We start from the raw sequence: 57,671 nt of genomic DNA, 5'->3' as shown, positions 1-57,671 counted from the left end.
CCGCCGTGACCCGTGGGTGAACATGCTGCGCACCACCGTGGCCTGCATGGCCGCCGGCGTGGGCGGCGCGGACGCGGTCACCGTGCTCCCCTTCGACCACGAGCTGGGCCTGCCCGATGCCTTCGCGCGCCGCATCTCCCGCAACACCTCCACCATCCTGCTGGAGGAGTCGCACCTGGCCCGCGTGATCGATCCGGCCGGCGGCTCGTACTACGTCGAGCACCTCACCGCCGAACTCGCCCACGCCGCCTGGGAGTTCTTCCAGACCCTGGAGAAGGCCGGCGGCCAGGCCGCCGCCCTGCGCTCCGGGCTGGTCGCCGACCGCCTCGCCGCCACCTGGGCCGAACGCTCGAAGAAGCTGGCCAAGCGCCGCGAACCGATCACCGGTGTCAGTGAGTTCCCGCTGCTGTCGGAGAAGCCCGTCGTCCGCGAAACCGCCCCCGCCGGCCCCACCGGCGGCCTGCCCCGCGTGCGGCGCGACGAGGCCTACGAGGCGCTGCGCGCCCGCAGCGACGCGCATCTGGCGGCGACCGGCGCCCGGCCGCGGATCTTCCTGGCCGCACTGGGTCCGGCGGCCGCGCACACCGCGCGGGCCACCTTTGCCTCGAACCTGTTCCAGGCGGGCGGCATCGAACCGGTGCACGACCCGGTGTCCGTGGACCCGGCGACGGCCGCCGAGGCCTACGCCGCGAGCGGCTCCGACGGCGTGGCCGTGCTCTGCTCCAGCGACGCGCTGTACGAGGAGCAGGCCGAGGCGGTGGCCGGGGCCCTGCGCGCCGCGGGTGCCACGACCGTGTTCCTCGCCGGCAAGCCGGGTACCGCAGAGGCTTCCGTGGACGAGTACGTCTTCGCCGGCTGTGACGCCGTCGCCGTGCTGTCCTCCGTACTCGACCGGATGGGAGTGCCGGCATGAGCATCCCCGATTTCTCCGAGCTGCCGCTCGGCCCCACCGCCGCCGCCGGGGTCTCCGAGGACCAGTGGCGCTCCGCGGTGAAGGAGTCCACCGGCACCGCGGCCGCGGACCTGCTGTGGGAGACCCCCGAGGGCATCGGTGTCAAGCCGCTGTACACGGGCCGGGACCTGGAGGGCCTGGACTTCCTGCAGACCTACCCGGGCGTGGCCCCGTACCTGCGCGGCCCGTACCCGACGATGTACGTCAACCAGCCCTGGACCATCCGCCAGTACGCCGGCTTCTCCACCGCCGAGGAGTCCAACGCCTTCTACCGGCGCAACCTGGCGTCCGGCCAGAAGGGCCTGTCCGTCGCCTTCGACCTGCCGACGCACCGCGGCTACGACAGCGACCACCCGCGGGTGACGGGCGACGTCGGCATGGCAGGCGTGGCGATCGACTCGATCTACGACATGCGGCAGCTGTTCGACGGGATCCCGCTGGACAAGATGTCGGTGTCGATGACGATGAACGGCGCGGTGCTGCCCGTTCTCGCGCTCTACATCGTGGCGGCGGAGGAGCAGGGCGTCTCCCCCGACAAGCTCGCCGGGACCATCCAGAACGACATCCTCAAAGAGTTCATGGTCCGCAACACCTACATCTACCCGCCCAAGCCCTCGATGCGGATCATCTCCGACATCTTCTCCTTCACCTCGCAGAAGATGCCCCGCTACAACTCGATCTCCATCTCCGGCTACCACATCCAGGAAGCCGGAGCCACCGCCGACCTCGAACTGGCCTACACCCTCGCCGACGGCGTGGAATACCTGCGCGCCGGACAGGCCGTCGGCCTCAACGTGGACGCGTTCGCACCCCGCCTGTCGTTCTTCTGGGCGATCGGCATGAACTTCTTCATGGAGGTCGCCAAGCTCCGCGCCGCCCGACTCCTGTGGGCACGCCTCGTCAAGCAGTTCGACCCGCAAAACGCCAAATCCCTCTCGCTGCGCACCCACTCCCAGACCTCGGGCTGGTCGCTGACCGCGCAGGACGTCTTCAACAACGTCACCCGCACCTGCATCGAGGCGATGGCCGCGACCCAGGGCCACACCCAGTCCCTGCACACCAACGCCCTGGACGAGGCGCTCGCGCTGCCCACCGACTTCTCGGCGCGCATCGCCCGCAACACCCAGCTCCTCCTCCAGCAGGAGTCCGGCACCTGCCGCTCCATCGACCCGTGGGGCGGCAGCGCCTACGTCGAGAAACTGACCTACGACCTGGCCCGGCGCGCCTGGCAGCACATCCAGGAGGTCGAGGCCGCCGGCGGCATGGCCCAGGCCATCGACGCGGGCATCCCCAAGCTGCGCGTGGAGGAAGCCGCCGCCCGCACACAGGCGCGGATTGACTCCGGCCGGCAGCCCGTGATCGGCGTCAACAAATACCGGGTCGAGACCGACGAGCAGATCGACGTCCTCAAGGTCGACAACTCCTCGGTCCGCGCCCAGCAGATCGCCAAACTCCGTAGGCTGCGCGAGGAGCGCGACGAGGCGGTCACGCAGGACACCCTGCGGGCGCTGACGAACGCGGCCGAGCGCGGCGACGGCAACCTCCTCGCCCTCGCGGTGGACGCGGCGCGCGCCAAGGCGACCGTCGGTGAGATCTCCGACGCATTGGAGAAGGTGTACGGGCGGCATGCGAGCCAGATCCGTACGATCTCGGGTGTGTACCGCACCGAAGCAGGCGAATCCCCGTCCGTGGAACGCACCCGCGCCCTCGTCGACCGGTTCGAGGAGGCGGAGGGCCGCCGTCCGCGCATCCTGGTCGCCAAGATGGGCCAGGACGGCCACGACCGCGGCCAGAAGGTCATCGCGACCGCCTTCGCCGACCTCGGCTTCGACGTCGACGTCGGCCCGCTGTTCCAGACCCCGGCGGAAGTGGCCCGCCAAGCCGTCGAGGCCGACGTCCACGTCGTGGGCGTCTCCTCCCTCGCCGCCGGCCACCTGACCCTCGTACCCGCACTGCGCGAGCAGTTGGCGGACGAGGGCCGCGAGGACATCATGATCGTCGTCGGCGGAGTCATCCCGCCGGCCGATGTCCCCACCCTGCTGGAAATGGGAGCGACGGCCGTCTTCCCGCCTGGAACGGTCATCCCCGACGCAGCCCACGACCTGGTGACGCGGCTCGCCGCGGATCTGGGTCACGAGCTGTAGGCGGCCGCCGGTGCCGAAGATCGACATCGAGGCCTATGCGAAGGGGGTGCTCGACGGGAAGCGCGCGTTCATCGCGCGCGCCATCACTCTCGTCGAGTCCACCCTGCCCGCGCACCGGACCCTGGCCCAGGGCCTGTTGACGGAGCTCCTCCCGCACGCAGGGAAGGCGCGCCGGATCGGCATCAGCGGGGTGCCGGGCGTCGGCAAGTCCACCTTCATCGACGCGTTCGGCACGATGCTGACCGGGCTGGGCCACCGGGTCGCCGTCCTGGCCGTCGACCCCTCTTCCACCCGCACCGGCGGCTCCATCCTCGGCGACAAGACGCGGATGGAACGCCTGTCCGTCGACCCGGCGGCCTTCGTGCGGCCTTCGCCCTCGGCCGGGACGCTGGGCGGGGTCGCGAAGGCCACCCGCGAGTCGATGATCGTCATGGAGGCGGCGGGCTACGACGTCGTCCTCGTCGAAACCGTCGGCGTCGGCCAGTCCGAGACCACCGTCGCCGGCATGGTCGATTCCTTCCTCCTCCTCTCCCTGGCCCGCACCGGCGACCAGCTCCAGGGCATCAAGAAGGGCGTCCTGGAACTGGCCGACGTCCTCGCGGTGAACAAAGCCGACGGCCCCCACGAGCGCGACGCCAAGGCCGCCGCCCGTGAACTGTCGGGCGCGCTGCGCCTCATGCACCCCGCCGACGCCGCCTGGACCCCACCCGTCCTCACATGCAGCGCCCGCGAATCGGCCGGGCTGGACGAGGTGTGGAACCGCCTCGAACAGCACCGGACCCTCCTGGACGCAGGCGGCCGACTCGCCGCGAAGCGGGCGGCCCAGCAGGTGGAGTGGACCTGGTCGATGGTCCGCGACGAGCTCTTGGAGCGGCTGCGTTCCAGTCCGGCGGTACGGGGTCTCGCGCCGGGCCTCGAAGCGGCGGTCAGGGAGGGTTCCCTGACACCCACCCTGGCGGCGGACCGCCTGCTGGCCGCCTTCGGCGAGGGCTGACCCCGCCGGCACGGACGTTCTGCCGTGCCGGTGCACGGGGCCTTGCCCCCTGCCCGCCCTCCACCCGTCCCCTGGGCTCCGCCCAGACCCGCGCCTCACCCCCCGGCTTCCGCTGGAGGGGACCGCCGGCGGGGCTGAATTCAGCCCCGCCGGCGTTTGAGGCGCCGGGCTGGATGTGAACTTCCAAATCATCATGAAGCGCATCACGAACTCCCATCATTTCACTCTCATGAAGAGTCATCGATCCAGTGATCGAGGGATGACTGCGGAATGTGGTGGGGATTACAGCCAAATGGCTAGAGTTGGCCCGTCACAAGGCGCCAGCACTGGACCGATCGCGTCAATTCAGCGCATCGATCCGTCATCCCCGGAGGAAAAATGACCACATCCGCCACTGTCGCAACTGGTGTCCTCGATGCAGTCAAGGAAATAATCCCGGCTCTGCGCAGCAATGGCCTGGAAACCGAAAGGCAGCGGCAGCTTCCGGACGAGAACATCGCACTTCTCGAAAAGGCTGGCGTCTTCAGGATCGCCGTCCCGGAGCGTTTCGGCGGCCTGGACCTGCCGGTGGCCGAGCAGGCCGAGATCCTGACGGAGATCGCGCGCGGCGACGGGTCGTCGGGCTGGGTCTCGATGGTGTGGGTGTCCACCGCCTGGATCGCCACGCTGTACCCGGACAAGGCCCAGGAGGAGATCTTCGCGAACGGATCCGTCCGGATCTCCGGCGGGTTCACGCCCTCGGGCACGCTCACGGAAGTCGACGGCGGATACGTACTCAACGGGACCTGGCGTTTCAACACCGGTGTCGCCGGCGCGGACTGGAACGTCCACGCGGCACTGGTCGAGCGGGAGGACGGGCAGCACGAGGAGCTCTTCGCGATCGTGCCGCGCGAGAGCGTCACGGTCGCCGACGACTGGGACGTCTTCGGCGCAGCCGGCACCGGCAGCGCGACCTCCACGGTGAAGGACCTGTTCGTACCGGCCCACCGCGTGGTGGACGCCGCGGTGTTCGACGCCTCGACGCGTGACCGGTGGAACGCCGACCTGAACGGCCGCAACTACGGCCTGACCAGCTACATCCTGGCGACGTGCGCGCCCGTGTACATCGGTCTGGCCAAAGCCGCCGTGGACATCTTCATTGAGCGGACCCCCGGCAAGGCCATCACCTACACCGAGTGGACGGACCAGGCCGAGCACCCGCACACGCACGTACAGCTGGCGGTCGCCGCCAACAAGGTCGCGGCGTGCGAGGCGCTCGCCGAGAAGTGGCTGTCGGTCATCCAGAGCAGGGAGGACGCCGGCGAGAAGCTGACCGTCCAGGAGAAGGCCGCGATCCGCGGCCAGGTCGGCTACGTCGTGCAGACGACGAAGGAAGCGGTGGAGACGCTCTACGCCATCAGCTCGGCGTCGACGATTCTGCGCAGCAACCCCTTCCAGCGCGTCTTCCGGGACATCACCGCGCTGTCCCTCCACGGCCTGCTCACTCCGGTCAGCTCCCTGGAGGCGCACGGCCGTGTCCTGCTGGGGCTCGAGCCCCGTACCGATTACATCTGACCGGTCGAATTCAGGAGACCCGCATGACCAACACTCAAGAGGCTCCCGCACTATTCGATTCCGCGTACTACCAGGATCCCTATTCGGTGTACGACTGGCTCCGGATCAATTCTCCGGTCCATCCGTTCCGCTTCCCCGTCGGTGACGTGCCGATGCTCTTCCTTTCCCGGTACGACGATGTCAAGGAGCTGCTGAGCGACCAGCGGTTCAGCAATGACGGGGCCGCCTGGGGCAGCGAGCAGTTCAAGAAGTCGGGGATGATATTCGGCGGCGACACGCTGATCGGCCGTATTATCACGGTGCTCGACCCGCCGGATCACACCCGTGTCCGCAAGCTGGCGATGGGGGCCTTCACCCCTCGTCGCGCCGCGACATGGACGGAGCCGGTCGAGCGCATCGTGAAGGAGGCGCTCGACGACCTGGAGAAGTCGGACCGTCCCGATGTCATGGACTTCGCGAGCAAGATCCCGGCGGTCGTGACCGGTGAGATCCTCGGCTTCCCGCTGGGCAGGTTCGCCGACATGCTCCACGCCATCGAGCGCGCCTTCCACGCCGACCCGGGCAACCCGGACAACGAGGCCGAGGTCTCGGCGGCGTTCGAGGAGATCGTCACCTACGGCCGGGAACTGATCGTCGAGAAGCGCCGCAACCCCGGCGACGACCTGACGTCCGTGTTCATCCAGGCGCGTGACGGCGAGGACCGCCTGACCGAGGACGAGCTGGTCTCCATGGTCGCCGTGATGATCATGGCGGGGATCGACACCACCCGGAATCTGATCGGCTCCGCCGTCCTCGGCCTGCTCGACCACCCGGAGCAGCAGAAGCTGCTGGTCGAGAAGGAGGAGCTGGTGGCGCCCGCGGTCGAGGAGTTCCTGCGCTACGACGGCGCCTTCTGCATCGGCCTGTTCCGCATCGCCAAGGAGGACCTGGTGTTCAAGGGGGTTCCGGTGCCCGCCGGCACCCCTGTGGTCGCCGGACTCCAGGCCGCCAACCACGACCCCGAGAAGTACTCCGACCCCAATCACCTCGACATCACCCGCGAAGGCCCGCGGCACCTGGCCCTCGGCCATGGACTGCACAACTGCATGGGTGCGGCCCTGGCCCGCCTGGAGACCGGTATCGCGGTCCCCGCGCTGCTGCGCCGCTTCCCGCAGATGCGGCTCGCGATTCCGCGTTCGGAGATCATGTTCGAGGAGAACTGGCTGCTGCGCAGCCTTCCGACCCTCCCCGTGGACCTGTACGGCGACGGGCCCCGCCCCACCGGCAAGTGAGGGACCGATGACACACATCCTCTCCGTCGACAAGACCGTCTGCACCGGGGCGGGTACCTGTGAGGCGATGCACCCGAAGCTGTTCCGGGTGGTCGACGACGGGTACGCGGTCGCGCTCAAGACCGAGCTCGACGACCCGGCGGACGTCCGGGACGCGGGCGACGTCCTCGATGTCTGCCCCACCGAGGCGATCCTGCTGACCCTGGCGGCAGGCGCGTAGCGCACAAGAACCACGGAGTGCGGAACCAAGGGACCAAGCAGCGTGCGGGCGGCGCCGATCGGCGCCGCCCGCACGTGTGTTGTGCGGTGCGGTGTTGTTGACATGTGGAGCGAAGGAGCCCCGGCCGGGCATCTGCCCGGCCGGGGCTCTTCGCCTTCGGTCCGTCAGCCGGCGATGACCGCAGCCTGCTGTGCGGCGGTGAGGCCGGACTCGATGGCCCCTTCCACGAACGCCCCGTACCAGCCGCTCGCGATGTCCGAGCCCGCGAACACCATGCGCCCGTGCGGCTGCTGGATGGCCGGCAGCTGACGCAGCAGCTGCCCCGGCTTGCGCAGGCCCCAGCCCCCGCGCGTGTACGCCTCCTTGCCCCACTGCATGGCCCGGTAGTCGACCACGGTGGCTTCCGGGACCAGACCCCGCACGGCCGCCTTGACCGCCGCCGCGTCGGAGACGTTGAGCCCGGACCCGGCGAAGGCCACGTAGAGCCGGCTGCCGTCGGCGAGCTGCTTCTGCGGCAGCATCAACAGGATCGGGGAGCCCTCCGGCGCCTGGGCGTAGACGGCGTCGGAAACGCCGCTCACCTGCAGCCAGAGCTTGGTGGCGGTCGGCACCCCGACGCCTTCCAGGGCCGCGTCGGCGTGCACCTTGGGCAGGCCCGGGTTGAAGGTGATGGTCCGCCAGACGTTCACGGGGACGGCGACGACGACCACGGGAGCCTGGTAGACCAGGCCGCCGGCCGTCTTGACCTTGGTGAGACCGCTGCCGGTGTCGGTGACCGCGGTGACCGGGGAGTTGTACCGGATCCTGGCGGTGGACTCCGCGAACATCGCTTTGAGGATGGAGACCATACCGCCCGCGGGCTTGAGGCTCATGGTCGACTCGAAGCCCTCGTACGTGCCGCCGGCCAGCTGGAACCACTGGGCCATGCCCGCCAGGCCGCCGGAGGAGCTGGGGCCTCCGGCGAAGACGGAGGTGGAACCGTTGATCCACTTCTGGTCGGTGGCCGAGAGGCCCAGCTGGTCCAGCCGGGCGGCCAGCGAGGTGGCGTCCACGCTCGCCAGCAGGTCCTTTCGGTACAGCGGCTCCAGGGGACGCTCGAAGTACGTCTCGGAGCCGGCGTAGAACTGGCCGAAGAGCGTGCCGAGGTGGCCGAAGGCGTCGGCCGGAGACTGGCTTGTGAAACCGGTGGCGCTCGGCATGACCGCGCGGGTGGCCGCCACGTCCAGGCTGGTGGTGATGTGGTAGCGCTGGAGCTCTCGTTCCACGTTGGTCTGGCCCGGCCCGAACCAGCCACCACCGATGTCGACCTGCTCGCCGGCGAAGGAGCCGGTCCAGATGCGGCCGCCGATCCGGTCGCGGGCTTCGAGCACCAAGGTGTTCAGGCCCTTGGCCGCCAGCTCACGGGCAGCCGTGCCACCGGCGTAGCCGGCGCCGATGACGATCGCGTCCCAGGCCAGTTCCTCCACGGCCGATGCCCGCCCGGCCGTGGTGGCGGCCAGCGTGGACGCGAGGGCCGTGACACCTGCTGCCTTCAGCAGCGACCGGCGACCTATGGTCCGGTCCGAGGAGACTGCGTAATTTCCGCCATGACGATTCACGTGGATTCCTTCGTGGTGGGTGCCTGCCGGCACCGCATTGCGGTCCGACAGCCGTGTGACTCCGACGACTGTCCGTCACCGTTCGCTTTCCGCGCTTTCCGGGGCGGCGTCGAATTGCCTGCTCGCCCGGCGTGTCGACCCAAAACATACCCACTGGGCACGGCGTTGCTCTCTGCGGAGAGTCATCCTCCGGTATGCGGCCGATCATCGGTCGGAAGCCGCAGGGAATGCCGAGTTCAGGCCAAGGCGAGTGATGCCGCGCACCCCTGAACCGAAGTGGCCAACTCCCGATTAAAGAAACGCGCATACGGTATGTGGCCGGCCTCGGCGAGGGGGTGACCACATCCCGCCGCCCTGTCGCAGACCACCGGAACCATCGGCCGAGTATGCGTCAGAGACGCCTTTGACCTGCGGAAATCTGCCTCACACGCCACCTGCGCGACCGGCTCTGCCCCGCGCTCGCGCACGTCACCCCAGCCCGGCTCGGGCCCGTTCTGCGCATACCGGACACCGTAAGATCGTTAGGTAGGTGGATATCTCGACATCGCCCCTTATCCCTTCGGGCCTCGTCCGGGGCGACACCCCGCGAAAGGTCTGATGCAAAGCTTCAGGAAGGAGCAATTGCCTTGCGATACGAACTGATGGGCCCCTTCCGGGTCCTCACGGACCACGGAAGGGTGTTGCTGCCAGGAACACCCAAGGTCTCGCAGCTCCTGGCCCTGCTGCTCATGCGCGCCAACGAATTCGTTCCGCGCGAGATGCTCATTCAGGAGCTGTGGCAGCAGAATCCGCCGCGCTCCGCACTCAACACCTTGCAGACCTATGTGCATCATGCGCGCCGGCTGCTGGCGGAGGGGGATCGCGGCACGGGCGCACGGCAGGCCGGGCCGTCCCCTCTGGTCACCCAGCCGGGCGGATACGTGATGCGGGTCGACGAGGCCTCGGTCGACATCAAGCTGTTCGAGCAGCTGGTGGCGCGGGGCGAGTTCGAGCTGAGGATGGGCAACAGCGAGGAGGCGGTCGACGTACTGACCCGGGCGCTTGCGCTCTGGCACGGTTCCGCCCTCTTCAGCATCCGCACCGGCGACGTTCTGGCGGGGCACGTCGTCCGCCTCGAAGAACTGCGCATCAGAGCGTTCGAGCTGCGGATCGGGGCCATGAAGGACCTGGGACGGCTGCGCGCGATGGTTCCCGAACTGCGGGCGCTCGTCGAGGAATACCCGCTCAACGAGTGCTTCCACGGGGTGCTGATCTCGGCCCTGCACCAGGCCGGCCGGCGTCCGGAGGCGCTCCACGCCTATCAGAAGGTGCGCCAGGTCCTGCGCGACGAACTGGGTTTGGAGCTCTCCCCCTGGATCCGGCGCCTGCACGAGGAGATGCTCGCCCCGGCCGTCCCGACGTAGGCCGTTTGTTTCGGATGGTGCCGGCCGGGCCCGAGGTGATCGAGTCGGCGCGGAGGGGGGTGCCCGTCAAGACCACCTCCCCTCCGCGCGTCCCAGGACCACGTGGTTACGCGGGCGGGAAGTGTCCTGCCTCGACGAAGAACTCCACGTAGCGCCCGAAGAGTTCCGCGGTCAGCTTCGGGCAGGCGATGCCCGTGCCGATCAGGGCCTTTTCGGTCTCGGTGGTGTCGATCGGCGGGTAGAAGCCGTCCGTGTCCGAGGTCATCATCTCGAAGGCGTGCAGCAGCGGCTGGAGCGCGTTGTCCCGGTCCGATCGCACGCTCTCGGTCCAGGCGTTCCAGTCCAGTTCGGTGAGCTCGTATCCGTGGTCGCGCAGGAAGCCCACGCTCTCGGCGAGGCTGAACGAGCTCGGGTTGAACAGGTGGAACGTCCCCCCGGCCGCGGACTCCTGCCGCGAGACGGCCAGGATCGCGGAGCTGACGTAGTCGACGGGCAGCAGGTGGAAGCGGCCCGCTGTGTCCTTCGGGACGGCCCCGGACTGCACGATGCCCTTCAGGCTCAGCCAGACGAAGTCCCGTGTCTGGCATGCACCGTTGACCGTATCGCCGGAGATCACGTCCACGCGGTAGATGTTCACCGGGAGGCCGCGGTCCCGGGCGATGCCGATGATCTGCTCCGCCACCCACTTGCTCTGCAGATAACCGCTCGGCAGCGCCTCGGCCGGCCCCGTGGGGTCGGTGACCCGCAGCGGCTTGCCCTCCTCCAGCGGTCCGGCGAAGACGCCGACGGTGGACACGTAGTGCACGGGAACGGTCCGGTGCCGTGCCGCCAGCCGCAGTACCTCCTCGGTACCGGCTACGTTGGCGTCGCGCAGGGCGCTGTAGGGGTGCAGCCAGTGGACCCGCGCCCCATTGTGGTACACCGCGTCGACCGTGCGGGCGAGCTCGTCGAACTCCTCCTCGGGAAGGCCGAGCCGGCGTTCACCGAGATCACCGGTGTGGACCGCCAGACGGGACGGGTCGACCTCGTCCCACAGCCGGTAGAACTCCATGTTGGCCTTCAGCCGGGCCAGCCCGTCCGCCCCGTCGGCGCCCCGCACCAGCAGGTGGATGCGGGCTTCGGTGGTCCGCAGCAGGTCCCGCAGCAGGAAGGCGCCGAGGAAGCCCGTGGCTCCGGTGAGCAGGATCTCCCGCGGGTCCTCGGCCACCCGGAGCACGTCGCCCTCGGGCCGGATGTCCTCGGCGAGCCGGATTTCGGCCGCGAAGCCCCTCTCCTCGCGTACCGGCGCGGCGGCCGGTCCGGAGTCGGCGGCGAGCACGGAGATCAGGAACTCGGTGAGCGCGGCGGGCGTGGGGTGGTCGAAGACGAGCGTCGCGGGCAGCTTGGCAGCGGTCAGCACGCCGAGCCGGTTGCGCAGCTCCACGGAGGTCAGGGAGTCGAACCCCAGCAGGGGCAGCGGCTGGTCGGGCCGGATCGCGGAGGTGTCGGCGTGGCCGAGCACCTCGGCGATCCGGGCGAGCACCGCGTCCAGGACGGCCTGCCGCCGGCCCGCCGGATCGAGCCCGGCGAGCTTCTCGGCGAGTTGCTCGGCCGGTGAACCGCTTGCGCCCTCCCCGTCTTGGGCGGCCAGGCGGCGCGCCGGAAGCCGTACCAGCGAGCCGAGGACCGCCGCAGGCCTGGAGTCCCGCTCACGCAGGACGGCTGTGTCCAACGGGGTGGCGACGATGTCGGGGCGGCCGGACGCGACGGCGAGGTCGAACAGGGCGGTCCCCTGCTCCCAGGGGACCGGGGTGAATCCGCTGCGGGCGATGCGGCCGAGGTCGGCCTCGCCGAGGTGGCCGCTCATTCCGCCCTCCTGCTCCCACAGGCCCCAGGCGATCGAGGTGGCCGGCCGCCCCCGGGCGTGCCTGTGCCGAGCCAGGGCGTCCAGGAACCCGTTCGCGGCGGCGTAGTTGGACTGGCCGGGGCCGCCGACGACCGCGGCGATCGAGGAGAACAGGACGAACGCGGTGAGGTTCATGTCGCGGGTGAGGCGGTGCAGGTTCCACGCGGCGTCGACCTTGGGCCGGAGCACCGCTCGCAGCCTCGCCGGGGTGAGGGAGCCGATCAGACCGTCGTCCAGGACGCCCGCCGCGTGGACCACTCCGGTGAGCGGATGCCCGGCCGGGACGGAGTCGAGGAGCGCCGCGAGCGCGTCGTGGTCGGCGCTGTCGCACGCCCCGATGGTCACCCGGGCGCCCATGGCGGTCAGTTCGGCCGCCAGCTCGGGCGCTCCCGCCGCGGCCATGCCCCGACGGCTGGTGAGCAGGAGATGGCGTACGCCGTGGACCGTCACGAGGTGCCGGGCGAAGTGCGCGCCGAGGCTGCCGGTGCCTCCGGTGATCAGCACGGTGCCGTCAGCGCTCCACGGGCTGCCGGGCCGGTCCGCCACGGGAGCCGCGCCGGCGCGGATGGCGGCTGGTGCCGCAGGGTGCGGCGCGGGCCGGGCCAGGCGGGGGACGTACGCCCGGCCCGCGCGCAGGGCGGCCTGGGGTTCGCCGGACGCGGCGAGCTGGGCGACGTACTCGTGCGCGGCGGCACCGGTTTCAGCGTCGGCGTCGGCGTCGGCGTCGATGAGGACGATCCGGTCGGGGAACTCCGACTGGGCCGAACGCAAGAGCCCCCAGACGGCGGCCCCCGCCAGGTCGGTGACGTCCTCACCCTGCCGGGCGGCCACCGCTCCCGAGGTCACCACGACCAGCCGGGTGTCCTCCAGACGGTCATCGGCCAGCCACTCCTGTACGAGGGCCAAGGCCTCCTCCGTGGCGCTCCCCACCGACGAGGGCAGCGACGCGTACGGCGACGCGGAGATCCGGCTGATCACCAGGGGCACGGTCCGGCCCGCCGCGACAGCCTCGGCCACCTCGGCGGGTGTCCTGAATCCGCCGTCCGCGCCCAGCGTCGCCGGGCGGGGCTCGTCCGTTCGGCCGAGCGCGAGCGGCGTCCAGTCGATGTGGAAGAGCGCCTCCTCGCGCCGGTCGGCGGCGGCCGCGAGCGCCCCGCTGTCGATGGTGCGTACGGCAACCGCGTCGACGGCGGCGACGGGCCGCCCGGCCGGATCGGCCAGGTGGATGCGGAAGGTACCGGAGCTGTCGGGGGTGATCCGGACGCGCAGCGCGGTGGCGCCCGTCGCGTACATCCGGACTCCCTGCCAGTGCGCGACGGCCGGAGTTCCGTCGGCGCCGGCCAGGATCGGGCGCAGTGCCGCGTCGAGGAGTGCCGGGTGGAGCACGAATCCCTCGGCGTCACTCTGCTCGGCGAGCCGCGCCTCGGCGAAGAGCTCGTCCCCCCACCGCCAAGCGGCGGTGAGGGTGCGGAACGCGGGCCCGTACTCCAGACCGGCCGCGCCCAGTTCGGCGTACAGCTCCTCGGGGGCGATCTCCTCGGCGTCGGCCGGCGGCCAGGCGCTCAGATCGAAGGCGGGCCCGGGAACGGTGACACTCAGCGTGCCGTGGGCATGCCCCGTCCAGGGCGCGTCGGACTCGTCGGGACGGCTGTGCACCGTGACCGGGCGGCGGCCGGCGGCATCGGGGGCACCGACGCCGACCTGGAGCTGCAGGGCGCCACGCTCCGGCAGCACCAAGGGGGCCTCCAAGGCGAGTTCGTCGAGGGCGGTGGCCCCGAACTCGTCCCCCGCCCGGATTGCCAGCTCGGCCAGGGCCGACGCGGGCAGTACCGGAAAACCTGAGACCGTGTGGTCCGCGAGCCAGGGGTGGGTACGCAGCGCCACCTTGCCGGTGAACACGGCCTGGTCGCCGCCTGCGACGGCGACCGCCGCACCGAGGAGCGGATGACCGGTCGGCGCCAGGCCGAGGGCGGCGGCGTCGGTGCCGGGAGCCGATTCGACCCAGTAGCGCTGGTGCTGGAAGGCGTAGGTGGGCAGGTCGACGCGGTGGGCGCCGGAGCCTTCGTAGTACGCCGCCCAGTCGACCGGGACGCCCTGGGTGAACAGCCGGCCGAGGGAGGTGACGAGCTGCTCGGGCTCGGGACGGCCCTTGCGCAGCGCCGGCGAGGCCGTGAGACCTTCGACCTCCGCCGTCATGGCGGACAGGACGGCGTCGGGGCCGAGTTCGAGCAGGGACTGGATGCCCTGGGCCGCGATGGTGCGGACCGCGTCGGCGAAGCGGACGGGGCGGCGGACGTGGTCGACCCAGTAGTCGACCGAGGTCAGCTCCTGCGCCGTGGCCGGCCGGCCGGTGACCGTGGAGATGATCGGAATCTGCGGGGCGTTGAGCGTGAGCCCGGCCACGATCTGGCGGAAGTCCTCCAGCATCGGCTCCATCAGAGGCGAGTGGAAGGCGTGGCTGACCGCGAGCTGCTTGAACTTCACCCCCAGCGAACCGGCGATCTCCAGGACGTCGGCCTCGACGCCCGCAAGGACCACCGCCGTCGGACCGTTGACCGCCGCGATGCCGGCCGACGCCTCGCGGCCGGCGAGCAGCGGGAGAACCTGCTCCTCCGACGCCTGCACGGCCACCATCGCACCACCGGCGGGCAGCGCCTGCATCAAACGGCCGCGCGCCGACACCAGGGCCGCGGCGTCCTCAAGCGACAGGACACCTGCCACATGTGCGGCGGCGATCTCGCCGATCGAGTGACCGGCCAGAACGTCGGGCTTCACACCCCACGACTCGACCAGCCGGAACAGCGCGACCTCAAGGGCGAACAGGGCAGGCTGCGTGTGACCCGTCTGGTCCAGGCCCTCACCCGAGAACACCACCTCGCGCAGCGAGCCGTCCAGGTGGGACAGCGTCTCGTCGAAGGCAGCCGCGAAGACCGGGAAGGCCTCGTACAGCTCACGGCCCATGCCCGGACGCTGCGCACCCTGGCCCGTGAACAGGAACGCGGACCGACCGCCCAGAACCTGACCGACCACAACCCCGGCACCCTCATCCGGCAGCCCGCCCGCAATCCCCTCCAAGCCGGCGAGCAACCCCTCACGATCCGCACCGGTGACCACGGCCCGGTGATCGAGGGCGGCACGGCCGGCTGCGAGGGAGAACCCGACGTCGAGAGGACGGAGCGACGCGTCGGACACGACACGCTCGTGCAGACGGCGCGCCTGCTCCCGCAAGGCATCCGCCGTCTTCCCGGACACCACCCACGGAACCACGGGCACGGCGGCGTCCGGACCCGCCGCCCCCTCCCCCGCACCGGCAACGCTCACGTCGGGCGCCTGCTCGATGACGACATGGGCGTTGGTGCCGCTGACACCGAAGGAGGAGACGGCCGCCCGGCGCGGGGCGCCGGTCGCAGGCCAGGGGCGGGCCTCGGTGAGCAGCTCGACAGCGCCGGACTCCCAGTCGACCATCGGCGTGGGTTCGGCGATGTGCAGGCTCTTGGGGAGGATGCCGTGGCGCATGGCCTGGATCATCTTGATGACGCCGCCCACGCCGGCCGCCGCGACGGTGTGGCCGATGTTCGACTTGAGGGAGCCGAGGTAGAGCGGCCGGTCGGCAGGCCGGCCCTGGCCGTAGGTGGACAGCAGCGCCTGCGCCTCGATCGGGTCACCGAGCCGGGTACCCGTACCGTGCGCCTCCACCACATCCACATCCGCCACACCCAGCCGCGCATCAGCGAGAGCCTGACGGATCACCCGCTCCTGCGCCGGACCGTTCGGCGCCGTCAGACCATTCGACGCACCGTCCTGGTTGACGGCCGAACCACGCAGCACCGCAAGCACCCGATGACCCTTGCGGCGGGCATCCGAAAGCCGCTCCACCAGCAGCAGGCCCACCCCCTCCGACCAGCTGGTGCCGTCCGCGTCGCCGGAGAAGGACTTGATCCGGCCGTCGGGCGCCAGCCCCCGCTGCCGGGAGAAGTCGACGAAACCGCCGGGGGTGGCGGTGACCGTGGCGCCGCCCGCGAGCGCCATCTCGCATTCGCCGCGGCGCAGCGCGTTCGCCGCCAGGTGCAGGGCCACGAGCGAAGAGGAACAGGCGGTGTCCACGGAGAGCGCGGGGCCCTCGAGGCCGAGTGCGTAGGCGACGCGGCCCGAGGCCATGCTGGAGAGCTTGCTGGTCAGCAGGTAGCCCTCGAACTCCTCGGGACCGTCGAGGCCCAGGTAGCTCTGCTCGATGACCCCGGCGAAGACGCCGGTCCGGCTGCCGCGCAGGGTGTCGGGGTCGATACCGGCCTGCTCGAAGGTCTCCCAGGCGGTCTCCAGCAGCAGCCGCTGCTGCGGGTCCATGGCGAGCGCCTCACGGGGCGAGATCCCGAAGAACGCGGGGTCGAAGAGGCCGGCGTCGTGGAGGAAGCCGCCCTCGCGGGTGTACGCGGTGCCGGGGCGGGTCGGATCCTGGTCGTACAGGGACTCCAGGTCCCAGCCGCGGTCGGTGGGGAACTCGCTGATGGCATCCGTGCCGGCTTCCACCAGCTTCCACAGGTCGTCCGGTGTCGTCACCCCACCGGGGAAGCGGCAGGCCATGCCGATGATGGCGATCGGCTCGGCGTCGGCGGCCTCCATTTCGGAGATCCGGCGGTTCGCCTTCTGCAGATCGACGGTCACCCGCTTGAGGTATTCGACCAGCTTCTCTTCGTTGGACGGGTTGGACATCGGGTTCTTGCTCCTCGGGCGAAGAAGGCTCGGATGGTCGGGAGAGCGGCCGGATCAGGTGGCGGGGCGCCCGAGTTGCTCGTCGATGAAGCTGAAGAGGTCTTCGACGGAGGACGACTCCAGTGCGTCGACGGCGTCGTCGCCCGGCTCCTCCCCGGACGGGCTGCCGGCCCCATCGATACGGGACAGCAGTCGCCGCAGCCGGGCGGAGACCTCGGCCCGGTCCGCGGGGTCGTCGGCGAGCGCCGCCAACAGGGCCTCCAGCTGGTCGAGTTCGGCCAGCACGACCTGTCGGGCATCCGGCTCCGGCGGGACCAGGAGTTCGAGGAGACAGGCGGTGAGGGCTTCGGGGGTGGGGTGGTCGAAGACCAGGGTGGCGGGCAGTTTGACTCCGGTGGCGCCGGAGAGCCGGTTGCGCAGCTCGACGGCGGTCAGCGAGTCGAAGCCGAGGTCCTGGAAGGCGCGTTGGGGGGCGATGGATTCGGGGTCCGTGCGGCCGAGAACGGCCGCCACGTCGGTGCGTACGAGGGTGAGCAGCAGCCGCTCCCGTTCGGCCTGGCCCAAAGGTGCGAGTGTGGCGGCGAGTTCGGCCGATTGCCCGCCGCCGGCGGCGGCGGTCGGGGAAGCCGCTACGACCCGGCGGCCCTGTGGGGCGGTGAGCGCACTCAGCAGCGCCGGCACGCGGCCTTGGGCCCGTACGGCTGCCAGGTCCATCGGGGCGGCGACAAGCGCGGCCCGGCCGTCAGCCGCCGCGCGGTCGAAGAGGGCGAGTCCTTCGGCCCGTTCGATGAGCCGGAAGCCGTCGCGGGTGAGGCGGATGAGGTCGGCCTCGTCGAGTCCGGCGTTGAGGCCGCCGAGCGCCCACGTACCCCAGGCGATGGAGGTGGCGGCCAGCCCCTGGGCGCGGCGGTGCGCGGCGAGCGCGTCCAGGAAGGCGTTTGCGGCCGCGTAGTTGGCCTGGCCGGGGCCGCCGAGGACACCCACCGCGGAGGAGAACAGCACGAAGGCGGCCAGCTCCTTGTCGCGGGTGAGCTCGTGCAGGTTCCAGGCTGCGTCCGTCTTCGGGCGGAGCACCGCCCCGAGGCGGTCGCCGGTCAGCGCCGGGACGAGCCCGTTGTCGAGTGCTCCGGCGGTGTGGACGACGGCGGTCAGCGGGTGCTCGGCCGGGATCGCGTCGAGGACCTCGGCAAGGGCCTTCCGGTCGGCGGCGTCGATGGCGACGCAGGAGACGTGCGCGCCGCCGGGCCTGAGCTCGTCGAGGAGTTCGCCGAGGCCGTCGGCCTGTTCCCCGGTGCGGGAGAGGAGCAGCAACCGGGAGACGCCGTGGGTGGCGACGAGGTGGCGGGCGATCTCGGCGCCGAGGGCGCCCGCACCGGTGACGAGTACGGTGCCGTCGCTCCTCCAGACGGCCGTCCCCTCGATCGGGGCCTCCGCCGGGACGTGCCGCAGGCGCGGCAGGAGCACCTTGCCCGCACGCAGGGCAGCCTGCGGTTCCCCGGACGCGGCGAGCCGGGCGGCGTACTCCTCCGTGGCAGCCCCGGTATCGGTGCCGGTGTCGGTGTCGGTGTCGGTGCTGGCGTCGGCGTCGGCGTCGGTGTCGGTGTCGATGAGGACGATCCGGTCGGGGAACTCCGACTGGGCCGAACGCAAGAGCCCCCAGACGGCAGCCCCCGCCAGGTCGGTGACGTCCTCACCCTGCCGGGCCGCCACCGCTCCCGAGGTCACCACGACCAGCCGGGTGTCCTCCAGACGGTCATCGGCCAGCCACTCCTGTACGAGGGCCAGGGCGCGCCGGGTCGCGAGGTGCGCGGCGGCGGCCTGGTCCGCGCCGGGCGCGGCCGGGGGCCAGGGCAGCAGGACGGTATCGAACCGGCTGCCTGAGGCAATGGCCTCGGCCACGGCTGCGGGGGTCGGATAGCGGTTCTCGCCGGGGTGGTCCGGGTCCAGGACCGCCCAGGCGGGTGTGGCGGCGGGCGGGGGCACCGTGGCGGGCGTCCAGTCGAGGTGGAAGAGCGACTCGCGGCCCGGTCCATCACCGCCGGCGGGCGTCCGGAACTGCTCCTCGGGTATGCCGCTGAAGGTGATCGAGTCCACGGAAGCCACCAACTGGCCTGTTGCGTCCGTGAGTTGTAGCCCGTATTCGGCCTCGCCGATCTCGATGACACGGGCCGTGGCGGCGGTGGCACCCGTGGCGTACAGCCGTACGCCACGCCATGCGGTGGCGATCGGGACCTGGCCGGCGACCGGGTCGACGGAGCGGCCGGCCAGGGCCTCCGTCAGCAGCATCGGGTGCAGTACGTAGCGTCCCGCTTCGGCGGCCAGCTCTTCGGGGAGCCGGATTTCGGTGACGAGTCCCTCGCCTCCCCCGTCCCAGGTGGCGGGGGTCGCGGTCAGGGGCGTCCCGTCGGTGAGGTACCACCCTTCGGCGTGCAGGGTCCAGGGGGCGCCGTCGTCATCGGGCCGGGAGTACAGGGACAGCCCGGGCCGACCGGTTCCGTCGGGTGTACCGGCCCGGAGCTGGATCTGGACACTGCCCTCCTCCGGCAGCGCCAGCGGCACCCGCAGGTGGAGCTCGTCCAGGTGGGGGAAGCCGATCAGATCGCCGGCGTGGATCGACAGTTCGACCAGCGCGGAGGCGGGCAGGACGGACGAGCCGAGGACACGGTGTTCCCCGAGCCAGGGATGGCTCTCCGGCGAGAGCCGGCTGGTGAACAGGATCTGGTGAGAGCCGGCCACCGTGATGGGTGAGCCGAGGAGCGGATGGCCGGTGCGGCCGGTTCCGGCGCCGAGGGCGGCAAGCGCGGCCGGCATGACGCCCTGGGGCTCCAGCCAGTAGCGCCGGCGCTGGAAGGCGTAGGTGGGCAACGCGACCCGCCGGGCACCACTCCCCGCGAAGAACGCCCCCCAATCAACACCCGTCCCCCGCACATGAACCGCAGCCACAGCCGCCAGCAAAGACCGCACCTCACCCCGACCCCTGCGCAACACCGGCACACCCCCGCACAAAGCCGAAAGCACACCATCAGGCCCCAACTCAAGAAACGACCCCACACCCTCCCCGACCAACGTCTCCACCGCATCCGCAAACCGCACCGTCCCCCGCACCTGATCCACCCAATACGCGGCACTGCGCAACTCCCCACCAACAGCAACCCGCCCCGTCAGCGTCGACACCACCCCCATCCGCGGCACCCCATACACCACCCCCTCCGCAACCCGCCGAAACTCCTCCAACATCGGATCCATACGCAACGAATGAAACGCATGACTCACCGACAAACGCCTCACCCGCCGCCCCCCGGCCACAAGACGCTCCACCACACCCAGCACCGCAGCCTCATCACCCGACAACACCACCGACCCCGGCCCATTCACCGCCGCCAGATCCACACCCCCGCCCAACAGCGGCCGCACCACCTCCTCAGCCGCCTCCACCGCGACCATCGCACCACCCAGCGCCAACCCCTGCATCAACCCCGCACGAGCCGCCACCAACCGAGCCGCATCCCCCAACGACAAAACACCCGCCACATGAGCCGCCGCGAACTCACCCACCGAATGCCCCACCACAAAATCAGGCACCACACCCCACGACTCCACCAACCGGAACAACGCCACCTCGACAGCAAACAACGCAGGCTGCGCAAACCCCGTCGAATCCAACCCCTCACCCGAAACGATCACCTCACCAACAGGACGCTCCAACAACGGATCCAACACCGCCGCCACCGCATCAAACGCCTCCGCAAACACCGGAAAAACCTCATACAACTCACGCCCCATCCCCACACGCTGAGAACCCTGACCCGTGAACAAGAACGCCGTCCGACCACCCTGAACCTGACCGGCCACCACGCCGGCGCCTTCACCAGGCAGCCCGCCCGCGAGCTCCTTCAGGCCGGCGAGCAGCCCCGCACGATCCGCGCCCACGACCACCGCCCGGTGATCGAAGGAGGTGCGGGTGGTGGCCAATGACCAGCCGATGTCAGCGGGGTCGGCGTCGCCCTCGGTCACGAGGGTGTGCAGCTTGGCCGCCTGGGCGCGCAGGGCGTCGGCGCTCTTGGCGGAGAGCACCCAGGGCAGGAGGCCGGGCGCGGCTTCCCCGGCCGGCTCGGCTCCCCCGGCGCCGCCGGCGCGCCCACGGCCTTCGGCGCCCGGGGCCTCCTCGACCACGACGTGCACGTTGGTGCCGCCCATGCCGAACGAGGAGACCCCGGCGACCAGGGGCCGCTCGGGATGCGGCCACCCGGTGAGCTCGCTCGCCACGGCGAGGCCGAGGCCGTCGAGGTCGATGGCCGGGTTGGGGGTCTCGTAGTTGAGGCTGGCCGGGATCTCCCGGTGGGTGAGGCTCAGCAGGGCTTTGAGGAGGCCGACGATGCCGGCGGCGCCCTCCAGGTGGCCGACGTTGGTCTTGGCCGAGCCGACCAGGAGCGGGTCGCCGGGGGCGCGCGCGGCGCCGAGCACCCTGCCCAGGGCGCCCGCCTCGATGGGGTCGCCGACGGGGGTGCCGGTGCCGTGCAGTTCCACGTACTGGACCTCGGAGGGGTCCGTACCGGCCTTCTCGTAGGCCTCGCGGAACACCTGCTGCTGTGCCTGGCCGCTGGGGACGGTCAGGCCGGCCGTGGCGCCGTCGTTGTTCACGGCGCTGGCCCGGATGACGCCGTGGATGCGGTCGCCGTCCGCGACGGCCTGCGCCAGGGGCTTGAGGATGACGGCGCCTCCGCCCTCTCCCCGTACGAACCCGTTGGCGCGGGCGTCGAAGGTGTAGGTGGTGCCGTCCGGGGACAGGCCGCCGAAGCGCTCCTCCGTCACCGCGCTCGCGTCCAGGAGGTTGAGGTTGACGCCGGCGGCGATGGCGGTGGTCGACTCGCCCGAGCGCAGCGACTCGCAGGCCAGGTGCACGGCCACCAGGGACGAGGACTGGGCGGCGTCGACGGTCAGGCTCGGCCCGCGCAGACCCAGGTGGTAGGAGACGCGGTTGGCGATGATGCCCCGGTTGACGCCGGTCATGGTGTGCTGGGTGATGGCCTGTTCGCCGTACTGGTTGACCAGGCTGGTGTAGTCGTCGCGCAGGGTGCCGACGAAGACTGCGGTACGGGTCTCGCGCAGGCTCCGCGGGACGATCCCGGCGTCCTCCAGGGCCTCCCAGGCGAGTTCGAGGACGAGGCGCTGCTGCGGGTCCATGGCCGTGGCCTCGCGCGGCGAGATGTCGAAGAAGCCTGCGTCGAAGTCGCCGACGGAGTCGAGGAATCCACCGCGGCGCATGCCCGGTCCGGCGTCCGGCTCGGTGGTGCTCCAGCGGCCGGGGGGCATGTCGGTGATCGCCTCGGTGCCGCTGCGGAGCAACTGCCAGAAGGCCTCCGGGCTCTGCGCTCCGGGAAGCCGGCAGGACATGCCGATGACCGCTATGGCCCCGTCGTTTCCGCGCGGCGCCTGACTCTCCAAAGAATTGCGATTATTCGTCATCGCGCTCGGCTGCCCTTTCCTGGCTGTATTCAAAGCTTTCGAAAGTCCCGGACACCGGAACCCGCATCAATCGACCATAGAACCGATCCAGCCGACTCCTCTCAACATGCACTCACCCTGCGGTAACCGCATGGAGGCGCCGCGAGATGGTCGATTCGTTACTGACCGGTGAACCGCGGATGAGGCCGCCCGACTTACATTCTGGACAGATCTGCGCGGACGTTTGCAAATTCCTTGACGTCAGGCCCGCTAGAAAATAGGAGCAGTCGCCATGAGTGATCTGACCAGCGATGTCGAAAAGCACACCGCCCTGTATGAAGCAGCCTTCAACTCGGGCGACGCCGATGCCGTGAACGCGATGTACACCCCGGAGGCCATAGCGGTCTGGGAGCCGGGCAAGCCGCTCACCGGCAAGGAGCGCGAGGACTCCGTCAAGGACTTCCTGGCCCGGAAGCCCAAGATGAGCGCCCGGCCCCGGCAGTTGTTCGTCACCGGCGACACCGCTCTGCTGATCGTGGACTGGTCCATCGCGACGGTCGACGACGCGGGCGCCCCCGAGCTGCTCACCGGTGTCGGCGTGGATGTTCTGCGCAGGAACGAGGACGGCAACTGGCTCTACGCGATCGACGACCCGTACGGCGAGCAGCAGCAGTAAACGACACCCGACCCGAGACCGCAGCACCGCGTCCACACCAAGGAAAGTGGGGTCCCATCCCATGAGCGTTCCCGGTATCACCATCGACTTCGACCCGAACCATCCGGATCTCACCGCCGACGGGGAAACCCAGAACGAGATCTTCATCCAGCTCTTCAACTCGGGTGACGGCGCTCTCTTCGACTCGGTCTACCGCGCCGACGCGATCTCCAACTTCTCCGGCGAGCCGCTCACCGGGGAAGCGCGGACGAATTTCTTCAAGGAGTTCCTCGCTCCCAAGCCGTTCCTGAAGGCCGAGATCACGCACTCGTACGTGGCCGGCGACGTGGCCCTGATCGGCGTGAAGTTCAGCGTGGAGAGCACGGGTCCGAACGGCGAGCCGGTCCACCTGGAGGGCCACTGCACGGACGTGCTGCGGCGCGTCGAGGACGGCCGCTGGCTGATGGCTGTCGACCGCCCGGTCGCCGGCAGCCTGCTCCCCGAGTAGCACCCGCCCGGGCCCGTACGGTCTTCCGTCCGGGCCCGGCGCGCCCCGCCACGCCGACGCGCCCTCTCACGCCGACGCGCCTCCTCACGCCGACGCGCCCCCTCAGGCCGGCTCGCCGGTCCCACCGCCTGGCGCCGGGAGGCACCAGCCCCCCGGAAAGGGAAACAGTGAACAGCACATGGTTCCGGCGGTTCGGCCCCGCCCCCGAGAGCGCCCCGCGCCTGGTCTGCTTCCCCCACGCCGGCGGCGCCGCCAGCGCCTTCGTACCCCTGTCGCGGGCGCTCGCGGGCCGTGCCGACGTGCTCGCCGTCCAGTATCCGGGCCGTCAGGACCGCCGCCTGGAGAGCCCGTTCGAGAGCATCACCGGGCACGCCGACGCGCTGGCCCGGGAGATCCGCCCGCTGACCGCCGCCCCTTATGCCTTCTTCGGCCACAGCATGGGCGCGGTCCTCGCCTACGAGACCACCCGCCGGCTCCTCGCGTCGGGATCGCCCGCACCCGGCCGGCTGTTCCTCTCCGGCCGCGGCGCCCCCTCCCCCCGGCCCGGCGTCCACGACCGGCTCCACGGCGACGACGCGGTGATCGCGGCGGTCCGCCGGCTCGGCGGGACCGGAAACGCGGTGCTCGACGACCCGGAGCTGCTCGACATGGTGCTGCCGGCGCTGCGCGCCGACTACGGGGCGCTCGGCTCGTACTCCTGGCAGGAGAGCGCCCCGCTCCCCGTCCCGATGACCGCGCTGGTCGGCGACACGGACCCGGTGGTGCCGGTCGCGCGGGCCGCCGCGTGGGAGGAGCACACCACGGGCGACTTCGGCCTGAGGGTCTTCCCCGGCGGGCACTTCTTCCTCGACGACCACACGGCGGCCATCAGCGCCCTCCTCTCCGCGTCCCTGTCGGCCTCCGGCGCGCGGGCATGAAGGCGCAAGCGTGAAGGCCTGAAGAGGTATGCGAAGGCGTGAAGGCATGACCCCCGGCCCGGCATGATCAGTTCCGTCCTCCCCCCGTCCGTCGCCACGGCCGAGCTGTTCCGCGACGATCCGGCCGCTGCGCCCCTCTTCCCCGAGGAGGAGCGCGTCGTGGCGGGCGCCGTGGCCGCCAGGCGCCGGGAGTTCGCCTCCGTACGGCGCTGCGCCCGAGAGGCCCTCGCCCGGCTCGGGCTGCCGCCGGCGCCGCTCCTGCCCGGCACGGGCGGCGCACCCCGCTGGCCGGACGGCATCGTAGGCAGCATGACGCACTGCCGGGGCTACCGGGCCGCGGCGGTGGCCCGTCGCGGTGACGCGCTGTCGATCGGCTGCGACGCCGAGCCCAACGAGCCGCTGCCCGATCCCGGAATCCTGGAGCTGATCTCGCTGCCGCAGGAGCGCGCCCGGGTACGCGCCCTCGCCGCGCGACGCCCCGCCGTCTGCTGGGACCGGCTGCTGTTCAGTGCCAAAGAGAGCGTGTACAAGGCGTGGTTCCCGCTCACCGGGCGCCCGCTGGACTTCGACGAGGCCTTGATCACCCTCGATCTGGCCACGAGCACGTTCCGCGCCGACCTGCTGGTCCCGGGGCCCCCGGTAAACGGATTCAACGTCACCGCTTTCGACGGCCGGTGGCGTACGGGGAACGGCCTCGTCGTGACCGCCGTCACAATGGATCGCCTTCCGTAGAGAGCCCACTCGGACTTCAAGAAGACCTCAAGAACCCCATGTCATAGTGGCGGCCAGTGTTTTCACGACAGCACCGGCGAGGATATTCGAAGTCCAGATGAACGCGTTGCGAATTGCAGGAAAAAGCAGCAGATCAACCACCCCCACCGGAAAGACCCTCTCCTTAGAAGCAAGGACTCGCATGCAATTCAGATTACTCGGACCCCTGGAAGTGACGGTTGACGGGAAGCTGATCGCGCTGGGTGGCACCAAGCAGCGGGCGACACTCGGCTATCTGCTGCTGCGCGCCAACCGGGTGGCCGCGACCAGCGAACTGATGCAGGCGCTGTGGGACTCGGAGGAAGTACCGACGACGGCCCGGAAGATCCTCCACAACGCCGTATGGGGACTGCGTTCCATTCTGGCCGCCGGCTCCGCCCCGGCCGGCGGGAGCGCACCCGAGCTCGTGACCCGGGCCCCCGGCTACGCCCTCCAGGTCGACCCGGAACACGTCGACCTGTCGGTCTTCCAGCGGAAGGTGACCGAGGGGCGGGCAGCGCTCGCCTCCGACGGCCCCGAGGCCGCCGCACGGCTGCTGCGGGAGGGACTCGATCTCTGGCGCGGCCCCATCCTCGCCGATCTGATGGAATCGGGCATCGCCTGGCCGGAGTTGGAATCGGTGCGCCGTGCCCGCCTCGACGCCCTGGAGGACTACTTCGAGGCCGAACTGGCCTGCGGTCGCCACCGGGCGATACTCGGGGACCTGACGACCATGGTCGAATCGGAGCCGCTCCGGGAGCGGGCGTGCGGCCAGCTGATGACCGCCCTGTACCGGTGCGGCCTGCAGGCCGACGCCCTGAACGTCTACGACCGGGTCCGCAGCTCGCTGGTGGAGAACCTGGGCCTGGAGCCGGGCCGGGGTCTGCAGATGCTCCAGCACTCGATCCTGACCCACGACCCGGCTCTGAGCGCGCACACCGAGCAGCGCCCGCCGCGACAGCGGCCGACGATCACGGTGCCGCACCAGTCCACGCCGCTGAACCGCCCGGGAGCGGGCCCCTCTTCCCCCCATGTCCGCGTTGCGGAACCGGTATCCGAACCGGAACCGGTCACACCCCCGGTCGCGCCCCCCGCCACGGCCACGGCCACCGCCATGCGGCACTCCGGCACCACCGTGACCGAGCGCATCCAGGTCAGTGCCGTCCTGGTCGGCATGTCCCACGAAGCCCTCCCCGAGGCGTACCCCGGCGAGATCGACACCACGCTCGGCAGCGCGGGCGATGCCATCGGGCAGGTCATCGAGCGGTTCGGAGGCACCGTCGTGGCCACGATCGGCTCGGTTTCGCTCGCCCTGTTCGGCGTACGCGGCTTGCACCACGACGACGCGGAGCGCGCGGTACGCGCGGCACTGGACCTGCGGGACCGCTTCGCCTCCAGGCGCGGCCCCTCGCTGCGAGCCGCCGTGACCACCGGGCAGGCCCTGGTGCGGACCCGCTCCGACGCCAACGGCACCGTGTCACCGCTGTCCGCCGTAGGGGCGCTGCTCGACGACGGGCGGACCCTGCTGGCCCAAGTGCCGGACGGCGAGGTGTGGATGAGCGGTGCGACCCGCCTGGCCGCCGGACCGGCGGTGGCCTGCCGGCCCGCGGGTGACGTGCCGGACATCTGGCAGGCGCTCGCCACGCTGGCGACGGACCCGGGCATCCCGGCCGACCGCACCTACGAGCTCGGCGTCCTGAACGGCCTGCTCGACTGGGGCAAGCACCGTTCGGTACCACACCTGGTGACCGTGCTCGGTGCGCCCGGGGTGGGCAAGACCCATCTGCTCACAGAGTTCAGACGCGGTCTCGCCAAACAGCAGCGGCCCTCCCCCCGGGTCCTCGCCGCGCGGGAGCCCATCGAGGACGGGGCACTGTCCCTCGCCGCGCAGACCCTCGCGGCCTACTGCTCACTGCGGCCCCGCGACTCCGCCCGGGAAGCACGGGACAAGCTCGCCGCCGCGTTGTGGCAGCTGCCGGTCACCGCGAGCCGCCGCGCCCGGCTGCACGGGATGCTGCTGCCGCTGCTCCCCGGGCGGACGCAGACCCACGGCGGGCGTCCGGGGGAGATCCTGGACACCTGGGTGGAGTTCCTCGCCGCGGCCGCCCGGCTCGAGCCGGTCGTGGTCCTCTTCGACGACGTGCACCGTGCCGACGACGCGTTCCTCGACCGCCTCGAGCGGCTCACCGACGGCGCCGGCAACGCGCCGCTGCTCGCCATCGCCACCGCCCGGCCCGAACTGCTCGACCGCCGCCCGGGCTGGGGTGGAGGCAAGCGCCAGGTGTCCACGCTCACGCTGCTGTCAGCGCTGCCCGGCGCCACGCCCGCCGCCGAGGTCCTGCGGGATCTGCCGGGGACCCCCGTGGCCGTGTGACCGGGGCGGTCCCGGGCGGGTACCGGGGAGCCGGGTGCGCCGCCGGACGCGGACCGCGCGGGTGCCGGACAGGCGCCGGCACGGTCCGTCGTCCGGCCTTCACCGCGGGATCAGGCCGCGTCCGCGATCCCGGTGAGACCGGCGCCGTCATGGTCGCGCAGCAGCTCGGCGACGGCGCGCAGCGCCTTGTCCAACTGTCCGATCTCCGCGTCGGTCAGGTACAGCGACGGCTCGAACCGCAGCGTGTTGACGGCGCTCGCGGTCGGGAAGGTACGGATGCGGTGCTCGCGCAGCAGGTAGCCGGCGACGGTGTAGCCGAACAGCGGGGCGCTCTCGCGGATGGCGGCCGATGCCGATCCGGACTGGTCGTGGAATTCGAGGCCGAGCATCAGGCCCCGCCCCCGCACGTCCTTCACCACGTCCGGGTAGTCGGCGCGCACCGCTTGGAGGGTCCCCTCGAGGAGGGCGCCGCGCTCGCGGATGACCCCGTACGCCGCCCCGTTGTCAGCCTCCAGGAGCTCCAGGACCTTCTTCGAGATGAGGCAGGAGAAGGCGTCCTTGGCGAAGGTCGAGCTGTGCACCAGCTCGAACTCCGAGCGGTACCTCGACTGCCGGGTCAGCATGACGGAGGTCTTGGCCACGCCGCCGCCCAGGCTCTTGGCCAGAGCGTAGTAGTCGCCGTGCAGGCCGAGGGCCGAGCTCGCGAGGAAGTCGCCGCTGCGCCCCATGCCGCTCTGCACCTCGTCCACGATGACGGGGCAGTCGATCTCCGCGCACGCCAGCTGGATGTCCCGGGCGAACTCCTCGGACAGGACCCGGATACCGCCCTCTCCCTGGATGGGCTCCAGGACGAAGGCGCAGAACACGGGCGAGTCGGTCTCCGCGGCCACGACCCGGCCGCCCTCGACGACGAGGTCGAGGACAGTGGCCCGCTCCGCCTCGATCGCGGCCTTCAGTGCCTGAGCGTTGCCGGCGGGAAGGAAGCGCGCGGGCGTCGCGAGCGCCCCGAACGGGCTCCGGTAGCCCTCGTTGTGGGTGAGCTGGACGCTGCCGACGAGTTTGCCGTGGAAACCGCCCTCCAGGGCCAGGAACACCGGCGGCCGGCCGAACTGCTCCGCGTTGCGGCGTTCGATCTCGTCCACCAGCGCGCCGAACCCCGCCCCGGCGTCCACTCCGGCGAGCCCGTACGCCTCCTGCGCCACGGACGCCCCGCCCGCCACTGCCTCCTCGGCCGCCGCCAGGTTCGCCGCCAGGCGGGCCCGCAGGTCCTGGAGGCGCAGCACGCGGTCGAGCTCGGCATGCTTGACGGCCGCCTCGACCGCCTCCGCGCCGGTGTTCGCGAAGATCGCGGCGAAGTCCTCGTCCGTACCGAGCTCCCGCCGCAGGATCCGGTTGAGCGCGACGGCCACGTCATTGGCGTACGGGTGCCGCGAGAACTGCGCGTGCACGGGGGTCTGGGCCGCCATGAGCTCTTGTGCGTACGCCGTGATCTCCGGGTGGTTGTGCCCGAGGATCAGTGATCCGTAGCCGCCCGCGAAGTCGAGTACGGGGACTTCGGCGGCGTTCTCGTCGAGGTAGTAGAGGGTATTTCCTTCGGCGCGGACGTATTCAACGTCAAGGCCGACCGACGAGAGCCATCCGAGCAAGTACGGTTCCGCGAGCTGCGGCTCGGCAGAGACGGTTTTCACGGTGTTCATGCGACCTCTGATCCTGATCGAAAGTCTCTCTTTGAGAAACAACACGAGGCTACTCAGAGAACCGTGACCGGACATCAACGGCGGCTCACTGGACGGTAACCGACTATTCCCTGCACCACCTGCTGAGTGGACAGTTACTCGCAGATTCCCTTACGGCCCGACAATGGAAGTACTTTCAGGACATGGATCTTATGAAAGGCACGGCGTGAATTCCTTATCAACAGACGTGGCCATTTCGCCGGGACCCGCGGCGAATCCGGCTCCGCTGCGCGAGGTCATGTCCCTGTTCGCCACCGGGGTCACCGTGCTGTCCGTCGGCGGTGAGCACATCCACGGCATGACGGCGAACGCCTTCACCTCGGTCTCCCTGGAGCCGCCGTCCGTCCTGTGTTCCGTCGCTCACAGCGCGGTGATGCACAAGGCCATCCTCACGGCGGGCCACTTCGGCGTGTCGATCATGGGAGCCGGCCAGGAGGGTCTGGCCCGGTTCTTCGCGGACAAGCAACGGCCGCTCGGGCCGCCGCAGTTCGCGGACGTCGACTGGTCACCCGGCCCGCGCACCGGAGCGCCCCTGCTCGAGGGTTCGCTGGCCTGGCTGGAGTGCGAGCTGTCCGAGGCCTACGACGTCGGCGACCACTCGATCTTCATCGGCGACGTCGTGGGGTCCAGCCGCGGCGACGGGCAGGACGGGCTGCTCTTCTTCAGCGGCGGCTTCCAGCGGGCCGCTTCGACCTCGCGGTGACCACCCCGGCACGTGACGACTGGGACATCGTCATCGGCCCCGGTTTCACCGAGGCCCTCCAACAGGGGCTCGCCCGTTCCGCACGACAGGCGGGCAGAGGCCGGCGGGCCGGCCGCACTCCGGCCCGCCGGCCTCTGCCCGCCGAGCAACTCGACGCGGTACTACGCCGCTTCGAGGCGGCCCTGCCGGCCCCGTCCGGCCCGGCCCACGGGGACGAGTCCCTTCGCGAGCCCCTCATGGCCCAGGCGCGCGCCGTCCTGCAGTCCGTCCTCGACGTCTACTCGAGGGAGTTGCGGGACGGCGTGGCCGAGGCCATCGCGACCGCCCGGCTGCTCCTCGACGAGTGCGACGCGCTGCCGGACCCGGCCACCCGGGACCGGCTCGCGGCGGCCCGGCACTCGCTGCGGCAGGCCGACGCGCGGCTGCGCGCCCTGACCGGCGCCGTACGCACACACCTCACGCCGTGAGGGCCCGGACCTCCCTCGGAGGCGGTCCGGGCCCTGCGGCGTGCCTCGTGCACCGGTGGTGCATTGCCCTGGCCGACGGGGGATCTGCGGCCAGGGCAATGCGCATGGGGGACGGGGCACCGCTGCCCGGAAGGTCAGACCTGGTTCTTCTTGAGCAGCTCCACCAGGCTGGAGAAGCTGTCCGCCTCGTGCCCGGCGTTCATCCCGCGGCGGAAGAGCTCGACCACCGCGGCCGGCAGCGCGGTGTTGACTCCCGCGTCGGCGTTGGTGTGCAGGACGTGCTCGACGCTGGCCATGCCCATGGCCAGCCGGTCCACGTCTCCGCTGTGGTCGCCCGCGTCGATGCGCTTCGTGTAGAACGCGAGGAAGTTCGGCATCGCGGCCATCGTCTCGGTGGCGTGCGGGAGGATGTCCTCCGCCTTGAGGCCGTTGGCGTCGGCGAGGGCGATGGCCTGCCAGTAGCTGAGCATGGACGTCCAGAACATGACCATGCCGATCTGGTACATCAGCGCGGCGATGCCGGGCTCCTCGCCCCGGTAGTCCGTGGTGGTCAGGGTTTCGAGGGTGTCGCGGTGCCGGTCGAAGGCATCGCGCGGCCCGCTGTAGAAGGTGTACGAGTCACGGCTGCCGATGCCCGACGGCGGAACGGTGACCCCGCCCGTGATGTGGATACCGCCGTGTCCGGTGATCCACCGGGCACCCGCGCGGGTCTTCTCCGGGGTGTCAGAGCTGAGGTTGACGATCACCCGGCCGGCCAGCGCACCGGCCGCGGGCTCCAGCACCGCGTACATCGCCTCGTAGTCGGTGAGGCTGAGGATCACCAGGTCATTGGTCTTGAGGGCATCCTCGATGCTGCTCGCGAGCACCGCTCCCCCGGCGACCAGGGCGTCGGCACGGGAAGCGGTGCGGTTCCAGACGGTGACGGCATGGCCTGCGTCAAGGAAGGTGCGGGCCATGGCCTGCCCCATGGGGCCGAGTCCGACAACGGTCACAGGCTGCTTGGTGCTCACTGGGAAATCCTCCGCGTTTCGTAAGGACGGCTCTTCTCTGGACGGCGGCTTCGGCGACTCACCCCACGGGGAGTAAAACGAGCGCTCTATCCAGCGACTCGCACAACATAACACACCTCTAGAGCGAGCGCTCTATCCAGTACACTGGCGCCATGGAGAATCAGGCAGGCACCCGGGACCGGATCGTCATCGCGGCGGCAAGCCTTCTGCAGCGCCAGGGCTATGTGGGCACGGCCATCAAGCAGATCGCCAAGGAGGCGGACGCCACGCTCGGCTCCGTCTACCACTTCTTCCCCGGCGGCAAGGAAGCCGTCGCGGTCGCCGCGATCAAGCACGGCGAGGGGGAGTTCGCGAGCATCCTTCGCACCGCGCTGGACAGCAAGGAAGAGCCCGGCGCGGCCGTGGACGCCTGTGCCCGCCAACTGGCCGAGAGCCTGCGCAAGTCGGGCTGGACCGACGGCTGTCCCGTCACCGCGGCGGCCCTGGAGACACTGGGCACCGACTCCGACATCCAGCAGGCGTGCGCGGCCGCCCTGCGCAACTGGGAACACCTGGTCTCGGAACGCCTGCTCCGCTCCGGCTTCTCCGCCACGGACGCCCGCCACCTGGCCACCACGGTCATCAGCGCCCTCGAAGGCGCCGAAGTGGCCTCCCAGGTCCACCGCAGCGAAGAGCCCCTCCGCACCACGGGCCACCACCTCGCCCGCCTGGTGGACTCCTACCGCCCATAACCCCACAACCCCGAAGAGCCGCCTTCCCCGCCGGTCTGAAAACCGGTCGGGAAGGCGGCTCTTCGCCGGAAAATTCGCGTCGGGTCAGCCCAGGAACTGAGCGACCGCGGCGACGAACGGCTCCGGGTCGTCGCGCCACGGGAAGTGCCCGGCGCCCTTCTGGACGACCAGGTGGGCGTCGGGGAAGAGCTCCCCGTACTGGGCCACGACCTCCGGCATGGCGCCCAGGTCGGCCTCACCGGCGACCAGCATGGCGGGGCGGTCGAACCGTTCGAGCGCGGCCCGGGTGACGGCCGGGTCGTAGGCGCCCTCGGCTCCGTAAACGGACGCGGCCCCGCTGTTGCGCAAGGCGTCCTCGGCCTCCTTGCGGGCCTGCACCTCGGCGTCCCAACGGCCGTGCGAGAACGGCTCGATGGCGTTCCAGTTCTCCGGGGTCATCTGTCCGGCCAGGATGGCTTCGAGGGCGGCGAAGGCCTCGGCGAACCACGGCTCGTGCGCGCGCCGCCGCGCGCCCCGGATCCGCATCTCCCCGGTGACTTCGATGCCGACGGCGAAGACGCTCGGGGTCACCAGGACCAGCCGGCCGACCCGCTGCGGGTGCCGGGCGGCGTACAGGGCGGCGAGGTTCGCGCCGGCCGAGTGTGCCAGCAGGTCGACCTGCTCGAGGCCGAGGTGCTCGCGCAGGGCCTCGACGTCGTCGACGAGCCGGTCACAGCGGTACGAGGCCGGGTCCCCGGGTATGCCGGAACGGCCGGTCCCCCGCAGGTCCAGCAGGATCAGCTGCCGGTGTGCGGACAGTCCGCCCAGCTCGTCCAGATAGGCGGAGTCCATCATGGGGCCGCCGGGGAGGCAGATCAGCGGGGGGCCGTCACCGACCACGCGATAGGCGAGGTCGGTGGCGTCGTATGCAGGGAAGTGGGGCATGGCGCGGAGCTTGTCAGCGCCATTCCGGTCGGTCAACCGGTTTCTGCGGAGCCCGCCGTGACTTCCCTGACCAGGGGAGTCGTCCCGTCAGGCTTCGACCAGGACCGATCCGGCCGAGGACAGCGTCTGGCGCAGGAGCCGGGTCTGCTGCGCGGGGTCGTCGCTGCCCAGCAGGGCGGAGAGCACGGCGATGCGCGCCTGGCCCGCCCGGAGGGTCCCCGTCGGCACCGCCCCGGCCGCCACCAGGTCCACCGCGCCGCCGTGGGTGTAGATCTCGGTGACCGGCCCGGCCGTGACCCGCGTGGTCAGGGCGACCAGCACCCCGCGCCCGACGGCCGCCTTGACCGCGTCCACGATCTCCGGGGTCGCGTTGCCCGCGCCCGTCCCGACCAGGACGATGCCCCGCGCGCCTGCCTCCACGGCGGCGTTCAGCAGCACCGGGTCGCCGTCGGCGTGGTGCACCACCACGTCCACGCGCGGCGGAAGTTCCGGCATCGCCGGCAGCGGGAGCGGCTCGGGCCGCTGGGGTGCGCGCAGGACGGTGACCTTGCCGAAGCCGATCTTCCCGAACAGTTCCTGGGAGGGGTCGGCGAACGCGTCCAGCGCCACGGCCTGGGTCTTCACGGTGCCGCGCGCGGCGTGCACCCGGCCCGCGAAGGCGATCAGCACGCCCAGCCCGCGCGTGGCGGCGGCGGTGAGCAGCGCGTCGTACAGGTTGCCCGGCCCGTCCCCGTCGGCGGTGCCCATGGGCCGCTGGGAGCCCGTGAACACGACGGAGCGCGCGTCGTGGTGGTGCAGGTCGACGAGGAACGCCGACTCCTCGAGGGTGTCGGTGCCGTGCGTGACGACGATGCCGTCGACGTCGGGATCGGCGAGCACCTCGTGCACGGTCCGCAGGAGGGTGAGCTGGTGGGCGGTGGTGAGCCGGGGGCTGTTGACGCTGAACAGGTCGACCAGCTCGACGGTGATGCCCTCGGGCAGCGGCGCCGTGGCCATGACCTCGCTGCCGTCCGCGTCCGCCGCGAAGCCGGAGCCCTGCCAGCGGCTGGCTATCGTCCCGCCGGTGCTGATGACGACGATCCGTCCCATGGCCGTGGCCGCCCTTCCTCGTACGTATGTGCTGAAAGCAGCAATGATAGGGAGATCTACGCGCAATGCGATTGCTTCTTCGACCTCGCCCGTAACATTGGGTGGGTGATAATTGCGTGATGGACGCCATTGACCGGGATATCTTGCGTGAGCTCCAGGCGGATGGCCGCCTCAGCAACCAGGAGCTCGCCCGGCGCGTGGGCCTCACCCCCTCCCCCTGCATGCGCCGGGTGCGCCAGCTGGAACAGGACGGGGTGATCCAGGGCTACCGCGCCGTGATCTCCCCCGAGGCCGTGGGCCGCGGCTTCGAGGTGCTCGTCTCGGTGGAGGTGCGCCGCGACCGTGCCGCCGTCGAGGCGTTCGAGGCCGCCCTCCAGGACATCCCCGACGTCATCGAGGCCTACCGCCTCTTCGGCAGCCCGGGCTGCCTGCTGCGCATCGCCGTCGCGGACCTGCGTGCGTACGAACGCCTGTGGATCGAGCAGCTGACGGCCCTCTCGGGGGTCACCGAGGTCAACTCGCAGATCATCATGAAGCGCATCAAGGAACCGACCGGCCTGCCCGTCGAACGCTGACGCGGCCCGGCCCAGACAGGAAGCAGCACTCGTGGAACCACTCGGCACCGGCGACCCCGTCCGCCTCGGCCCGTACCGCCTCCTCGGCGTGCTCGGCGCCGGCGGCATGGGCAAGGTCTACTTCGGCCGGGACGCGGACGGCCGGACCGCGGCGGTCAAGGTGCTGCTGCCGGAGCTCGCCCACGACCCGAACCTCGCCCAGCGCTTCGTCCGCGAGGCGCACACCGCCCAGGCCGTCACCAGCCCCGGCGTCGCCCGCGTCCTGAACGCGCGCAGCGAGGACGGCAACCGGCCCTGGATCGCCACCGAGTTCCTGTCCGGGCCCACCCTCGACGACGCCGTCCAGCGGTTCGGGCCGTTCGACCCGGACGGCATACGCGCGCTCGCCGCTTCCCTCGCCGCCACCCTGCGGGACATCCACGCCGCGGGGCTGGTCCACCGCGACCTGAAGCCGGCCAACATCGTGCTCACGTCCGCGGGACCGCGCGTCATCGACTTCGGCATCGCACGCCCCGAGCACGGGCTGACGCTCACCACCACCGGCCAGGTCCCGGTCACCCCCGGCTACGGCGCTCCGGAGCAGGTGCTCGGCCGGCGGGTCGGTCCGGCCGCGGACGTCTTCTCGCTGGGCGCGGTGCTGGCGTACGCGGCGACCGGCCGGCGCGCCTTCGACGGGACGCACGTGGCGGCCGTCCAGTACGAGGTGGTGCACGGCGAGCCGCAACTCCGCGGCGTGCCGGACGCCTTGAGGCACCTGATCGCGCCCTGCCTCGCCAAGGATCCCGCGTATCGCCCGTCCACCGACCAGATCGCGGCCGCCTTCGCACCGCCGCGCGGAGCGAACCGCGTCTGGCGTACGGGGCCCCTCGCCCAGGACATCGCCCGCCGCGGCACCGAGGCCGAGCGGCAGGCCACCCTCCTCGTACAGAACCCCGGAACGGGCCCCTCCCGCAGGCGGCTGCTGCGCGCCTCGCTGTCCGCGGGCGGCGTCCTGGCGGCGGGCGGCGGCGCCGGGGCCTGGTGGCTGCTGCGCGACGAACCCCGGGCGCCGCTCGTACCCGGACTGGCCAGTGGCGCGGAGCCGCTGCCGCTGTCCGCCGCTCAGTCCGGCAAGCCGCCCAAACCCCTGTGGGGGCCGCTGCCGGTGGCGGCGCAGGCGGTGGACGGGGTGGCCACCACTCCCCTGTCCCTCCGCGACGTGGTCATGTTCGCCTCCAAGGACGGTGGCCTGGCGGCCCGTCTGACACGCACCGGCCAGGAGAAGTGGCGGCTGCCCGACATCGCACCGGAGGCCGGCCTCCTCGCGCTGGCGGAACCGCTGTTCGCCGCCGCGGACGTCAACGGCGCGCTCCGCGTCCACGAGGCCTCCACGGCCAAGCTCCAGTGGTCGCTGCCGGGCGCGGAGGCCAGCCGGATCCTGACCGCGGACACGGACTACCTCTACGTGGTGACCCGGGGCGGCCGGCTGCGCGCGGTGGACATCAAGCGCCAGACGATCCGCTGGACCGTGCCGCTGCCCGCGACCGCCGTGGCGGGCGCGGGGCCCCGGGCCGCCGTGGGAGGCAGCACCCTCGTCGTCTTCGGCGCCGAGGGCACCGTGCGCGCCTTCTACAAGGAGTTCGGGGACCAGACCTGGGAGATCGAGGGCCAGGCGACCTCCGCCATTGATCCGCTCGTCGTGGAGGTCAAGACTCCCGGCGACATCTCCTACACCGTCTTCCTGGGCGGCCGCACCCTGACGGCCCGCACGATGGTGGGCGGCGACGAGCTGTGGAAGGCCGCCGCCTCCGGTGAGCCGCGCCACGGCGCCGGCGGCTGGGGCGCCCCGATGCGGGACGGCACCAACCTGATCTGCGCGAACGGAACGACGCTGGCCGCCGTCACCACCGACGGCAAGGAGCTCCCGGCGCGCGGCCGTGCCCACCGGGGCCCGCTTCCGCACACCCCTCTCGTCCGCCAGGGCCAGACGCTCTGGGCGGTCGAGGGCGAGGGGCGGGGGGTCTCGGCGTACTCCGCCACGGACGGCAAGCGGTTGTGGACCTGGGCGGGTGGTTCGAGCGGGCCCTGGGCCATGTCCGGTGCCGGGAACCGGGTCTTCCTCGTCAACGACGGCAGGCTCACGGCCATGCCCACCGTCGGCTGACCCCGTGCCGGGCGCCCGCGCGATCACCGCTTAGGCTCGGGGCCGGACCACCACCCGGGAGAGCGCGCGCATGGAACGCCTACGCCACGACGACCCGTCGCAGATCGGGCCGTACGTGACCCTGGCCCGGCTCGACGCCGATTCCGCCGAGCGGACCGTTCCCGAGCGCCGCTACCTCGCGCGCGGCGGGGACGGGGAGCGCACCGTCCTGGTCTGCGTGCCCCCGGTCGGCGCCGATCCTTCCCGGTGGGCGGTCGAGGCCGAGCGCGCCCGGCGGCTGTCCGTTCCGGGGTTCCTGCCCGTCGCGGAGGTGGGCGGCTCGGCCGGCTTCCCCTGGTACGCGGCCCCCTACACCCCCGCGCTGCCGCTGCCGGCGGTGCTCGCCGCGTACGGCGGACCGCTGCCCGAGGACACCGTCCGCAGGCTGGGCGCCGCGCTCGCGCAGGGGCTGGCCGCCGCGCACGCGCAAGGGGTGGCGCACGCGGGGCTGTCACCGGCCGCCGTGCTGGTCACCCCGGGCGGGCCGCTGCTGACGTGCTTCGGGGCCGCGCGGGCGGGGCTGGCCGGGCCCGACCCGGGCTGCCTGGCTCCGGAGCAGGCATGGGGCGAAGCCGAGGCCTCTGGGCCGGCCGGGGACCTCTTCGCGCTGGGCGCCGTACTGGCGTACGCGGCGACCGGCCACACGGTGCCGGAGCAGAGCGAACTGCCGCCCGGGCTGCGGCGGCTGGTGGGAGCATGCCTGGCCCGCGATCCGGCGGACCGGCCCGGGTCGGCGCAGGAGCTGCTGCGCGAGCTGGCGGAACCGACCGCGAAGGCGGCCCCGTCGGGCCAGGCGGCACTGGCCCGACCGCTGGCCCCGGCCGGACCGGCGGCACCGGCCGGACCGGCGGCATGGGGCAGACCCGCAGGACCGGCAGGACCGCTGGCACCGGCAGGACCGGCGGCATTGGGCGGACCGGCAGGACCGCTGGCACCGGCAGGACCGGCAGGACCGGCGGCACCGGCAGGACCGGCGGCATGGGGCAGACCCGCAGGACCGGCAGGACCGCTGGCACCGGCAGGACCGGCGGCACCGGCCGCACCGGCTGGACCGGCAGGACCGGCGGCACCGGCAGGACCGGCGGCACCGGCCGGACCGGCGGCATTGGGCGGACCGGCGGCACCCGCAGGACCAGTGGCACCCGCAGCGCCGGCGGGTCCCGTGCCCGGTGGCGGCTCGGCGTGGGATCCGCGGCTGCCGGCCGCGACGGCCCTCGACCACGCCGCTCCCCCACCCCTGCCCGGCCGCGTGGTCGCCGCGCTCGCCGCCCAGTCCGCCGCGCTCCTCGCCGCGGAACTCCCCGTCCCGCAGCAGACGTTCGCCGCGACCGAGAAGGTGCACTGACCCCGATGCCCCTCGCCCCGGCACCCTTCACCCCCTTCACCCCCTTCACCCCCTTCACCCCCCTCACGCACGACGATCCGCAGCACCTCGGTGACTACCGGCTGCTGGCCCGGCTCGGCAGCGGCGGCATGGGCACGGTCTACCTGGCCCGCTCGGCCGGCGGACGTACGGTCGCGCTCAAGACCGTGCACACCCGGATCGCCGCCGACACCTCCTTCCGCACCCGCTTCCGGCTGGAGTCGGACGCGGCACGGGTCATCGGCGACCGCTACGGGGCCCGCGTGTTCGGCGCCGACCCGCTGGCCGCGACGCCCTGGCTGGCCACGGAGTACGTGCTCGGGCCGCAGCTCGACGAGGCGGTCCGGCTCAGCGGTCCGCTGCCCGAGCCGTGCGTCCGGTCCCTGGGCGCGGACCTCGCCCTGGCGCTCGGCCGGCTGCACCGCTCGGACGTGGTGCACCGCGACCTCAAGCCGTCCAACATCATGGTGACGGCCGCCGGCCCGAAGGTCATCGACTTCGGCATCGCGCGCGCCCTCGGCGACGAGCGGCTCACCAGCGCCGGTACCGCGGCCGGAACGCCGGCCTACATGTCGCCCGAGCAGGCCGGCGGACTCGAACACACCCCGGCGGGCGATGTGTTCGCACTGGCGGGCGTACTCGTCTTCGCGGCGTCCGGACACGGCCCCTTCGGCGGCGGGCAGGCGGCGGACCTGCTCTACCGGGTGCGGTACGCGGAGCCCGATCTGACCGGCGTACCGGCGGACCTGGCGCCGCTGCTGGCGCGCTGCCTGAGCAAGGACCCGGCGCTGCGGCCCACGACGGCCGAGCTGGCGCGGCTGCCGGCGGCCGGCGGAGGCGTGTTCGCGGACGGGCTGCCCCAGCCGGTGCTCGCGGACATCGCCCGCCGCAGCGCGGCGGTGTGGCAGGAGCCGCCGAGCCGTCTTCCGGCTCCCGCCGGGGAGCCGGCGCCGGTCGTGGCGGCCGGCATGTCACGCCGCGGGCTGTTCACCCTCGCCGGGGGCGCGGCCGGCGCGGCGGCGCTCGCCACAGCCGGTGCCCTGTGGGCCTGGCCCGACAGGCCCGCAGGCTCCGAGCAGCCCGTCCTCCCCGCAGGGCCCTCCTCGCTCTGGAAGATCACCATCACCGGCCCCCGGGTGGACTTCGCACCCCTGTGGGTGGACGACGGCCTCGTCCTGGCCACGGGGAGCGTGGTCCAGAAGGTCGATGCGGCGACGGGCGGGTACCGGTGGGACGAGAACCTCGTTGGTCCCTGGCGCATGGCCACCGACGGCGAGGAGCTGTATGTGCTGCCGGAGCCGGAGACCGAGACGGCCAAGGACGCCCGGACGAAGGCGCTCACGGTGGAGAGATTCCCCCGGACCGTCGTCAAGGGGAAGCCGCTCGTGACGCTCGACGCCTTCGACGCCGCCCACAAGCTCGGCCAACTCCTGTGCGTGGACGGGGACACGGTGTACCTGTCCGCCAAGTCGGCCACCGGCCCGGAGTGGTTCCTCGTCGCCGCGAGCCTCAAGTCCGGCCGCGAGCTGTGGCGTCAGCCGACGGCGGCGCCCTCCGAGCGCGCATCGTCCCCCGCCCTCGTCCGCGGCAAGGTCGTCAAGGGCGGCCTCCTGCTGTGCCGCCGCTCGGAGGCCGGCGAATCCCTCGGCCTGTCCCTGCACGACACCGCCACCGGCGCCAAGCGCTGGGAGAGGGCCGCCCTGCCGGTCACGGGCGCGATGCCCGACGCGCCGGCCACGGACGACGACCACGTGTACCTCGGCTCCGACACCCTCCAGGCACTGCGGCTCACCGACGGCGCGACGGCCTGGTCCTTCGGTGCGGGGCGGGACACGGGCAGCAAGCCGTACGGCGTGCGCCGCTACGGGATCCCGACCGTACAGGGCGGCGTCGTCTACACCGTCGAAAGCGCCCGCGGCCTCGTCGCCGTCGAGGCCCGCAGCGGCGCGGAACTCTGGTCGGAGCAGCCCCTGAAGGACACCACCGCCGACGGCGACGTCGCCCCGGTGGTGGTCGGCGGACTGGTCCTCACCATGGACAAGATCGGCCTGCGCGCCGTCGACTCCCACTCCCACAAGGCACTCTGGCGCTACCCGACGACGGCGGCAGCCCTGACGGCCGACCCGGCCGGCAAGCGGGTCTACGCCCGCGAGGAGCGCATCGCACTCGCCCTGCCGATCGGCTGACCCCGGTCAGCCCCAGGCCGCGCGCAGGGTGGCGCAGACTTCGCCGAGCGTGCTGCCCGTGCGCAGTGCGTCCTTCATCGGGTAGAGCACGTTGTCGGTGCCCTCGGCCGCCTTCCGTACATCCGTGAGTGCCGCGTCCACGCGTTCGCAGACCCGCCAGGCGCGCAGCTTCGCGAGCCGCTCCTCCTGCCGGGCCGCGATCGCCGGGTCCGGGCGGGTGTGGGGCTCCCGTACGGACGCGTACGAGGGCTCGGCCGCTCCCCGTACGTCCCACCCCGGCAGTTCGGCGGCGCAGTACGCGTGGAGGTCGGCGGCCAGTCGGCGCGCGGGCCCCGGCGGGAAACCCCAGTGGGGCTTCGGGGGCTCGGCGTGCCGTACGACGCCGGCCAGTCTGCCGGGCAGGACGCCCTGCTCCTCGCCGACCAGCTGGTACATCAGCAGCAGCGGCGCAGCAGGCACGCCGGCCGTCAGCGAGGTGGAGATGCCGTCCAGCGGGATCCCGCGGAACAGCACCCGCATGTCGTCGACCGAGTCGACGGTGACACCGGCCCGGCCCACCTCGCCTCGGGCGGGTGGGGCGTCGCTGTCCCAGCCCAGCCGTGTGGGCAGGTCGAAGGTCACGGACAGGCAGGTGACGCCGGTCGCCACGAGCTGCTGGAGATGGGCGTTGGATCGGGCGGCGGAACCGTACCGGGCGTCCTGCTCACGCAGCATTCTCGTGCCTCCGTAGGTCTGCCTGGTGGACCATGTCAGCCGTCCTCGCCGTACAGTTCGGGCCTGCGGTCGCCCAGATAGGTGGTCGCCGCGCGGGCGGCGGCGATGACCCCGGGTTCGATGTCGGCGAACAGCAGTTCTTCCCCGCCCCCTTCCACCGTCAGCCGTGTTCCGTCGGGCGCCGCCACCGTGGTGAGTCCACAGAACTCCCTACCCTGTCCGCCGCCGATCCAGTTGGTGTACGCGATGTACAGCTGGCTCTCGAAAGCCCGCGCGGGCACCAGGGTGCGGGCGACGAACTCCCACGGGCGGGCCAACGCGGTCGGCACCAGCAGCAGTTCGGTGCCGGCGACGGCGTGGGCCCGAACGGCTTCCGGGAACTCCACGTCGTAGCAGATCAGCAACCCGACCCTCAGGCCTCCCAGCACGGTCTGTACGACACCGTCGTGGCCCGGGACGAAGCGGGCCCGCTCGCCCGCCCCGAACAGATGGGCCTTGCGGTAGGCCAGCAGGCGTCCGTCGGGGGACGTGATCATGGCGGAGTTGTACACCGTGCCGCCCTCGGACTCCGGCCAGCCGTGCACCAGGGAGATGCCCGCTTCGCGCGCGATGGCGGCGATCGCCGCGCTCTGCGTGCCGTCCACCGGTCCGCGGGCCTCGGCCAACGCGCTGGTGGTCAGGGGGTAGCCGCCCACGGACATCTCCGGGGTGACCAGCAGCTCGGCTCCCCCGTCGGCCGCCTGGCGGGCCGCGGTGCGCAGCCGCTCCAGGAACCGTTCGAGCCCCCCTGCTTCGGGGAACGCCTGCCAGCAGGCGACCCTCATCGGCGGCGCTCCTCTGCGAGTTCCTTCAGCCGGATCTTGTCCGGCTTGCCGTTGCGGTTGAGCGGGAAGCGGTCGAGGGTGACGACCTGGTTGGGCTGCTCGAACTCGGGGAGCGCCTGCTTCAGCCGGTCGCGCCAGACGGCGGCGCCGAGGGCCTCTTCGTCCTCCACGAAGAAGACGAGGTGGGAGCCGCGTGCCGGGTCGGGGAGGGCCACGATCCTGGTGGAGCAGCCTGCGGCGGCGGCCTTGCGTTCGATCAGCTCGGGGTAGAGCGTGTAGCCCATGCGGGAGACCGCGAGCTTGCGGCCCAGCACGTACACGTTGCCGTGCGCGTCGAGGTAGCCGAGGTCTCCGGTGCTCTGCCAGCCGCCGGGGGCCGGGATGAGGCCGCCGTCCTCGTCGAGGTGGCCTTCCAGCGCGTCGGGGGTGTCGACCTCGATCTCGCCGGACTGTCCGGCGGGTACGGGCAGCCCGTCCTCGTCGACGACCCGGAGCCGGATGCCCTCCATGGCGCGCCCGCAGGACACCGGGTTCTCCAGGGTCGCGAAGGCGATGTTGCCCAGTTCGGTACTGCCGTAGCTGTCCAGCAGCGGCATGCCGAACTCCGCCGCGTACCGGTCCACGAGGCTCTGGTCCAGCGGCGCCGCTCCGACGCAGAACATCCGGACCCGCTCCACTTGGGCCCGCAGCAGGGGCATGCGCTGCATCATGTTCAGCATGCTGTGGTAGCTGGCGGGGGTGGCGTCCAGCACGGTCGCACCGGCCTGGCCCGCCATCAGGAGCGAGCGGTCGATCCGCTTGTACGGGGCGATCACCAGGGAACACTGGACCAGCCAGGCGATGAGCACCATGGAGAGACCGTACTGGTGGGAGAACGGGAGCAGCGGGACGAGCACGTCGTCGGCCCGGTGGCCGACCTGCTCGGCGTTGCGTTCCAGATTCTTCAGGAATTTCCGTCCGGACTTCACGACGCCCTTCGGCGATCCGGTCGAGCCCGAGGTCCACATGATGAGGGCGTCCGGGAGGTCGCACCAGGTCTCGAACGACAGCTTCCGGTCGATGGAGTCCCGGCCGGCCGCGGAGACCAGCAGCTCGTACAGGGTGATCGCACCCAGGTCGGCGTCCACCGGGGCATCGCCGTCCACGAAGATGAGCTTGGCGCCGGTCCGCTTCGCGATCCGGCGCGTCTCCTCGGCGTGTTCCTTCTGGTCGATGAGGACGATCGAGGCACCGGCGTGCATGAGGCCGAAGAGGGTGCCGAGATAGGCGGCCGAGTTCCCGGCCTTGAGGATGACCCGCTGGCCGGGAGTGACGCCGTGCTCCATGAGTACGTCCGCAATGCGGAGTGCGCCGGCCTCGAATTCGTCCAGGGTCTGCACAGAGTCGGTGGCGAATATCTTCGCTGTCATTTTCGACACGCTTCCTTCCTCGCATCCGGACGTGACTGGGGTGCAGCACAGGGTTTCCGGTTACCGCCCGGGAAACTATGGTTTCCCGGGCGGTTTCCGGGAACCCCTAAGCTCACCCCTAGCCACCCTTATCGAATGCGCCCCCTCGGCACGTACTCCACGGGATCTCTGATCGGCGGAGAGGCGGCGGAGAGAAGCTCGTCGTGAATGAGGTTGGCGACCTGCCGCTGGTTGGATTCCAGCAATCCGTGTACGCCGGGAAACAGCTCCAGGTCGAAGGAGCCGCTGGTGCATTCGCTCCACTCCTCGACGTCCGCCCGCGCCGGCTCCTCGGTGGAATCCCCCGCGAGGGCGACGATGCGGCAGCTGAGTCGGCCCCGCTCCCGGCGGTCCTCGCGCGAGGGGGCCCGCCGGCCGGCGACGAAGAGGGTGGCGGGGACGGGGCCGCCTGCGCGCTCCATCCGCTGGGCCACGCGATAGGCCAGGTAGGCGCCACTACGATGGCCGAAAAGAGCCAGCGGCAGGTCGGTCCACTCCATCAGGGAGACCAGGGCCTGATCGGCCAGGTCCTCGACGTCCCTGATCCGGGTGGGCGCGCCGTCGCCGCAGGATTCGAGGTACTGGAAAGGCAGGACTTCCACCGTGGGCAGCAGCAGCCCGGAAAGCCCGAGGTAGTAGCGGGGAGGATCGAGAATGTGCGGAAAGCAAGCCAGCCGGTACTTGCCGGGCTCCGTCACGCAGTAGGTCCGCATGAGGTACGTGTCATCGGGCACGGCGGAAAACAAGTTCGATCCTTCCGAAACGCGGCAAGTCGGACGCAAGCGGCTCCGGCCGGTCACGATACGACTAAATATGCCGCGCTTCGTCAACTCCGGGGTCGATTACAGGGTGGAGATCTTTCGGCGCCTCCCTTAAGGGTCGACTGGGGTTCCGTCAGGCCGGGGAAATAGTTACCTTCACTTAGGAAGAGCGGTTTCCGGGATCACGGGCAGCGTCGCCACGGTGACGATGATTCCCTTACGGGCCAGCCAGCGACCGCTGAACCTGGTCACCGGCCGCCCGTCCCCCGTCCAGCCTTGGAAGCGCATCCGTGCGGTGAACGTCCCCGCCGCCTCCCCCTCGGGAGTGGTTCCCGAGGGGGAGGCGGCCAGGACGTGGATGGTGGCGTCGGGGAAGTCGATCTCGGTGCCCGTCAGCGGGAACCACGCCTTGTAGACGCTCTCTTTCGCGCTGAACAGCAGCCGGGGCCAGTGCACCCCGCCGGAACGGGGCGCCGCGCTCACCCAGGCCCGCTCCCCGGCCGTCGCGATCGACTCCAGCACCCCGTCCGGCAGGGGCAGGTTGGGTTCGGCGTCGATGCCGATCGCGTGGACCTCCCGGGTCCGGGCCACCGCGGCGGCCCGGTAGCCGGCACAGTGCGTCATGCTGCCGACCACCCCCTTGGGCCACCGCGGCACGTTCCTGCGGCCGGGCAGCACGGGAGCCGGCGGCAGGCCGAGGCCGGCCAACGCGGCGCGCGCGCAGGCCCGTACGGTGGCGAACTCCTGCTTCCGGGCCTCCACCGCGTTCTGGACCAGGGCCCGTTCCTCGGCGTACAAGCCGTCCCACCCGTGGTCCTCGAAGGCGTCGGCCGCGACGACGCCTGGGGGCACCAGTCCGGCGATCACCACTCCACCTCGGGCGCGTCGTGGGGCAGGATCTGCCGGAGCAGACCCTTCGGGTGGCCTCGGCGGCGCCACTCGCGCGGGTAGCCGACCGAGACCTCCTCGAAGCGGACCCCGTCGTACCTGGTGGTCCGCGGGATGTGCAGATGCCCGTAGACGACGGCGTACGTGTTGAACCGGGTGTGCCAGTCCGCCGTGGCCTCGGTGCCGCACCACTGGGCGAACTCGGGGTGGCGCAGGATGTCCGTCGGCGCCCTGAGCAGCGGGAAGTGGTTGACCAGGACCAGCGGTACGGCCGGGTCGTGTGCCTCGAGCCGGCTCCGCGTCCACTCCACCCGGGCCCGGCACCAGTCGTCGCGGCTCGCGTAGGGGTCGGGGTGCAGCAGGTACTCGTCCGTGCACACCACCCCCTGGGCGTGGGCAGCCAGCAGCGACTCCTCCTTGGTCGCCGTGCCGGGCACCCGGAAGGTGTAGTCGTAGAGCAGGAAGAGGGGCGCCACCGCGACCGGGCCTCCGGGGCCCGTCCACAGCGGGTACGGGTCCTCGGGGGTGACCACGCCCAGGTCCCGGCAGACCTGGACGAGATACCGGTAGCGCTCCTCGCCGCGCAGCTGGACCGGGTCCTCCTTGACCGTCCACAGCTCGTGGTTGCCCGGCGCCCAGATCACCTTGGCGAACCGTCCCGCGAGCAGCGCCAGCGCCCGTTCGATGTCGGGGCCGAGTTCGGCGACGTCTCCGGCCACGATCAGCCAGTCCCCGGCGGTGACCGGCCGCAGGGACTCCAGGATCGGCTGGTTGTCCGCCATCCCGACGTGCAGGTCGCTGACGGCGAGCAGTCTCGGCTCGGGCGCCATCAGCCCGCCGCCACGCTGGTCAGGTCGGCGAGCTTGGTCGGCAGATCGCGCCGCCGCTTCACACAGAGCTTGCGGTAGATCCTGGTCAGGTGCTGTTCGACGGTGCTCACGGTGATGTAGAGCTTCGCCGAGATCTCCCGGTTGGTCAGCCCCTGCGCGGCGAGCACCGCGACCCGGTTCTCGGCCTCGGTCAGTACGGAGTCCCCGCTCTGGGCCGCGTCCGCGTCCGCGCCGGGCTCCGCCGACCGTCCTTCGGGGCGGGCGTGGGAGAGCCAGCGGCACACCGGCTCAGCTCCGCCCGACTTGGCCAGGTGCCAGGCCCGCCGCATCAGCGTGCGCGCCCGGCCGTAGTCCCCGGCCTCCTGGCAGACACTGCCGAGTTCGGCGAGGGCCAGGGACAACTGGAGCTGGCTGCCGCTCCTTTCGAGGATGTCGACGGACTGCTGCAGCGCCGCCATCCGGGAGGCGAGGTCACCGGCGCTGCTGCCGAGCACCCGCAGCGTGCGCCCGCGCAGCTGCGGCTGGCAGCGGGTGACGCGCTGGAGCTGCGCGGAGGCGAGCTGGTGGGCGGCCTCCGGGTTGCCGAGGCACAGCCACGCCTCCGCGGCGTCGGTCCGCCACGGCACCAGGCCGGGCCGGTCCATGTCCCATTTCCGTACGAGGTCCCCACAGGCCAGGAACTCGCCGAGCGCCGCCTGATGACGGCTGGTCGCGAGGTTCCAGAGCCCGCGGGCCCGGCGGTACTGGAGACCCGGCAAGGTGTCGACCAGCCCGTCGGGAACGCGCCGTGCGAGCAGGTCCCGCGCGTCGTCGAAGCGGCCCATCCCGGTGAGGGCCTGGGCCCGGGTGGCGATCGGGAACGCCACGCCCAGGCCCCAGCTCCGCATGGACATCCTGCTCAAGGCGGTACCGGCCAGGTGGTCGGCACCGCTCAGGTTGCCGCGCCTGAGCTCCAGCTCGGCCCGGACGGACATCAGCACGGCCTGCCAGGACGGCGCGCGCATGGCGGCGCATTCGCCGATCAGGCGCTTGCACCAGAGTGCGGCCAGTTCGAGCTGATCACCGAAGATCAAGGCCCACAGGGCGAAGACCAAGGGCTGAATGGTGCTGTCGCTCAGCGAGTAGCGCTGGAGGACGAAGAGGGCCTTGTCCGGGGTGCCCTCCGAAACCGAGGCCGAGACGGCCTCGGCGGCCTGGGCGTACGGGTCGTCGGCGTAGCCGGAACGCGGCTGGGCCGGCATCGCCGGCAGCGCCGGGGCACCCGGTACTGCCGGACTCGGCGCCTTCGGGCTCGTCATCCTGGTGCGCAGCCCCGGGCTGACCATTTTCAGCCAGGACCGCGCTCCGGCGAGGCCGCCGGCCGCCTCGGACCCGGTGCGGGCATCGGCCTTGGACAGGTGCTCGGTGATCTCGGCCGCCCGCTCCAGCTGCCCCGACCAGACCAGTTGGGACACCGGTACGGCCACATCCGCAGGCGGGACCAGCCCGGCCTTCATGTCCGCGGTCAGCCGGTCGAGGTGCTCCTCGGCCGCCGCGGGCAGCGTCCGCCACACCAGCCCGGCGAGCCGCAGCCTGATGGCCGCCTGGCGCCGCTCGTCCGTGCCGGCGGACATGGCCGCCTCCAGGCACCGGCGCGCGAGCTCCGGGTCACCACTGGCGAGGGCCTGTTCGGCTGCCTCCTCCAGGACGGCCGCACTCCAGGGTGCGGGCCGGTGCGGCAGGCGCAGCAGGTGCGCCGCGACCTCGCAGGCGGGCGCGCCCTCTTCGTGCAGCAGCCTGGCCGCCTTGTGGTGGAGCTCCATGAGCTCCACCACGGGCGTGGCGTCGTAGATGGTGGCCAGGGCCTGGGAGTCCCTGATGCCGCTTCCCTCAGCCACCCCGCACAGATTGAGCGAGCGCAGGGCCGACTCGACGTCCAGCGTGTCGCTTTCGAGCAGGCGGCAGAGCCGGCCGGTCGTGGTCTGGCTGCCCAGGACGGCGATGGCCTGCGCCACGGCCAGGCATTCGGCGCCGCAGCGGTACAGGCAGTCGAGGAGGGCCTCGCCGTAGGTCTCGGAGCGGACGACCCTGAGCGGGGTGCCCTCCGTCTCGGCCGTGGTCCGGTAATCGGCCACGAGAGCGTTGACGAGCAGCGGGTTGCCGCCCGTGACGTCGTGGAACTCTGCGGACAGCCGCGCCGCGGTGGCAGGTGTGAGCTGGTCCGCGAGGATCTCCCGGGTGTCGGCCAGTGACAGCAGCTTCAGCGGGATGCGCTGGAAGTGCGGCTGCTGGGCGAGCTCGGAGCGGTACCGGAACGCCTTCGCCCAGTGGCGGGTGGTATCGGTCAGTACGATCAGCACCCGTTCGTGGCGGATGCCGCGGGCCAGGTGCAGGATGAAATGCAAGGACGCGTCGTCGCCGTGGTGGATGTCGTCGGCGGCGACGACCAGTGTCCGGCTGCCGGTGGCGGCCAGCAGGACGGTCGCCAACTGCGGTATGACGTGCGCGTACCTCGCGCGTGAAGGGTCGGCTGATGCCCATTGCATCAGTTCGTCCGCGTCTGCGCGCGCCTGAGGTGCCAGAGGCGCGGTCTGGAACATCCTCTTCAGCAGTGCGAAGGGCACGTTCCGTTCCGGCTGGGAGGCGGCACCGTCCAGCAGCAACGCCCCCGCGGCGTTTGCTTCGTTCGTGAAGTGTGCGAGCAGCAGCGTTTTCCCGCTGCCGACTGCTCCTGTGATCAGGGCTACGCGTCCGGACGCCTGATGGGCGTCATCGAGCAGCGACCTGAGTTCTTCCAGTTGTCCATCGCGATCTGTCAGCTTCGCGGACAGCAACAACGTAAATCTCCCCCGTGGATCAGCCCGTGCCCAGCTCAGTGTCGGTGAGCGGCACGGACATGTCATTCAGCACGCAATAGTTGAACTTTTGCCCTTCGTGTTCCCTCTCTTCGCAGGGCCCCGTTGGTGGTGGTCAGGCTGAAAACAGTCGATCGGAAATGACCGAAACAATCTCCTTCTGCTGGGCGGCCAGATAGAAGTGCCCGCCGGGGAAGACCTTTCGGCCGAAGCCTCCAGACGTATGGGCGGACCAGGCGTCCGCGTCGGCCACCGCCACGCGCGGATCCGCGTCGCCCGTCAGCGCGGTCATCGCCGCCCGGACCGTGGCACCGGGTTCCGCCCGGTAGGTCTCGATCGCCTTGTAGTCGCCGCGCAGCGCGGGCAGCGCCATGCGCAGCAGCTCGTCGTCCGCCAGTACGGCCGCGTCGGTGCCCTGGAGCGCCAGCATCTCCCGCACGATGCCGTCGTCGCCGGCCAGGTGCACGCGCTCGTCCCGGTGCAGGGAGGGGGCGCGGCGGCCCGACACGAAGAGGTGCTCTGGCGTGAAGTCGTACTTGGCCTCCAGGATCCGCGTCACCTCGAACGCCAGCGTGGCACCCATGCTGTGGCCGAAGAGCGCCGTGGGGCGGTCGAGCCAGGGCTCCAGTACGGCCGCGATTGCGTTCGCGAGTTGGCCGATATCCTCGATGCACGGCTCGTGGCGCCGGTCCTGCCGCCCGGGGTACTGGATGGCCATGACGTCCACGGCGGGCGCCAGCGCCTGGGACATCGGGAAGTAGAAGCTGGCCGAGCCGCCCGCGTGGGGCAGGCAAACCAGCCGGACAGAACTGCCGTCAGCCGGGTGAAACCGGCGAATCCAGCTGGCCTCTGATGCTTCTGTCACGGTATCGCTGACACCCTTTCAGTGGTGGGATCAGGCCTGTGTCACATTTTGACAGCAGTGCGCTGGGAGTTGGTTGGCGCATGCTAGTCACGCCCACGGAAAAGGCACCACCCCTTACTCCGGGGGCCCCGTGGCCGAAAACCTACATGACGACTACACGGATCCTGGACGCTCGACAAGACGGCCCGGTTCCACCCCCTATGCGGCCCCCTCCACTTGAGCTTCATTTGACGTTTCGCGCGGGGGTCTAGGGGTGTCTCTAGGGGTTTGGCCGGAGGGCCAACTCGCCTACGCTCGACGAGTACTGGCCAGATCCCTGCCTCGCCCCGCGCCCCGTCGCGGCGCCGGGCCGGATGCCGATAATCGTCAGACGCCGGCCCGCGCCCCCGGTGCGGAGGCAGAGGAGAACCATGTCGAGCACAACAGCAATGGTCTTTCCCGGCATGGGGCCTTCGAACTTCTCCGAAGTGGGGAAGTTCATGGTCTTGGACCCGTACGTACGCCGCCGCCTGAAACTCGCGGACGAAGCGCTCGGGTTCAGCCTCATGGACCGCTTCTACGAGGCAAAGAGCGACTACTCCGAGTACACCCAGGCCGCTTTCCTCGTGAACTCCCTGGCCTTGGCCGACCGCGCGGTGGACACCCTCGGAATACGCCCGGCCGTCTGTGTGGGCCCCAGCTTCGGCCAGAAGGCCGCCACGGTCTACGTGGAAAGCCTCGACTTCGCCGACGCCCTGCGGATGACCATGGAAATGGCGCGCTGCGAGGAAGAGTTCTTTGCTTCCGTTTACTCCGACGTCGTCACACAGTCCGTCGTCCGCACCCCCGGCGACCGGCTGGAGGAGCTGATGGCGGGACTTCGCGAACGCGGCGAACTGTGCGAGGTGTCCGGCCGGCTGGACCACAACTTCTTCCTCGTCAGCCTGCGCGAGAGCGCGCTCGACGAGTTGAAGGCCGGCGTCCGGGACATGGGCGGGTACTCGATGTACACCATGCGCCCGCCCGTGCACGCGCCCGCCTTCGGGACCCTGCGCGCCAAGGCGGAGCGCGAGGTCCTCGACCGCTACGAGGTCCGGGCCCCGTCACTGCCCGTCATCGCCGACCAGGACGGCTCCGTCGTCGAGACCGCGGACGCGATGCGGACCATGCTGCTGGACACCTTCGACCGGGCCATCCACTGGCCGGACGCGGTGGCCGGCCTGCAGCGGCTCGGCGTGAAGCGACTGGTCGTCGCCGGGCCCGACAACCTCTTCCGCCGGCTCGACTGCACCACGAAGAACTTCGAGGTGCTTGCTTTCGATCCGAAGAGCACCGTCAAGCAGCTGACGACCCCGGTAAGGGTGTGAATCGGGGCCCGGACAGGGGGCTTTAGGGGTGCGAAAGAGCTCGGCCCGCTGCGTAGTCTCAACAGTGGATCGGCGTCCGCGATCACGTGCGGCTGAGCTCTGGAGTGGAAACGATGCAAGGTGGATCCGGCGAATTCGGTACGCGTTCGGAAGCGGCCCGCGAGGGAACGTCGGAGGGGAATTACCAGCTTCGGGAAATTCTCGCCGCATCGTCTCCCTACGAACAGCGGCGGGCCCTTCTGTCGCTCATCTGCGGAAACGTTGCCGACATTCTGCAGCGCCCGGCCGACGAGATAACTCCCGACCGGTCCTTCCTGGACCTCGGTTTCGGTTCCCTCGCGGCCGTGGAAATGAACCGCCGCCTGGCCGACGCCACGGGACTCGACCTCCCGGTCGGCGCCGTCTACGACCACCCGACGCCGCGCGGCCTGGCCGAGCACCTGCTCGCCGAACTGTCGGGAACCACGGAGATGTTGCCGGCCCCGGCCGCCGCGGTACCGGCCGCTGATCTCGAAGACCCCATCGTGATCGTCGGCATGGGCTGCCGCTTCCCCGGCGGGGTCGGCTCCCCCGACCAGCTGTGGGAACTGCTCGCCGACGGCAAGGACGCCGTGACGGAGTTCCCCGTCAACCGCGGGTGGGACCTGGACGCCCTCTATGACCCGGACCCCGAGCACCACGGCACCAGCTACACCCGGCACGGCGGATTCCTCCACGAGGCCGACGAGTTCGACGCCGCCTTCTTCGGCATCAGCCCGCGTGAGGCCCTCGCCACCGACCCCCAGCAGCGCCTGCTGCTGGAGACCGGCTGGGAGGCACTGGAGCAAGCCGGCATCGACCCGGTCTCACTGCGCGGCAGCCGCACCGGAGTGTTCGTAGGCGCCGAGACCCAGGAGTACGGGCCCCGCCTGCACGAGGCCGAAGCGGGCCTGGAGGGCTACCTGCTGACCGGCAACGCGGCCAGCGTCGCCTCCGGGCGGCTGGCCTACACCTTCGGGTTCGAAGGCCCCACCATGACCGTGGACACGGCCTGCTCCGGCTCCCTGGTCGCCCTGCACCTCGCCGTGCAGGCCCTGCGACAGGGCGAGTGCACCCTGGCCCTGGCCGGCGGCGTCGCCGTCATGTCCGGCCCCGGCGGCTTCCTCGCCTTCAGCCGGCAGCGCGGCCTCTCCCCCGACGGCCGGTGCAAGCCGTTCGCGGCCGCCGCCGACGGCACCGGCTGGTCGGAGGGCGCGGGTGTCCTCGTACTGGAGCGGCTCTCGGACGCCCGGCGGAGCGGGCACCGTGTGCTCGCCGTCGTACGGGGCACCGCGGTCAACTCCGACGGCGCATCCAACGGCCTGACCGCGCCCAGCGGTTCCGCCCAGCGCCGGGTGATCCGCCAGGCCCTGGACCACGCCGGCCTGGCCACGACCGACATCGACGCCGTCGAGGCCCACGGCACCGGCACGACCCTCGGCGACCCGATCGAGGCGCAGGCCCTGCTGGCCACCTACGGTCAGGACCGGCCCGAGGACCGCCCGCTGTGGCTCGGCTCCATCAAGTCCAACATCGGGCACACCCAGGCCGCCGCCGGCGTCGCCGGCGTCATCAAGATGGTCATGGCCATGCGGCACGGTGTGCTGCCCAAGACCCTGCACGTCGACGAGCCGACCCCACACGTCAACTGGTCCTCCGGCGCTGTGCGCCTGCTCACGGACAGCCACGCATGGCCCGAGACGGGCGGCCCCCGCCGCGCGGCCGTGTCCTCCTTCGGCATGAGCGGCACCAACGCGCACGCCGTCATCGAGCAGCCTCCCGCCGAGCCCGCGGCGCTCTCCGCCGAGCCCTCCGCCGTGCCTTCCGTGGCCGACGGCGTCGCCCTGGCCCACCCGCTCTCCGCGGCCTCGGAGGAGGCCCTGCGCGGACAGGCCCGGCAGCTCGCCGCGTTCCTGGCGGAGCGGCCCGGGATCCGCGACGCGGACATCGCCCACTCCCTGGCCGCCACCCGCGCCCACCTCCCGCACCGCGCCGTCGTCGTCGCCGACGACCGGGCCGGGCTGCTGCGCGCCCTGGAGGGGCTGGCCGCCGACGGCGAGGCCGCCGACACCGTGACCGGCACCCCGGCCCAGGGCGGCACCGCCGTGCTCTTCACCGGTCAGGGCAGCCAGCGGGCCGGCATGGGACGGGAACTGTACGAGGCCTTCCCGGTGTTCGCCGCCGCGCTGGACGAGGTGTGTGCCGCGCTCGACGCCCACCTGGACCACCCGCTGCGCGCCCTGATGTTCGCCGCACCCGGCACCGCCGAGAGCGCTCTGCTGGACGAGACCCGCTACACCCAGCCCGCGCTGTTCGCCCTCGAAGTCGCCCTCTACCGGCTCGCGCAGTCCTGGGGCGTGCGGCCGGACTACCTGGCCGGCCACTCCATCGGCGAGCTGACCGCCGCGCACCTCGCCGGGGTCATGAAGCTTCCGGACGCCGCCCTCATGGTCACCGCGCGCGGCCGGATCATGCAGGAACTGCCCGCCGGCGGCGCCATGCTCGCGGTGGAAGCCTCCGAGGACGAGATCGCCGCACTCCTCGCCGGCCGTGCCCACGAGGTCGCCGTCGCGGCCGTCAACGGCCCGTCCTCCGTCGTGCTCTCCGGCACCGAGGACGCCGTACGGGAGATCGCCGACGCGTGGAAGGCACGGGGCCGCAAGGTCCGCAGGCTGAGCGTCAGCCACGCCTTCCACTCCCCGCTGATGGAGCCGATGCTCGACGAGTTCCGGTGGATCGCCCGCGTCGTCGACTACGCGCCCCCGACCGTGCCCGTCGTCTCCAACCTGACCGGCCGTAGCGCCACCACCCAGGAGCTGTGCTCGCCCGAGTACTGGGTCCGGCACGTCCGCGAGGCCGTCCGGTTCGCCGACGGCATCTCCTTCCTCGGCAACCAGGGCGTCACCACCTTCCTGGAACTCGGCCCGGACAGCGTGCTCTGCGGCATGGGCCAGAGCTGCGTCGATGCCGACTCCCCCGCCATGTTCACCCCCTCCCTGCGCGCCGACCGCCCCGAGGTCCACACCTTCACCTCGGCCATCGCCCGGCTGCACGTCCGCGGCGCTCGGGTGGACTGGGCCGGCATCCACGCCGGCCGCTCGGCGCACCGCACGGACCTGCCGACGTACGCCTTCCAGCGTCGGCGGTACTGGCTCGACTCCGCGGTCTCCGGCACCAACGCCTCCCGGCTCGGGCAGCTCGCCACCGGCCACCCGATGCTCGGCGCGGCCGTCGCGCTGCCCGACACCGGCGGTGTCCTGCTCACGGGCCGGATCTCCCTGCACAGCCACGCCTGGCTGGCCGACCACGCCGTACTGGGCACCGTACTGCTTCCCGGCACGGCCTTCGTCGAGCTCGCACTGCGGGCCGGGGACGAGGCCGGCTGCGACCGGCTCGACGAACTGACGCTGGCCACCCCCCTGGTCCTGCCGGAGCGCGGCGGTGTCGCCCTGCGCGTGGCCCTCGGCCCGGCCGAAAGCTCGGGCAGCCGCGAGCTCACGATCCACTCCCGCCCCGAGGGCGCCCTCGGCGAGGAGGAGTGGACCCTGCACGCGACCGGCCTGATCGGAGCCGGACCGGCCGCAGCGGTCGCAGGCCGGCAGTCGGAGGCGGGCGCCGTCTGGCCGCCCGCGGACGCCGAGCCGATCGACGTGTCCGGTTTCTACGCCGCTCTCGACGCCGGGGGCTACGGCTACGGGCCCACGTTCCGGGGCGTACGCGCCGCCTGGCGCAGTGGCGACGCGATCCTCGCTGAGGTCGCCCTGCCCGAGGAGAGCGCGGACAGCGCCGCCCGGTTCGGGCTGCACCCCGCGCTCCTCGACGCGGCCCTGCACACCACCAGCCTGCTGGACCCCGAGGAGGGCGGCGTGCTGCTGCCCTTCTCGTGGAGCGGGGTGTCCCTGTCCGTGACCGGCTCGTCCGTACTCCGGGTACGGCTGACCCGTACCGGTGAGGACGCCGTATCGCTGACCCTGTCCGACACGGCCGGCGCGCCCGTGGCCGCCGTCGACAGCCTGACCCTACGGCCCGCGTCGGCCGATCAGCTGGCCTCCGCCTCGGTCAAGTACCACGAATCGCTCTACGTCGCGGACTGGACGGCCGTACCCGCCGGATCCGGTGTACCCGCCGACTGGGCCGTCGTCGGAGCCGACACCCTCGGGCTGGCCGACGGGCTCCGGGCCGCGGGCGTCCGGGTCACGCAGTACCCGGACCTCGACCAGGCTGCCGCCGGCTCCGGGGACGCCCCCGAGACGGTCGTGCTCGCCGCCGACGGACTCGCGCTGCCCGACGGCGACCTGGCCGCCGGTGTGCACCACAGCGTCGGCGCCCTCCTGGAGCAGCTCCGACAGTGGACCGCCGATGCACGCTTCACCGACGGAAGGCTCGTCGTCGTCAGCCGCCGCGCCGTGGCGGCCGGCACCGACGCGGCCCCCGCGGACCTGGCCGCCGCACCCGTCTGGGGGCTGGTCCGCTCCGCCCAGGCCGAGCACCCCGGCCGGATCACGCTCGTCGACCTCGACTCCACCGGGTCCGCACAGAGCCTGCCCCTCGCCGTGGCCACCGGGGAACCCGAGATCGCGGTCCGCGACGGGTCGCTGCTGGCCCGGCGGCTGAACCGGGTCCCCGTTCCCGCCGAAGCAGACGGCTCCGACACCGCTGCCGTCGACGGGGACGGCACCGTCCTCATCACAGGCGGCACCGGCGCCCTCGGCGCCCTCGTCGCCCGCCACCTCGTCACCCGGCACGGCGTCCGGCACCTGCTGCTGACCAGCCGCCGGGGCACCGAGGCCCCCGGTGCCACGGAACTCATCGCGGAACTGTCCGGGCTCGGCGCCCGGGTGGCCGTCGCCGCCTGCGACGCCGCCGACCGGGAGGCCCTCGCCGACACGCTGGCCTCCGTACCGGCCGCGCACCCGCTGACCGCCGTCGTGCACACCGCGGGTGTCCTCGACGACGCGCTGATCGGCTCGCTCACCCCCGAGCGGCTCGCCGCCGTACTGCGCCCCAAGGTGGACGCGGCCGTCAACCTCCACGAGCTCACCCAGGGCCTCGGCCTCTCCGCGTTCGTGCTCTTCTCCTCCGACGCCGGCGTCTTCAACGCGCCCGGTCAGGGCAACTACGCCGCCGCGAACACCTTCCTGGACGCGCTCGCGCAGCACCGGCACACGCTGGGGCTGGCCGCGACCTCCCTCACCTGGGGCTTCTGGGAACAGCGCAGCGGCATGACCGCCCACCTCTCCGACACCGACATCCAGCGGATGAAGCGCTCCGGCGCCCTTCCACTGCCGAGCGATGAGGGGCTGGAGCTCTACGACGTGGCCCAGCGCACGGGGCTGCCCGTGGTGTCGCCGGTCAAGCTCGACCTCGCCGCCGTGCGCGCGGCGGGCGACGTACCGGCCGTGCTGCGCGCCCTGGTCCGTACGAACAACCGGCGCGCCGCCCAGGAGCGGACCGGTGACACCGGCCGTTCCTTCGCCGAGAGCCTGGCCGCACTGCCCGAGGAGGAGCGGCTGACGGCCGCCCTGGAACTCGTACGCCGTACGGTCGCTCTCGTCCTCGGCCACGAGCGGGCGGACGCCATCGACGCCGAGCAGGCCTTCAAGGAGCTCGGCTTCGACTCCCTGTCGGCTGTCGAGCTGCGCAACCGGCTCACGGCGGCGACCGGACTGCGGCTGCCGGCCACGCTGATCTTCGACTACCCGACGCCGGGCGCCCTCGCCCGGGAGTTCGCCACCGAACTCGTCGGCATGGGGCGTACTCCCGCCGCGGCCGTGACCGGTGCCCGAGCGGACGCCGACGATCCCGTGGTGATCGTCGGCATGAGCTGCCGCTACCCGGGCGGGGTCGAGTCGCCGGAGGACCTGTGGCGGATGGTGACCGGGGCCGCCGACGGCATCAGCGGCTTCCCGTCGAACCGCGGCTGGGACGTCGAGGCGCTCTACGACGCCGAGCTCGCTCGCCTCGGTACCACCTATGTCCGTGAGGGCGGCTTCCTGCACGACGCGGCGGAGTTCGACCCGGCGTTCTTCGGGATCAGCCCGCGCGAGGCGCTGGCGATGGACCCCCAGCAGCGGCTGCTGCTCGAGGTCTCCTGGGAGGCCTTCGAGCGCGCCGGCATCGACCCCGCGTCCATGCGCGGCAGCCACACCGGTGTCTTCGCCGGTGTGATGTACGGCGACTACGCCTCACGCCTGCACGAAATCCCGCAGGACGTCGCCGACTTCGTCGGCAACGGCAACGCGTACAGCGTGGCCTCGGGGCGTGTCGCCTACACCTTCGGCTTCGAGGGTCCGGCCATCACGGTCGACACGGCGTGCTCGTCGTCGCTGGTCGCCCTGCACCTCGCGGCGCAGGCCCTGCGCCAGGGCGAGTGCACCATGGCCCTGGCCGGCGGTGTGACGGTCATGCCGACCCCGGACACGTTCGTGGACTTCTCCCGGCAGCGGGGTCTGGCGCAGGACGGCCGCTGCAAGGCCTTCGCCGCCGCGGCGGACGGCACCGGCTGGGCCGAGGGCGTCGGCGTGCTCCTGCTGGAGCGGCTCTCCGACGCGCGGCGCAACGGACACCAGGTCCTGGCCGTCGTACGGGGCTCCGCCGTGAACCAGGACGGCGCGTCCAACGGCCTGACCGCGCCGAACGGGCCCGCGCAGCAGCGGGTCATCCGCCAGGCCCTCGCCAACGCCGGCCTGACGACCGCCGACGTCGACGCCGTCGAGGCACACGGCACCGGCACGACGCTGGGCGACCCGATCGAGGCGCAGGCCCTGCTGGCCACCTACGGTCAGGACCGGGCCGAG

At 71.6% G+C, this 57,671-nt stretch carries 36 protein-coding genes (1 of these 36 running past the window's edge); 21 read left to right on the top strand and 15 right to left on the bottom strand.

The window, feature by feature from the left end:
• The 6 genes from J7E94_RS14170 to J7E94_RS14145 all read left to right on the top strand — a co-directional run.
• Positions 1-913, top strand: the 3' portion of a protein-coding gene (locus J7E94_RS14170) for a methylmalonyl-CoA mutase family protein (RefSeq protein ID WP_215015511.1). The gene continues 953 nt to the left of window position 1, outside the view; only the last 913 of its 1,866 coding nucleotides appear in the window; its start codon lies off the left edge, out of view; its stop codon occupies positions 911-913.
• The gene (gene scpA / locus J7E94_RS14165; protein ID WP_215015509.1) at positions 910-3,096 is read left to right on the top strand and encodes a methylmalonyl-CoA mutase; all 2,187 of its coding nucleotides are present in this window, start codon (positions 910-912) and stop codon (positions 3,094-3,096) included. The genes J7E94_RS14170 and scpA overlap by 4 nt, the downstream gene beginning before the upstream one ends.
• 10 nt (positions 3,097-3,106) lie before the next feature.
• Positions 3,107-4,090: a methylmalonyl Co-A mutase-associated GTPase MeaB gene (gene meaB, locus J7E94_RS14160; protein ID WP_215015506.1), complete on the top strand. Its 984-nt coding sequence runs from the start codon at positions 3,107-3,109 to the stop codon at positions 4,088-4,090.
• Positions 4,091-4,468: 378 nt separating this feature from the next.
• Positions 4,469-5,644, top strand: coding sequence for an acyl-CoA dehydrogenase family protein (locus J7E94_RS14155; protein WP_215015493.1), 1,176 nt, complete (start codon positions 4,469-4,471; stop codon positions 5,642-5,644).
• 23 nt (positions 5,645-5,667) lie between these two features.
• Positions 5,668-6,915, top strand: a complete 1,248-nt coding sequence (locus tag J7E94_RS14150; RefSeq protein ID WP_215015491.1) for a cytochrome P450 — start codon at positions 5,668-5,670, stop codon at positions 6,913-6,915.
• A gap of 7 nt (positions 6,916-6,922) precedes the next feature.
• Positions 6,923-7,135 carry a ferredoxin gene (locus tag J7E94_RS14145; RefSeq protein ID WP_215015489.1) on the top strand — a complete coding sequence of 71 codons (213 nt, stop codon included), beginning with the start codon at positions 6,923-6,925 and terminating at the stop codon, positions 7,133-7,135.
• Positions 7,136-7,299: 164 nt separating this feature from the next.
• Here J7E94_RS14145 and J7E94_RS14140 read toward each other — a convergent pair whose 3' ends face one another.
• On the bottom strand, positions 7,300-8,733 hold the full coding sequence (locus J7E94_RS14140) for an NAD(P)/FAD-dependent oxidoreductase (protein WP_215015487.1): 1,434 nt from the start codon (positions 8,731-8,733) through the stop codon (positions 7,300-7,302).
• A 626-nt stretch (positions 8,734-9,359) separates the two neighbouring features.
• On the opposite strand from J7E94_RS14140, the gene J7E94_RS14135 reads away from it, so the two are divergent.
• Positions 9,360-10,136 carry an AfsR/SARP family transcriptional regulator gene (locus tag J7E94_RS14135; RefSeq protein ID WP_215015485.1) on the top strand — a complete coding sequence of 259 codons (777 nt, stop codon included), beginning with the start codon at positions 9,360-9,362 and terminating at the stop codon, positions 10,134-10,136.
• A 106-nt stretch (positions 10,137-10,242) separates the two neighbouring features.
• Here the strand turns inward: J7E94_RS14135 and J7E94_RS14130 are convergent, their stop codons facing one another.
• Together J7E94_RS14130 and J7E94_RS14125 are read right to left on the bottom strand one after the other, a co-directional pair.
• Entirely contained in the window at positions 10,243-16,731 is a 6,489-nt protein-coding gene (locus J7E94_RS14130; protein WP_215015484.1) for a type I polyketide synthase, read from the bottom strand.
• Positions 16,732-16,785: 54 nt separating this feature from the next.
• Positions 16,786-22,197, bottom strand: a complete 5,412-nt coding sequence (locus J7E94_RS14125) for a type I polyketide synthase (protein ID WP_215015483.1) — start codon at positions 22,195-22,197, stop codon at positions 16,786-16,788.
• Positions 22,198-22,468: 271 nt separating this feature from the next.
• Between J7E94_RS14125 and J7E94_RS14120 the strand changes: the two genes are divergently transcribed.
• The 5 genes from J7E94_RS14120 (at position 22,469) to J7E94_RS14100 (ending at position 27,380) form a co-directional block, all read left to right on the top strand.
• Positions 22,469-22,852, top strand: a complete 384-nt coding sequence (locus J7E94_RS14120) for a nuclear transport factor 2 family protein (protein WP_215015482.1) — start codon at positions 22,469-22,471, stop codon at positions 22,850-22,852.
• A 61-nt stretch (positions 22,853-22,913) separates the two neighbouring features.
• Positions 22,914-23,339, top strand: coding sequence for a nuclear transport factor 2 family protein (locus J7E94_RS14115; RefSeq protein ID WP_215015481.1), 426 nt, complete (start codon positions 22,914-22,916; stop codon positions 23,337-23,339).
• 167 nt (positions 23,340-23,506) lie between these two features.
• On the top strand, positions 23,507-24,256 hold the full coding sequence (locus tag J7E94_RS14110) for a thioesterase II family protein (RefSeq protein ID WP_215015480.1): 750 nt from the start codon (positions 23,507-23,509) through the stop codon (positions 24,254-24,256).
• A 63-nt stretch (positions 24,257-24,319) separates the two neighbouring features.
• Positions 24,320-24,988: a 4'-phosphopantetheinyl transferase gene (locus tag J7E94_RS14105; protein WP_215015478.1), complete on the top strand. Its 669-nt coding sequence runs from the start codon at positions 24,320-24,322 to the stop codon at positions 24,986-24,988.
• A gap of 181 nt (positions 24,989-25,169) precedes the next feature.
• Positions 25,170-27,380 carry a BTAD domain-containing putative transcriptional regulator gene (locus tag J7E94_RS14100; RefSeq protein WP_215015476.1) on the top strand — a complete coding sequence of 737 codons (2,211 nt, stop codon included), beginning with the start codon at positions 25,170-25,172 and terminating at the stop codon, positions 27,378-27,380.
• Positions 27,381-27,490: 110 nt separating this feature from the next.
• Here J7E94_RS14100 and J7E94_RS14095 read toward each other — a convergent pair whose 3' ends face one another.
• The gene (locus J7E94_RS14095; protein ID WP_215015475.1) at positions 27,491-29,077 is read right to left on the bottom strand and encodes an aspartate aminotransferase family protein; all 1,587 of its coding nucleotides are present in this window, start codon (positions 29,075-29,077) and stop codon (positions 27,491-27,493) included.
• Positions 29,078-29,303: 226 nt separating this feature from the next.
• Here J7E94_RS14095 and J7E94_RS14090 point away from each other — a divergent pair, with 226 nt between their 5' ends.
• A complete protein-coding gene (locus tag J7E94_RS14090; RefSeq protein WP_308345014.1) occupies positions 29,304-29,819 on the top strand; it encodes a flavin reductase family protein in 516 nt (171 codons plus the stop codon).
• Positions 29,816-30,286, top strand: coding sequence for a hypothetical protein (locus J7E94_RS14085; RefSeq protein WP_215015473.1), 471 nt, complete (start codon positions 29,816-29,818; stop codon positions 30,284-30,286). Before J7E94_RS14090 ends, J7E94_RS14085 begins: the two co-directional genes overlap by 4 nt.
• A 134-nt stretch (positions 30,287-30,420) precedes the next feature.
• On the opposite strand, the gene J7E94_RS14080 is transcribed toward J7E94_RS14085, so the two are convergent.
• On the bottom strand, positions 30,421-31,296 hold the full coding sequence (locus tag J7E94_RS14080; protein ID WP_215015471.1) for an NAD(P)-binding domain-containing protein: 876 nt from the start codon (positions 31,294-31,296) through the stop codon (positions 30,421-30,423).
• Positions 31,297-31,448: 152 nt separating this feature from the next.
• Between J7E94_RS14080 and J7E94_RS14075 the strand changes: the two genes are divergently transcribed.
• The gene (locus tag J7E94_RS14075) at positions 31,449-32,027 is read left to right on the top strand and encodes a TetR/AcrR family transcriptional regulator (protein WP_215015469.1); all 579 of its coding nucleotides are present in this window, start codon (positions 31,449-31,451) and stop codon (positions 32,025-32,027) included.
• Positions 32,028-32,111: 84 nt separating this feature from the next.
• On the opposite strand, the gene J7E94_RS14070 is transcribed toward J7E94_RS14075, so the two are convergent.
• Together J7E94_RS14070 and J7E94_RS14065 are read right to left on the bottom strand one after the other, a co-directional pair.
• Positions 32,112-32,951: an alpha/beta fold hydrolase gene (locus J7E94_RS14070; protein ID WP_215015467.1), complete on the bottom strand. Its 840-nt coding sequence runs from the start codon at positions 32,949-32,951 to the stop codon at positions 32,112-32,114.
• An 87-nt stretch (positions 32,952-33,038) separates the two neighbouring features.
• Positions 33,039-34,040, bottom strand: a complete 1,002-nt coding sequence (locus J7E94_RS14065; RefSeq protein WP_215015465.1) for an asparaginase — start codon at positions 34,038-34,040, stop codon at positions 33,039-33,041.
• 119 nt (positions 34,041-34,159) lie between these two features.
• Between J7E94_RS14065 and J7E94_RS14060 the strand changes: the two genes are divergently transcribed.
• The 4 genes from J7E94_RS14060 to J7E94_RS14045 all read left to right on the top strand — a co-directional run bounded on the left by J7E94_RS14060 (position 34,160) and on the right by J7E94_RS14045 (position 40,346).
• Positions 34,160-34,615, top strand: a complete 456-nt coding sequence (locus tag J7E94_RS14060) for an Lrp/AsnC family transcriptional regulator (RefSeq protein WP_215015463.1) — start codon at positions 34,160-34,162, stop codon at positions 34,613-34,615.
• A gap of 31 nt (positions 34,616-34,646) precedes the next feature.
• Complete coding sequence (locus J7E94_RS14055; RefSeq protein WP_215015461.1) at positions 34,647-36,758, top strand: protein kinase; 2,112 nt, start codon at positions 34,647-34,649, stop codon at positions 36,756-36,758.
• A 70-nt stretch (positions 36,759-36,828) separates the two neighbouring features.
• Positions 36,829-38,142, top strand: coding sequence for a serine/threonine protein kinase (locus J7E94_RS35655; RefSeq protein ID WP_215015459.1), 1,314 nt, complete (start codon positions 36,829-36,831; stop codon positions 38,140-38,142).
• A gap of 5 nt (positions 38,143-38,147) precedes the next feature.
• Positions 38,148-40,346 (top strand): PQQ-binding-like beta-propeller repeat protein, encoded by a 2,199-nt coding sequence (locus tag J7E94_RS14045; RefSeq protein WP_215015457.1) that lies wholly within the window; start codon positions 38,148-38,150, stop codon positions 40,344-40,346.
• Between the two features lie 6 nt (positions 40,347-40,352).
• On the opposite strand, the gene J7E94_RS14040 is transcribed toward J7E94_RS14045, so the two are convergent.
• From J7E94_RS14040 to J7E94_RS14005, 8 genes are all read right to left on the bottom strand, one after another.
• Positions 40,353-41,060 (bottom strand): methylmalonyl-CoA mutase family protein, encoded by a 708-nt coding sequence (locus tag J7E94_RS14040; RefSeq protein WP_215015456.1) that lies wholly within the window; start codon positions 41,058-41,060, stop codon positions 40,353-40,355.
• 35 nt (positions 41,061-41,095) lie between these two features.
• Positions 41,096-41,884: a carbon-nitrogen hydrolase family protein gene (locus tag J7E94_RS14035; RefSeq protein ID WP_215015455.1), complete on the bottom strand. Its 789-nt coding sequence runs from the start codon at positions 41,882-41,884 to the stop codon at positions 41,096-41,098.
• Positions 41,881-43,293 carry a class I adenylate-forming enzyme family protein gene (locus tag J7E94_RS14030; protein WP_215015454.1) on the bottom strand — a complete coding sequence of 471 codons (1,413 nt, stop codon included), beginning with the start codon at positions 43,291-43,293 and terminating at the stop codon, positions 41,881-41,883. Before J7E94_RS14030 ends, J7E94_RS14035 begins: the two co-directional genes overlap by 4 nt.
• 128 nt (positions 43,294-43,421) lie before the next feature.
• Positions 43,422-44,066, bottom strand: coding sequence for a thioesterase domain-containing protein (locus J7E94_RS14025; RefSeq protein WP_215015453.1), 645 nt, complete (start codon positions 44,064-44,066; stop codon positions 43,422-43,424).
• A 183-nt stretch (positions 44,067-44,249) separates the two neighbouring features.
• Positions 44,250-44,960 carry a 4'-phosphopantetheinyl transferase superfamily protein gene (locus J7E94_RS14020; RefSeq protein WP_215015452.1) on the bottom strand — a complete coding sequence of 237 codons (711 nt, stop codon included), beginning with the start codon at positions 44,958-44,960 and terminating at the stop codon, positions 44,250-44,252.
• The gene (locus J7E94_RS14015) at positions 44,957-45,811 is read right to left on the bottom strand and encodes a metallophosphoesterase (RefSeq protein WP_215015451.1); all 855 of its coding nucleotides are present in this window, start codon (positions 45,809-45,811) and stop codon (positions 44,957-44,959) included. The genes J7E94_RS14020 and J7E94_RS14015 overlap by 4 nt, the downstream gene beginning before the upstream one ends.
• Complete coding sequence (locus tag J7E94_RS14010; RefSeq protein ID WP_251056644.1) at positions 45,811-48,693, bottom strand: helix-turn-helix transcriptional regulator; 2,883 nt, start codon at positions 48,691-48,693, stop codon at positions 45,811-45,813. The genes J7E94_RS14015 and J7E94_RS14010 overlap by 1 nt, the downstream gene beginning before the upstream one ends.
• A 67-nt stretch (positions 48,694-48,760) precedes the next feature.
• On the bottom strand, positions 48,761-49,510 hold the full coding sequence (locus tag J7E94_RS14005) for a thioesterase II family protein (RefSeq protein ID WP_215015447.1): 750 nt from the start codon (positions 49,508-49,510) through the stop codon (positions 48,761-48,763).
• 410 nt (positions 49,511-49,920) lie between these two features.
• On the opposite strand from J7E94_RS14005, the gene J7E94_RS14000 reads away from it, so the two are divergent.
• Both J7E94_RS14000 and J7E94_RS13995 read left to right on the top strand, forming a co-directional pair.
• Complete coding sequence (locus J7E94_RS14000) at positions 49,921-50,856, top strand: ACP S-malonyltransferase (protein WP_251056642.1); 936 nt, start codon at positions 49,921-49,923, stop codon at positions 50,854-50,856.
• A gap of 86 nt (positions 50,857-50,942) precedes the next feature.
• Positions 50,943-57,671: SDR family NAD(P)-dependent oxidoreductase (locus tag J7E94_RS13995; protein WP_374224439.1), on the top strand; the 6,729-nt coding region annotated here is incomplete at its 3' end.

The organism is Streptomyces sp. ISL-94 (genome assembly GCF_018614075.1).
GTDB lineage: Bacteria > Actinomycetota > Actinomycetes > Streptomycetales > Streptomycetaceae > Streptomyces.
Note: the sequence above shows the minus strand (reverse complement) of the source record. Positions and strands in the feature narration are given on the sequence as shown.

Coding starts and splice junctions, on each gene's coding strand:
- scpA (WP_215015509.1), top strand. CDS start 910: ATGAGCATCCCCGATTTCTCCGAGCTGCCGCTCGGCCCCACCGCCGCC.
- J7E94_RS14155 (WP_215015493.1), top strand. CDS start 4,469: ATGACCACATCCGCCACTGTCGCAACTGGTGTCCTCGATGCAGTCAAG.
- J7E94_RS14150 (WP_215015491.1), top strand. CDS start 5,668: ATGACCAACACTCAAGAGGCTCCCGCACTATTCGATTCCGCGTACTAC.
- J7E94_RS14145 (WP_215015489.1), top strand. CDS start 6,923: ATGACACACATCCTCTCCGTCGACAAGACCGTCTGCACCGGGGCGGGT.
- J7E94_RS14130 (WP_215015484.1), bottom strand. CDS start 16,731: ATGTCCAACCCGTCCAACGAAGAGAAGCTGGTCGAATACCTCAAGCGG.
- J7E94_RS14125 (WP_215015483.1), bottom strand. CDS start 22,197: ATGACGAATAATCGCAATTCTTTGGAGAGTCAGGCGCCGCGCGGAAAC.
- J7E94_RS14120 (WP_215015482.1), top strand. CDS start 22,469: ATGAGTGATCTGACCAGCGATGTCGAAAAGCACACCGCCCTGTATGAA.
- J7E94_RS14115 (WP_215015481.1), top strand. CDS start 22,914: ATGAGCGTTCCCGGTATCACCATCGACTTCGACCCGAACCATCCGGAT.
- J7E94_RS14105 (WP_215015478.1), top strand. CDS start 24,320: ATGATCAGTTCCGTCCTCCCCCCGTCCGTCGCCACGGCCGAGCTGTTC.
- J7E94_RS14100 (WP_215015476.1), top strand. CDS start 25,170: ATGCAATTCAGATTACTCGGACCCCTGGAAGTGACGGTTGACGGGAAG.
- J7E94_RS14095 (WP_215015475.1), bottom strand. CDS start 29,077: ATGAACACCGTGAAAACCGTCTCTGCCGAGCCGCAGCTCGCGGAACCG.
- J7E94_RS14075 (WP_215015469.1), top strand. CDS start 31,449: ATGGAGAATCAGGCAGGCACCCGGGACCGGATCGTCATCGCGGCGGCA.
- J7E94_RS14070 (WP_215015467.1), bottom strand. CDS start 32,951: ATGCCCCACTTCCCTGCATACGACGCCACCGACCTCGCCTATCGCGTG.
- J7E94_RS14065 (WP_215015465.1), bottom strand. CDS start 34,040: ATGGGACGGATCGTCGTCATCAGCACCGGCGGGACGATAGCCAGCCGC.
- J7E94_RS14060 (WP_215015463.1), top strand. CDS start 34,160: ATGGACGCCATTGACCGGGATATCTTGCGTGAGCTCCAGGCGGATGGC.
- J7E94_RS35655 (WP_215015459.1), top strand. CDS start 36,829: ATGGAACGCCTACGCCACGACGACCCGTCGCAGATCGGGCCGTACGTG.
- J7E94_RS14045 (WP_215015457.1), top strand. CDS start 38,148: ATGCCCCTCGCCCCGGCACCCTTCACCCCCTTCACCCCCTTCACCCCC.
- J7E94_RS14040 (WP_215015456.1), bottom strand. CDS start 41,060: ATGCTGCGTGAGCAGGACGCCCGGTACGGTTCCGCCGCCCGATCCAAC.
- J7E94_RS14035 (WP_215015455.1), bottom strand. CDS start 41,884: ATGAGGGTCGCCTGCTGGCAGGCGTTCCCCGAAGCAGGGGGGCTCGAA.
- J7E94_RS14030 (WP_215015454.1), bottom strand. CDS start 43,293: ATGACAGCGAAGATATTCGCCACCGACTCTGTGCAGACCCTGGACGAA.
- J7E94_RS14015 (WP_215015451.1), bottom strand. CDS start 45,811: ATGGCGCCCGAGCCGAGACTGCTCGCCGTCAGCGACCTGCACGTCGGG.
- J7E94_RS14010 (WP_251056644.1), bottom strand. CDS start 48,693: ATGACATGTCCGTGCCGCTCACCGACACTGAGCTGGGCACGGGCTGAT.
- J7E94_RS14000 (WP_251056642.1), top strand. CDS start 49,921: ATGTCGAGCACAACAGCAATGGTCTTTCCCGGCATGGGGCCTTCGAAC.